Source organism: Lentzea albidocapillata (assembly GCF_000719115.1).
GTDB lineage: Bacteria > Actinomycetota > Actinomycetes > Mycobacteriales > Pseudonocardiaceae > Lentzea > Lentzea albidocapillata.
Map to the genome: position 1 here is coordinate 1 of NZ_JOEA01000035.1, position 57,671 is coordinate 57,671.

Genomic DNA, 57,671 nt, shown 5'->3' on the forward strand with positions numbered 1-57,671 from the left:
TGGCCCACGAAGGCCAAGGCACACAAGGCAATCTTCGAATACATCGAGGGCTGGTACAACACCCGCCGCAGGCACTCCAGCCTCGCCTACCTCAGCCCCGCCACCTACGAAGCTAACCGACATCAGCCAGTCGATCAGGTAGCGTGATCACACCTCATCAACCCCTGTCCGTCAAAACGGGGCAACCCCACCCTTCCGATGGGGCAGGTCAAGATGTCACCTACTCGTGCAGCAGACCCGTTCTTGTGCCGCAGCACGAGAAGCTGCGTGTCCTTCTCCGCCTCACTGCGGAGCAGCGCCGACGCGGCGGACAGCAACTTCCAAGTCACCTTGTGCAACAGGGACACGATCATGATCACCCGAACATGCTCTCAGTTAGAAGAACTCCACTGCTCCCCAGCGGCGATGACCTTTTCGAGCGGCACGGGAGATGAAGAGGCGGTGTGGTGCTATGGGTTGTGATCAGTCTCGGTCGGTCGTCTCGGGATCACCTGCGCGCAGTCGGCGGAACGGCAGCAACGCGTTCTCGCTTGCGCCGTACTTCTCGCGGTAGTCGCGCATCATGCTGGCCCAGCGTGCTTGGTTGAGCTGAGAGATTCGCCGGGTTCTGTTCCAGCGCTCGTGGGTGGCGAACCTGTCGTGAGCAGCTTGCCGGCTGACGCCCAGGGCCTCGGCCACCTCGGCCCACGTGACGCCGTGGCTGCGTGCGAGTTCGATCTCCAGCGCTAGTAGTCGCTCTGCCGCGGCGGAGAGCTCGGCGACCCGGAAGATCCAGTCGGCGAAGTCCGACTCCGCCGTGAGCTTGGACCTCGTTCTGCGGCTGATGCTGCTGGCTGCAACACGATGCCTCGCCGCAAGGTCCGTAAAGGCCTTGCCGAGCACCGCAAGGGACTCCGCGTGCGCACGGAGAGTGTTTCGGTACTGCCTTCCCATTCGGCTGATCCTGCCATTGGCGTCAAGTTTTCCTTGACAAGTTTGTTGATCGAGAACGCCGCTCCAGGACGTGCGGCGAAGTCCGCTTTCGCAGGTTCTGAGCAGCGCAAACGCGATAATTGCTGCACGCGTGACCCGACGTTGCGGAACTGCCCTTGAAGCAGAGGGCTGGACGAGGTGCGGTTCGTTGCCGCCGGGACATCGCCAGGGCGAAGGTCGTTGGCGACGCCGAGTTGGCGGATCGAACGAAGGAGGACCTGGCATGGTGGGCTCGCCCGTGATCACGTGGCTGTTGGGAGGGTATGCGGTGTTCGTCGCCTCGATGGCCGGTACGGCGTGCTTCGTGGCGCTCTTCGGAGATGACAGGACTCGTCGGGACTCGGGGTTCAAGGTCCTCAAACTGGTGTGGATCTCCGTCGCTGGCGCCGGAGGTGTCATGATGCTCGCACTCAAACTCGGGGGACTTGGTCTCGTTTGAACCCAGAGAATCCATAAAGGACTCTTGCTTGAGTCCCTTGTGGATCGGCTAGGATTTCCTGGACCTTACGCACCGCACGGTAATCGGCTGGCGTTCACGGTGGCACGGACATGGCGATGAACTGTGCGCCTGTCTCGCCGTGCCGGACACCGGGCGGAAATCCACCACGTCGCCCGCGTGCAGGGTTCGGGGTGCGCCTCTGGCGGTCGGGAGAAGTGTGCACGACGTGGGGGATTCCCTCGCGCCGACAGTCCTGCCGGCGCGAGCAGCGGGACGAGGTCGTCACCGAGGAGCTGTAGGCCCCGATCGCGACGGTGCAGCCGTTCACCACCGAGTAGGAGGCGGTGGCCAAGGCGTTCCCTGGACGCTGGTCGCCAGCAGGTGGACTACGGGCCACAGTCGTGCGCGCATCGGCTCACCAAGGCGTTGGCCGCGGGCTGCGTCTGGCAACACCCACATGTACTTCTTCGCCCTGGAGATGCCACACGGTAGCTTCAAGTCCTCGGGCTACGGCAAGGACCGGTCTCCCTTCGCGGCGGACGAGTACCCCGCGTCCAGTTCGTGATGCACCACTTAAGCGGCCTCGCAACGGGGTGAGCTCCGGGTTCACCAGGTCGCGACCTCAACGACCCAGGACCTTGCGGATCTTCTCGCGAGTGCGCAGAGAAACCTGGCGGTCCTCGGCCAGGTCCCGCAGAGCCCGTTTCCGGTGCTCCTTGTCGATCTCCAGTGCCTTAATTCCCGCCGCGAGGAGACGTCCTCGTGGTCCTTATCGTCAACTACGTGGCGCAATGCCACGAGCGCCTGGTCATCGGGAAGCATGCAGGTCGCCCTGATGTGGGCCACAAGCCGCCATGCGGGCGAAGGAGTCGATCACTGGGGAACAACTGACGAACGGCAACCGCACTTGATTTACAGCAAGTGCGCCGAACTGCGCTCAACATGCCAGTTTATGCAGGTCAACGGCCTGTGAACCCTGATCTGGGGGTCAAGTGTGCTCAAGTGCGCTGAACTTCTTTCAAAGCTCGTCGTAGTCGTTGTTCGGCTGCGGCCACGTCGACTTTCGAACGGCTCGCCAGGAGCGAGGCAATACACACGCTCAGGTCACCTTTAGAGCTGTTCCTAACTCAATGAAGGGCTGTGGAGCCAGCACCAGCAGATGATGCCGCAGGCCAGGCTGAGGAAGGCTTCGTGGATGTCGTTGCGGATCTTCCAGTGGATGCGCAGGCGGCGGAGCCAGTTCAGCAGGGCGAAGATCTGCTCGATCACCTCAGCAGCAAACGCCCCAGGTCGAAACAGTGTTCGCTGCCGCGGCGGGTGTGATGCGCTTGCCACGCCCGCGGGTGCGGTACTTGTCGTGGTCGTAGCCGTGCGGCGACGTACAGCGTGTGGGGCCGACCTGGTCGGCGGCGTTCGTTGCGCGTCGGCGGGATTCGGTCGATCAGCGGCATCAGCTGGGTGACGTCGTTGTGGTTCTAGCCGGTGAGCGACGCGGCGAGCGGGATGCTGCGTCCTTCGGTGATCAGGCGCGTTCGAGCCTGTTCTGGTGCGGGGACCGGGCTCGCACGGTTTGGCCCGCCCTTAAGGGCGCGGACGTGCGAGCCGTTGGTCACCTCCCGTGGCCAGTCCAGCGCGTCTGCGGCGTTGAGTCCGGCGAGCAGGTTCTCGTGCAGCTGCTGCCAGATACCGGCCTGGTGCGAGTCTTGCAACCGCCGCTTCGCGGTCATGCTGGAGCCGAAACCGAGTTCCTGGGACAGGAACTCCTGCGGGATTCCGGTGAAGAGCACGAAATAGGATGCCGCGCAACACCGTGCGATCGTTCAGCTGCTTATATCCCAGATGCTCGGCACGACGCGTGAACTCGGGGAGCAGCGGGTTCGATCCGCGCTCACAACTTGTCGGACACGATCCTGGGAAGCTGCTCACCCCTTCTGCGCGCCAAAGTAAACGTATGGAAGATCAACAGTATGCCAAGATCATTCTTTAGGAGTTTTTGGTTTTGTTGGAGCTTCTCAGATCCTCGATGATCTGCTGCACGGCTTCCTTGATCTCGTCGTTCGCTGGCACCTCGTACACGTACACCCGCACATTCCAGCGCCCGGCAACGGCGTGCACTGATAGTCCCACGTCTCCGGGCTGCCCGGCTTCACACGACTTGGTCTCGGAGTCCAGCACCCCGCTGGTGCAGAGCATCGGCGTGAGCCGCTCCGACTCCTCTTGACTCGCGTAAGCGCCGAGCCCCAGGCTGAGAATCTTCTTCCCGGTCGAGACGAAGACTTGGCAGCTGTCAGCCTCCTCGGAGTTCACTTGCGAGACCTCGAAGCCCTTCGTGATGACCGCCAGCGGTTCGGGTTTCAGCAGGCCGGGGCAGCCCGACTCGACCTTGTCGGCCAGGCCGGCCGGTACGTCGGTGCCGCACGCGGTCACGAGCGCGAGTGCTGCCAGCACACCTGCGAACCTGAGTCTCACTTGTTCCCCCACTTCCGGCGCCTCATTGTGCGGCGCGGCGTGACATGGTCGCACGCCATGCCGGGCGGGCCTGTCTCTGGCAGGACGGCGGTCATTCGACGCGTCACCCTCAGCCGTGGCAGCGCGGGGAGGTCCGCCCGCGCTGCAGCCTTAAGACGCCGATACTGGACTCCCGTCGCGAGCGCGACTAGCACTTCTGGGGGCTTGAGCTCGAGCCGACCCCGCTGGACCGGGTGTGCGTGCCAACCACTCAAATCAGCCAGCTTTGAGTACTCGCGTAGGTGGACGCATAGCTGCTGGACTCAACATCGAAGCCTCTGGTGTGAAGCGCGCGGCCTCTCTCGCCTATTGGCAACTGTTGGTTCGTGCACGACACAGTTCAGGCTCGAACTGGGATCGCAGAGTGATGCGATCAGCACGGGTCGAGTGAGCCTGCTGAACTATCACGGATTTGAGACCAGCTTCGGTTTCCAGGCAGCGCTGGTCGGCGTGGAGCGTGTTGCGAGCAGTACTCGGCTCGTACTCCGCTGGGGACAGGTAGTCCCGACGCGAGTGCAGGCGGGCGGGCGTTGTACCAGTCTGCTCATGCTATGAGAGCGAACTCGACCTCGGCGAAGTTCTTGACGGACCGTGCCGGTGGAGGGCACGTGCACTGTCGTGGTCTTCTACCTCGGGTAGCGCCCTGTGCTCGCTCTCACCCGTTCGGCCTCATTGTCATTTGCTATCTGAGCAGGCAGACTGCCGTTCGGCTGGGTGGGGTTCGCGTGTTGTCGGGGGACATGCGCGGATAGCGGGGGGCTTTACTTGACACGCGTCGGGGTGGCGCAGGGCTTTGTCCTGCGCGTGTTCTTGTCGTTCGCGGTTGTGGTTGCGGTGTTGGTGGTGCCCGCGCGGGGTAGTGCGGCTGAGCCTGAGTGCGTGGACGTCCAGCCGACGGAGCCGGCGGCTGTGGAGATGGCGTCGCGTTGTGGTCGCCGTGTGGAGATTCTCGCGTCGCGGTCGGAGTCGGAGCAGACGTTCGCGAAGCCTGGTGGTGGGTACACGACTGAGCAGTCGGTGGAGCCGCGGTGGGCGCGTAAGGACGACGGTTCGTGGGCGCGGGTCGACACCGAGTTGCGTCTGACGGGCGCGGTGGTGAGACCTGTGGCGGCTGTGCTGCCTGTGGAGTTCTCGGCTGGGGGGACGGGGCCGGCGGCGTTGTTGCGTGATGGTGATCGTGAGTTGTCGATCACGTGGCCGCTCGGGCCGTTGCCGAAGCCGGTGCTGTCTGGTTCGTCGGCGACCTACGCCGAAGTGTTGCCCGGAGTGGACTTGAAGCTCACTGCTTCGCCGAAGGGTTTTTCGGAGACCTTGGTGGTGAAGAACAGGGAGGCCGCGGACAACGAGAACCTGGCGAAGGTCACGTTCGGGTTCGCGGCGAGCGGTGTCACCACGCATGCGGCTGGTGGTGGGCTGGAGGCGAAGGACGCGTCGGGTCGCGTCGTGTTCGCTTCGCCGACGCCGATGATGTGGGACTCGAGCGGCCAGGGAGTACCTGGGGTCTCGGCGAAGGCGGTGTTCGACGAGCCGCGCCGGACGGCGGCGATGCCGGTCAGTGTGGCGAATGGTGAGATCTCGGTTGTTCCGGACGCCGCGATGCTCAAGCACACGGCTACCCGGTACCCGGTGATGATCGATCCTTCGTGGACCGGTCATGTGCGGGGCAATGAGTGGACGCTGGTGTCCAGCAAGGAGCCGGGCGACGCGTTCTGGCAGGGGCGCAACAACCGGGGCGAGGACTACCTGTTCAACTCCGGCGTCATTGGCTCCGCTGGGACAGGTCTGACCTGTGACAGCGTCTCGCAGACCGGTACGTGCCTGAGCCCTACGTACAACGTCCGCTCGTACTTCCGCATGGATCTCAGTGCCGTCAAGGGCAAGGACATCACCGGCGCGTCGTTCCGCATCGAGCAGAAGTGGTCGTTCACCTGCAGCCCCAACTCCGACGCGACGGTGCGCGTGACGAACTGGTTCGACGGCACCACCACCTGGAACAATCAGCCGGGCTGGTTGTGGGGTGATCCGTGGGCCTCGACGAAGCCCGCCAACCGCAAGCACGGCGCGGAGCACGGCTGCGCGGGGCCAGGAGACGTCGAGTTCCCTCTCACCGGCGCGGTGGCCCACGGCGCGAGCCAGAACTGGGACTGGGTCAATGTCGTGCTGCACGTCGATGAGGGCACCGTCAAGTCCTGGAAGCGCTTCAACCCTGGGTCCGCGGTGCTGGCCATCGACTACAACTCCATCCCGAACACGCCGGACCCGGTCACCGTGGACGGCAAGGCGTGCGCGACCGGCGCCGACCGTCCTGCCGTGCCGACCGCGACGCCGACGATTCGCGGCCGGGTGAGTGACCCCGACGGCTCGGACACGATGAAAGCCCGCTTTGAGTGGCGGCGCATCCGCCCGAACGGCACGCACGGCCCGATCACGAGCCTCGAAAGTACGCCGTGGGGGAACGGCACGACCGCCGAGCAGACGATTCCCAAGTCGGACAGCACTTTGACCACGGGTGTGGTCGAGGGGACGGACACTCTGGTCGGCACCGGTGACTGGGACAACGACGGCAAGCCGGACCTGATCTACCGCGACCTCGACGGCTACCTCTACATGATGCCGACCGTCGAGACGCCCGCCGGCTGGCGATCCGGCGACCGCGTACAGATCGGTCTCGGCTGGGGCGGCTACACGATCGCGGGCCTCGCCGACTGGGACAAGGACGGCAAGACCGACATCGTCGCCCGCGAGGACGCCACCGGCAGACTCCTGCTGTACCCCGGCGAGGGCAAGCGCGGCCCGTCGGCCATCCCGCCCGTGTCGATCGGCGATGGCTGGGGTGGCTACACCTTCGCGGGTGTCGCCGACTACGACCGCGACGGCAAGCAGGACGTGATCGCCAGGGATTCCGGGAACGTCCTCTGGCTGTACCCCGGTGACGGCAACCGCGCGCAGCCCACCGCGGAACGGGTGTCGCTGGGCGCCGGCTGGAACGGCTTCACCTACTACGGCGTCGTCGACCGCACCGGCGACGGTGCGCCCGACATCATCGCCGAGGTGTCCGACAACCTGTGGCTGTACAAGGGTCTCGGCGCGCGGACGCCTCAGGCCGGTGACTACGTGCGCTGGCAAATCGGTACAGGCTGGCAGGGTGCCTCGGCAAGGACGATCGCGGACTACAACGGCGATGGCGCACCCGACGTCGTCGCCAAGGTGAGGTGGTCGGACAGCTGGTACCTCTACCCCGGTGTCATCGGCACTACCCTCGGCGGTGACCCGTGGGTCATCGCGGCCCGCGGCATCACCACCGGCAACTACGCCTACCGCATGACGGCATCTGATGGCCGGTTGTGGGGACCCGCATCGGGCTGGTGCGAGTTTACCGTCGACACCACCGCTCCCGACGCGCCGTCGTTCAGCTCCTCGGTCTACAAGACGTCTGGGTGCCCGGCCGAGGGCTGCGGCTCACTCGGCGTCGCAGACACCTTCACCTTCTCCAGCGCCTCGGCCGACGTCGTGAAATACCGCTGGGGCTTCCACGACCAGCCCGCGACAGAAATCGCCGCTGGCACTACAGCACGCTGGACGCCTCCGTCGGCAGGCCCGAAGATCTTGGTCGTCGATGCCATCGACAAGGCAGGCAACTCGACCCGCAGGAAGTTCCAGTTCACGGTCGCGGGCCCTAAACCGCACAAGGCGGAGTGGTTCGCTGGCGACGACCCGTCCCTCGACGGTACCGGGAACGGCCATGACCTGACGCTGACCGGGCTCGATCCTTCTCGTGTGGGCCGCACGGTGGGTGGGCAGATGTCCGTCGGGTTCAACGGCACCACTGCAGCCGGTGCTACGACCGCCAAGGTCCTCGACACGAGCAAGGGCTTCTCCGTTTCGGCTTGGGTCCGCCTGAGTAATGACACGGCGAGCCGCACAGTGGTGAGCCAGCAGGGTTCCGCGACCTCGGCGTTCCGGCTCGGCTACGACTCGGGGGCCCGAAAGTGGACCTTTTCCCTGGCGGAGAACGACACGACGAGCGCCGCGCAAAAGACAGCTGTCTCCGACGCCCCGGCTGTGCAGGGCGTGTGGACGCACCTGACCGGCACCTACGACGACCTCAGCCGGGAGGTCCGCTTGTACGTCAATGGGGCTTTGCAACGCCAGATTGCGCTGCTGGGTTCGGCTGCGGGTTTCAACGCCGGTGGTCAGGTGTGGATCGGTAAGGCACTGCGCAACTCCGTGGCAGTGGAGCCGTGGCAGGGAGAGTTGGCCAAGGTACGTGCGTGGACTCGCACGATCACTCCGCAAGAGTCGCTGGAACTGGGTGACGCCAAGCTGAACGGCAGTGATGTGGGCTGGTGGCAGTTCAACGACGGAAGCGGTGACACCGCGGTCGACTCCTCGCCGTACGGCCGTGACCTGACGCTGAACCTCGCGGGCGGAGCTAAGTGGGGACCGGCCGGTCCGAGTGACCCAGACGGCGCCAGCCTGGAGCTCAACGGCGCCAGCAGCTTCGCGAGCACCAACGACGCCGTGTTGAACACCGACCAGTCGTTCTCGGTCGACGTGTGGGCCAGAGTCAACGGAACTGGAACACCCCGCACGGTTCTCGTGCAACACGGTCCATCCACTGTGGATCCTTTCGCGCTGAAGTACGACGGTGCGCAGTGGAGCGCCGAAATGCCGAACTCACCGACGAACCCGACGACCTGGTGGAGGGCCAAGGCCGACGCCAGCGCCGGCACGTGGACTCACCTCGTGGTCGTTTACGACGCCAGCGCTCGGACGCTCAAGCTCAGCGCCGGCGTCCAGGGCGCTCCGGTCGCGCTGAAGAGCACCGTTGCCGGGGTGGTCGGCTGGAACTCGACGGGTGTGTTGTCGGTCGGCCGCGGCAGTGCGGGCGAGTACTTCAACGGCAACATCGACGATCTGCGGGTGTGGCAGGGCGCGCTCGCCGCCGCGCCTCTCGAATCGACGACTCGGAAGGGCTCGTCGATCTCCGGCGACCGCAACGACGAGATCATCTCGGTGCAGAGCGACGGGTTCGTCAACGCGCATCTCAACGTCAACGGTGAGTACCCGAGCAGCGCACAGCACATCGGCTCGGGCTGGTCAAAGGACCGCACCTGGTTCGCTGACATCGACGGCGATGGCAAGTCCGAGATCATCGGTGTCGAGTCGGACGGCCGGATCAAGGCGTTCAAGAACGTCAACGGCATGAACGGATTCCCTTACGTCGACCAGTACTTCATCGGCACGGCGCCCGGTGACACGAAGCGGATCAAGTTCGCCGACATCGACGGCGACGGCAGGGACGACCGAATCTCGCTCGACGACGACGGCCGGGTGCGCGTGTACCGCAACCTGTTCGGCATGAACGAGGTCGGCCAGTCCACGGCGTTCTCGACCACACCGGTGATCGTGAAGGTCACAGGCGCCGCGCCGGAAGCCATCCGGTTCGCCGACATCGACGGTGACGGCCGAGCCGAGTTCATCACGGTGAACCCGGACGAACGCACGACCGTGTGGGCGCACCGCAACCTCGGCGGCCTCGGTTACGGCACCTACGACACGCCGCAGGAAATCGGTTCCGGCTGGACACCTGACCGGACGTTCTTCGCCGACATCACCGGCGACGGCAAGGCGGAGATCATCGCGGTCCGACCGGACAGCTCCGTCTGGTCGTACACCAACCACAACGGCCTGACCTCCTTCCCCTACGCCGACCCCAACAGGGTCGGCCTGGGCTGGACCGATCCGTCCCGCGTCTTCTTCAGCTAGTCCGCGGTCTTCCACCTCACCTCTGGAGTTGTGTCATGCCCACAGCCCTGCCCAGACGTGGCCTGGCCGTCGCACTGGTGGCGTCGCTGGTGACCACGGTTCTCTCCGCCACACCCCCGATCGCGGTCGCCGCGCCCTACGCACCGCCGGTACCGGCGAAAGAGCGGGTGATCAAGGGAAAGCCGGCTGGCGCCTCGAAGAACGAGGACGCTCGCACGGGCAAGGCCTTTACCGCCGGCGCACCGGTGTGGCCCATGCCTGTGGTCGCCGAGATTCCTCTCGGAGGGTCGGCGTCAAAGGTCATCGGAACCCCGCTGGCCGTGGCGGCCGCAGATGGCGCTACCACGGCACGTGCCGCGAAGCCCAAGGTCAGGATCGAGACGTTCGACCGCGAGAAGACCCGCAAGGCAGGTGTGGAAGGGCTGCTGTTCAAGGTTTCCGGCGGCTCGGCGAAGGTCGAGGTCGACTACTCCTCGTTCCGGTGGGCCTACGGCGCCGACTGGTCCTCTCGCCTGCGCCTGGTCGAGTTGCCGGAGTGTGCGTTGAGCACGCCGGATAAGCCGGAGTGCGCGGCGAAGCCCGTCGGGTCGCGCAACGACATCGCCAAGAACAAGGTGACGGCGACGCAGGCGAGCCCCGCCACGGCGACGTTCATGGCGCTGACCGCGGGCACCTCCAGCGGTTCGGGCAGCTACAAGGCAACGAGCCTGTCGCCGTCGGCGACGTGGGCCGCGGGCAGCAACACCGGTGGTTTCAGCTGGAACTACCCGCTGCGGATGCCGCCGTCGCTGGGGGGCCCGACGCCGTCGCTGACGCTGGCCTACTCGTCGGCGAGTGTGGACGGCCGTATGGCTGCGTCGAACAACCAGCCGTCGTGGATCGGTGAGGGTTTCGACCTCGGTACGAACTTCATCGAGCGCAAGTACATCGGTTGTGCGAGTGACATGGCCGATGGTGCGCGCAACACCACCGAGACCGGTGACATGTGCTGGCGCAACGAGAACGCCACGCTCTCGATGACAGGGCACGGCGGTGAGCTGATCAAAGAAGCCGGGGAGTCGAACCGGTGGCGTCTGCGCAACGACGACGGCACCCGTGTGGAGTTCCGGACCGGCGCGGACAACGGTGCGCGCAACGGTGAGCACTGGGTCGTGACGACCCAGGACGGGACGCAGTACTGGTTCGGCCGTGGGGCACAGTCGGTGCTCAACGTGCCGGTGGCGGGTAACCACGAGGGTGACCCGTGTGCGGCGGCGTTGTTCAAGGACTCGTTCTGCTCGCAGCCGTGGCGGTGGAACCTCGAGTACGTCGTGGACACCCACGACAACACCATGACCTACAGCTATGACAAGGAAACCAACAAGTACGGGCGCAACAACTCCAGGACCGATGTCGTTGAGTACGACCGCGCGTCGGTGCTCAAGCAGATCGACTACGGCACCCGCGCCGACCGCACCGAGACCGCGCCGATGCAGGTGGTCCTCGAACCCGCCGACCGCTGCCTGGCCGACTGCGGTACGAAGGACGCCGCGCACTGGCCGGACACGCCGTGGGACCAGGAGTGCACCGGCAGCCCGTGCAACTACAGCTCCCCGACGTTCTGGGGGACGAAGCGACTAGCCGCGGTGACCACGAAGGTGGGCGGGAACGCGGTCGAGAAGTGGACGTTGACGCACTCGTTCCCCGATCCTGGTGACGGTACGCGCGCCGGCCTGTGGCTGGACAAGATCTCGCGCGTGGGCCTGGTTGGTCAGCAGACTCCGGTGCCGGACGTGCGTTTTCTGGGCATTCAGCTGAGCAACCGCGTCGACACGCATTCCGACCAGCTGGCGGCGATGAAGTGGTGGCGCCTGAAGACGATCTTCACCGAGAGCGGTGGGCAGATCGACGTCACGTACTCCGAGCCCGACTGCGTTGCGGGCACGCGCATGCCGGCTCTGTACGCGTTGCAGGACAACAAACTGCGCTGCTATCCGGTGCGCTGGACACCGCCTGGTGACACGACGCCGATCTGGGACTTCTTCCACAAGTACGTCGTGGAGAGCATGACCGAGTCGGACCTGACCGGCGGATCAGTGCGCGTGCTCACACAGTACGACTATGTCGGCGACCCGGCTTGGCACTACACCGACGACGACGGTTTTGTGAAGACGGAGGACAAGACGTGGTCGGTGTGGCGTGGCTACGGCACGGTCAGAACACGCCTGGGCGATCCCGGTGAGCAGACGCTGACCGAGCGGCGTTACTTCCGCGGCATGCACGGCGACAAGCTGCTGTCGGGCACACGGGAAGAGAAACTTCCGGCCATCACCGTAGGCGCCGTTGAGGCGGTTTACGACGAAGACGCCTTCGCCGGGATGCTGCGTGAGGAGATCATCTACAACGGGCCCGGCGGCGTCGAGGTGTCAGCGACCGTCAACGGGCCATGGCAGTCCGAGCCGACGGCGACCCGCACGATCAACAATGTCACTGTCCACGCTCGCTTTGTCCAGTCCGCGATCAAGCACACCCGCGTCGCGCTGGACGGCGGCCGGAACCCCCGGACCACCAGCCAGATCACCAGCTTCGATCAGACCTACGGCCTGGCAACGCAGACCGAGGACCGCGGCGACGACGCGGTGGCCGGTGACGAGAAGTGCGTCCTGATCGACTACGCGCAGAACACGTCGGCCTGGGTGATCGGCAAGGTGTCGCGCAAACGCGACTACCTCGTCGACTGCGCGAAGGCCAAGCCCGGCACCGATCTGCAGGACGCCGACATCGCCGGAGACCTCAAGACCTACTACGACGGCCAGGGACACGGCGTCGCGCCGACCAAGGGCGATCTCACCAGCTCCAAGACCCTCAAGTCCTACGTCAACGCCACCCCGGCCTACCTGACGGAGTCGTCGACCGAACGCGACGTCTACGGCAGGGTCACGAAGCTGACAGACCCCAAGGGAACCGTGACCACGGCCTACACGCCCGCCCTGGGCGGGCCGGTCACGCAGGTCGTCACGACCAACGCGCTGGGCTGGGCCACCACGACCGCCGTGGAACCCGGGTGGGGCTCACCGGTGTCCACAACAGACCCCAACGACCAGAAGGCGTTCATCGAGTACGACGGCCTCGGCCGCACGACGGCGGTCTGGAAGCCCGGGCAGGAGAAGGCAGGTCGGCCCGCGTACAAGAAGTTCACCTACCTGCAGCGCACCGACCAACCCTCGGTCGTCACGTCGAGCGTGATGATCAACGGCCAGTACGTCGCGTCGCGTGAGTTCTACGACGGCTTGCTCAGGCCGCGTCAGACGCAGCAACCGAACGCATCGGGCGGCACCTCGAGCACCGTCGTCACGGACACCCACCACGACTCGGCGGGTCGCGCCAAAAGGGCGAACAACGCCTACGAAGCGAGCGTTGCTCCGAGCGACTCGCTGTTCGTGCCGACCGACACCATTCCGTCCGCGACCACAGCGCAGTACGACGGCGCCGGCCGCGAAATCATCAGTGTGCTGAAGAAGAACGTGCCCGTCGCCAGCCCCGGCGGTGACGAGTTGTTCCGCACGACCACCTATCACGCGGGTGACCGCATAGACACCACGCCGCCCGCGGGTGGTGTCGTGACGTCGACGCTGCTCGACTCCCAGGGCCGCAAGTCGGAGTTGCGCCAGTACCACTCGGGCGTGGTCGCGGGCGCCGCGACGGGATTCGACGCGACCAAGTACACCTACGACCGCAAGGGCCAGCTGACCGAGGTCACCCACCCGTCGGGCAAGAAGTGGCAGTACTCCTACGACACCCGCGGCCGCCAGACCGTGACGGTCGATCCGGACAAGGGCAGGACCGAGTCGACCTACGACGACGCCGACCAGCTGGTGTCCACAAAGGATGAGCGCGGTCAGGTGCTCGCGCACACCTACGACGCGTTGGGCCGCAAGACGAGCATCCGTGACGACTCGCCCACCGGTCCGGCGCGTCTGGAGTGGTTCTACGACCTGCTCTCCAGTGGCATCTCGATCAAGGGCGCACAGGTGAAGTCGGTGCGTCACGACGCACTCGGCGACTACGTCACCGAGCACAAGCGCATGCGGCCATGGGACTTCCAGCCCACGTCGACCGACATCACGATCCCGGCGGAGGAAACCGGCCTGGGCGGCACCTACAACTACGTCTACACCTACAACGGCGACGCACAACTCCTGAGTACCCGCATCCCGGCGGTAGGCGATCTCAAGGTCGAGACGCTGCAGTACGAGTACGACGCGCTGGGCAAGCCCAAGAAGCAGTTGTCCGGCTACGGGATCACGCCGCTGACCGGTCTGGTCACCTCGACCACCTACACGCCCCTCGGTGAGCTGGCGACCTACCAGCTGCGCAACGGTGACAGCGCCGGCGCCAACTGGGTCAGCGTCCTGCGCGACTACGACGACTACACCCGGCGCCTCTCCCGAATCTGGACCACGAAGCTGACCGGGCCGACCGATGTCGCCGACGTGTCGTACAGCTATGACTGGGCGGGCAACGTCACCAGGGTCTCGGACTCGGTCAGCGCGGACACGCAGTGCTTCCAGACCGACTATCTGCGCCGATTGACAGAGGCGTGGACCCCGACCTCGGGCGACTGCAAGCCCGACCCGACCCAGCTCGGACTGGGCGGACCGTCGAAGTACTGGCAGTCCTACACCTACGACGTCGCCGGCGACCGCACGAAACTGGTGGAGCATGGCACCAGCGCGGGTGACCGCACCACCGACTACAAGCTGACGCCCGGCCGGCACAGCGTCGCCAAGACGGTGACGACGGACAACGCGGGCAGCCGTCAGGCGACCTACACCTACGACGATGCAGGCAACACCCTCACCCGCCCCTCACCGGGCGGCGCCACCCAGACGATGACGTGGGACCGCGAAGGCCACGTCGCCACCACGACCGACGAGACGGGCCAGTCGTCGTACGTCTACGACGCGAACGGCAACCGCCTGGTCCGCCGAGACCCGGCAGGCCGCACCCTGTACCTGCCGGGCCAGGAACTGCGCTACGCCACCCCGGCCGCCACGAAGAGCGCCACCCGCTACTACGCGCACGCGGGCCAGACCATCGGGATGCGCACGTCGACCGGCCTCACGTGGATGAGCTCCGACCAACACGGCACCGCGCAGAACACGATCACCGCCTTGAACCAGACAGTGAGCACCCGCCGCACCACACCGTTCGGCGAGATCCGAGGCAACACCGGAACCTGGCCGGCAAAGCTGGACAAGGGCTTCGTGGGCGGCACGCTCGACAACACGGGCCTGACGCACATCGGCGCCCGTGAGTACGACCCGAAGCTGGGCCGGTTCATTTCGGTCGACCCGATCATGGACCTCGCGGACCCGCGCCAGTGGAACGCCTACGTCTACGCCAACAACAGCCCGATCACATTCAGCGACCCGACCGGCCTCTACTGCGACTCGTGCGACTACTACAACTGGAAGGAAACCAACTACGAGAAGTCACCCGCGTCCATCGGGTGTGGCTACTCGCCCAACGGCCTGTGCGGACCGGAGGGAAGCGGCGTTTCCCAACAAGATTTCCAGCAGGAGTGGCAGCAGCAGTACGAGTGGGCGTCCGGCACCGGTGACGGCTCGAACCAGCCGATCATCTACGGGCACCGCCTGCCCACCGCCGAGGAGATGAAGCAAGGACCGATCTTCGGCGCGCCGGTGATGATGGCGCCAGGCGAGACTTACGCAACAGCGGTCAAGAACTGGGCCACATACCTCTGCCGCAGCAGCAACCCCGGCGCCGGGTTCTGCGAATGGTCTTACACCGTGGGCAACAGACCCGCGAACGGCTTGGACGCCGTATTCGTCGTCATCGGCGCGGTCGGACTCGCCGCCAGCGCCGTGGGCGGATCCGCGGCGACGGGAGCAGCATCGTCGGCGAAGAGCACAGGCTCGCTGGGAAACGCCATCAAGGCAGCGGAAGGTTGTAACAGCTTCACCGGCGACACACAGGTACTGATGGCCGATGGTACGACCAAACGCATCGACGAGATCAAGCTCGAAGATCTGGTATTCGCCACGGATCCGGAGACGGGCAGGTCAGGAGCACGGAAAGTCATGGCGACGATCATCGGTGAGGGAGTCAAGTTCCTCGTCGAGATCGTGACCGATGACGGCGCGATCACCGCGACGGACGGCCATCCGTTCTGGCTTCCGGAAGAACAGCGCTGGGTGGACGCCAAGGACCTGCGAGAAGGATCAGTTCTGCAGACCTCGACTGGAGGACGGCTGCGGGTCGTCGCGACCAAGAACTGGATCGGCGTCAAGCGAGTCCACAACCTGACCATCGAGGGCATCCACACCTATTTCGTTGGGTTGGACTCGCAGAATGTTCTAGTGCACAACACCGGTCCGTGCGCGGATCTGGGGTCTGCCTGGAAGGCAGCGCCAGCGTCGAGTATTCCATGCAGCACGGGATGCGAGAAAATCGCTGCGGGGATTCAGGCTAAGATCGGTGGGGAGATCAAGACGATCAAGGCGATCCAGGTCGTTCAAGGAAGGGAGTTCCAGCTCGGTCCTTATCGCGGGCAGGACAGCGGCTGGTTCTCGCATACCGTGGTCGTTCGAGAGGGTAGGGTCTATGACGGGTTCAGTCCACGAACGGGAGTGCCGGTGGACGACTACAAGAAACTCTTCGACTACCACGATATGATTGAATTCGGATTCTGAGGGATCATGGACTACCTAGAGATCTTCAAGATGGCTCGTGACCGTCCCAGAATGCTTGGGCTGGATGGTTCTTTCGTGGCCGCCGCCGCATTTGTGAACGGCTGCGATGCCGGGAATTCCTGGCGGCTTCTCGACGGGTTCCGCGAGTGGTTGGCCACTGGTCTGGGAGACGGCGCAAACCTGAGCTGGCAGGCGCTGGTGGTAAGGCACTCCCTGTCAGGAGGATCGCCGAATTCGCCTGCGGAACTGGTCGGGGAAGGGGAGAACTCAGTCGCAGTCGCCAGGCTGTTCGAACTGCTTGAAGAATTCTGGGAGGTGAGGCAGAAGAGGAGCCTGGCTGGGATCTTCGCGCAGTATACGAAGGTCTTTGGCTGAATTTTCGAATGGAAGGCGGGCCTCGCGGTGGAGGGTTGCACGCGCTGGACATGCACCACCCTCGGTGGAGCAGGCAATGCCACGGAGGCAGTGGCAGATGTGATCGGTACCAGGAGCTGGCCAGTGCGACGAGCACGATCCGGCGGCCCGGCCACGGGCTTGCATGCAGCTCCATGACGCTTGAGTCGGCCGCCGCCCATGCTCAGGTAGCGCGTCGAGTCAGGTCAAGTGAGTTAATCACGTGTTGCTCAAAGAGGATTGGCCGTGCGTGGCTGTCTATACAGGATAGTTCAAGGTCGCTGTCGGGACGGCCCATAGCAGCATCTAGCTGGAGCGACCGGTCGCTGGGTGGGATTACATGCGGTTATCGGACACGACGTGGAGAATCTCTCACATAGCGGTCAGGCGTCTGACCGCCATGTGCGGTCCTGTCGCATTTGGCCCATAGGCAACTCGAATCACGTTCGTCCGCGACCGCTCGCGAATCGCGAGGCCATCTTCCTGGTGAGTGCGCGGCAGGACTTTGGTGAGGGCCACGATCGCTTTGCGCTGGACGCGGGAATTGACAGGACCTTACTGCAGCGGCCTTCGCCGTCATGTCGTTCTCGGGCAAAGAGTAGATCTTGGGCTGTGATACAACGAACGCCAACGCACTTGATTGGCAGTTAAGTGCGCCCAACTGCGGTCAGTGGACCTGTTTGTGCAGGTCAGCGGTTGGTGAACCCGTGTCTGGGGGTCAAGGGGTCGCAGGTTCAAATCCTGTCGTCCCGACGGTCTGAATCAGCCCGCTGATTCTGGGTGGAAGCCCAGGTCAGCGGGCTTTTTCGTGCGCGTTAAACGATCTTCGCTTGATCATCAATTTCATGATCAACAGGCGGATGAAGGAGTGAATAAGGAGCCGCTGGCTCCCCGCCAGTCCATCCGCCGCGGCACCTTCAGCTCCGTCACGGTGCTGATCAAGCAGATCCGCGACTACATCGCCCACTGGAACACCAACCCGCGACCGTTCAAGTGGACCGCCACCGCCGACGAGATCCTTGCCAAGGTCCGCCTGACCCAGCAGAACGTCCGGAAGCTCGTGGACAACAACGGCAAGTAAACACAGCAGCATCACGGACCAGTAGTTCGCCATCGTGGTCGGCTTGAGTGTCGACGCCTTGCCGCGCAACCAACTCATGAGGTAGTCGGCGACCGTCTGCCGGTCGTCTACGACGATGCCGCTGCGTTCGTACTCCAGCACCTTCCACAGCGCGGTCTGAGCGTCCGCCTTGGTCACGAAGCCGCTGCGACGGCGCGTCCGTCGCTTGCCGTCAAGCGTTGGTAGATCGACTGCGAAGGTCCAGGTTCCGTGCTTGCGGTAGGCCAGTTGCGGGCAGCGGGCACCGAGTTGTCGGCCGTCAGCGCCGCGGCAGGCACAACGGCGGTAAACGCGACCACGGTTCGGGTTCTTCATGACGAGTTCCTCCGGTCTTCCTGCCCGTCTGCTCCTGTGAGCAGCGCAGGACCGGAGCATGAGCCGGGTGCGACCACAGCGCGACCACGCAACGCGGTCGCGTTCCGCCGAAACCTGGAGATGGCGGGGCAGACGGTCAGTTCTGACGATAAGGCGTTGAGCGTGACGGCGGCGCCGAACGGTGCCCTGCTCGATCTCAGGATCGCGCAGAACCCGGAGCTCGCCGCGAGGCTCGTGGAGTTGGTGCGGCAGGCGAGGGAAGGTGCCGCGGCCAACGTGCTCGGCGAGTTCCGGAACGCGATCGGCGGACAGACAGGACACCTTGACACTGAGGTGTCGGTGCCTGCGTTCGGTACTCCTGAACCGCGGAAACCGAAGCCGGTCGAGGACGAGGACTTCAGTGATAACTCGATCTACCGGCGACCGTAGCGGTTACATGGCGAGCGGCGCGGTACCACCGCGAACCGCACAACGGTCACCTTCGGGACCAGAACCGATTGGGGTTGACGCCGGCGTGTCACGGGAGCAGGAGAGAGTGGAGTGGGCGCGGCAAGGCGTGCGGTCGTTGTAGAGGACCAAATGTCGTTCCAGTACGTCGTCTACTCCTCGGACAACCCTCCGGCAAAGGGTGAAGTGGGAGCGTCCAAGGCGATCGGCCAGGGCGACATCGGCGTCTCGTTGAAGGTCGGGTTGGAGAAGTACGGGCCGAGACCGACGACGAAGTGAGCGAACGATAACCACGCCAGACCATCTCCACGATCACCGACAAGGTCGTCGAGGGCATGGTCGAATGGCAGAACCGGCCCCTCGACGCGGTGTACCCGGTGATCTTCATCGACGCTATCCACGTCAAGATCCGCGACGGTCAGGTCGCCAACCGGTCGATCTACGTCGCGCTCGCGGTCACCTGCGAGGGCCGCCGCGACATCCTCGGGTTGTGGGCCGGCGACGGCGGCGAAGGCGCCGAATACTGGCTGCACGTACTCACCGAGCTCAAGAACCGGGGCGTGGCCGACGTGCTCATGGTGGCTGCGACGGGCTGACCGGCCTGCCCGACGCGATCACCACCGTCCGGCCGAAGACGATCACCCAGGCATGCGTGGTCCACTTGCCGCGCAACAGCTTCCGTTACGCGGGCCGCCAGCACTGGGACGCCATCGCCAAGGCGCTCAAGCCGGTCTACACCGCGCCGACCGAGGCCGCCGCAAAGGAGCGGTTCGCCGAGTTCGCCGAGGCCTGGGGCGCCCGGTATCCGGCGATCGTGCGGTTGTGGGACAACGCCTGGGCAGAGTTCGTGCCGTTCCTGGCGTTCGACCCGGAGATCCGCCGGGTCATCTGCTCGACCAACGCGATCGAGAGCGTCAACGCCCGCATCCGCCGCGCCGTCAAAGCCCGCGGGCACTTCCCCAACGAGCAGGCCGCGCTCAAATGCGTCTACATGGCCATCATGAGCCTGGACCCGACCGGCACCGGCCGCAAACGCTGGACCATCCGCTGGAAACCGGCTCTGAACGCGTTCGAGATCGCCTACCACGACCTCGGCCCCGACTACTTCGACCACAAGCCCCGTTCACTCCAGCACCAGGCACACCGCGCCCGCCGGCTCATCGCCGAGCTGATCGAACAGGGCTACGACGTCTCTCAGCTGATCCCTGAACACGCCGCCTGACCACACGCAGCAACAAAAGGCGCGCTGGTCAATTTAGGGAACAGACCCCGCCCTGGCGCACATGAAGTCCTGGAACATCCTGCGCAACTGTCGCCGCAAACGCGACGGCGTCTGGCACGCCACCCGAGGCATCGCCCACATGCGCAACCTGGCCATGACCGGCTGAACGACCACGGCCGCAGGTGACACCGTTGTCACCGCGCTTGCCCCGCCAACACTCTTGATCATTACGGGACAACCTTTAGCCGGCGATTCAGGCGCGGATGGTCTTCCAGCGCCTGGATCGCCGCAGCGCGCGTGCTGTGAATGATCCGACAGCACGAGTTCACTCGCCGACCAGCGATCGCCTGGCCCGATCCGATGTTGCGATCGACGCTGCGGAGACGGACGATCCCCTGATGACTGATCCGCTACTACCTCCGGTGAGCGAGGTTGCGCGCGAGCCGGAAGCCCCTTGGTCCCAGCTTCGCGACGACGTGGTGGACGGTGAGGGCGGTGAGGATCTGTTCGATGTTGTCGACTCGATCGCGCGCCTGATCGACGGACCTGTGGTGGTCGAGGACGTCGACTTCCGCGTGCTCGCTTACTCCGCGATCGCAGGCCAGCCCAACGACGAGGCGAGGCGATCCGCAATTCTCAACCGTCGGACTCCTGATCGCTGGCTGCGCTGGATGGAAGAGTCAGGCGTCCGGCACCAGCTTGCACACGGGGACGGCGTGATCCGGCTGAACATCCCGTGGAGCTCGCCCCTTCCGCGCTATATCCAGCCCATCCGAACCGCCGGCCAGTTGGTCGGTTACCTCTGGTTCATGAAGGGCTCCGGTGAGTTCGCGGAGGGCTTCGAGCGCATCGCTCGCGAATTCGCGAGCCTCCTCGCGCCGGAGCTCGCACGGCGCAGCTGGGCCCTGAACGAGAACCCCGGCGGCAGGCTCCTCCGTCAGTTCCTCGCAGGCGGCATGCCCGCTGCACGGCTAGCGGAGGTGCTCAAAGTCGACCACGAAACGGTCGGTACCGCGGTGGTCGTGTTCGAGGTCGAGGCGGAAGCTCCCGACGTGGTGGGGGTCAGGGCACGGGCGGTACGCGAACTGGCACGCTTCGCGCAAATGAGGTTGCATGCCGGCCTTGCCGGCTCAGTCGACCAGCAGATCTATCTCTTGAACGCGGCTGACAGTCTCGATGACCGCGGACTGGCTGTTCTCGTCGAGAAAACCGCGACGCACCTCGAGCGCGTGTTGCGTGTGGACGTGCGTGCCGCGGCCGGCGCAGTGCGACACGGACTTACGACTGCCGCGATGTCACGAGAGGAAGCAGACGTGGCAATGCGCGTTCTGGCGTCCCGCTCGGGCGGGCGCCGACTCGGCTGCTTCAGCGACATGCGCCACGAGATCCTCCTCCACGAAGTCGTGAGCGGACTGCGGGCTCGCCCGTTGCTCACGCGTGGCCTGTTGGACCGACTTAACGACCACGATCGTGTGCACAGCACGGATTACGAAGAGACACTGAGTGTCTACCTGAACTCGTTCGGTGACGTTTCCGCGGCTGCGGACAGATTGCACATCCACGCCAACTCACTGCGCTACCGCCTGAAGCGGCTGGCTGAGATCGCCGAGCTGGACCTCGAAGATCCACAAACCCGCCTGGCACTGCAGCTGGTCCTCGCCGCCCGTTGATCCGGCGCGTTCGTGCGATCGCAAGAAGCGCTTGCCCAGATCTCTCCTTTTCGGACGCAGACGCCGCAGGTGTGGCTTCGGACACTGTGCTCAGCCCGTGGTTCCGGCAGCGCCGTCGACAAGGAGTCACCATGAAAGACCCGATCACGCCAAGCGCTTCCCCCTCCGGCGTCCGCGCCGGGTTCTGACGCGGAGGCCATCATGCTCACAAGCGCCTCAGGTGCCTCGTTCATCCAGATCGACGAGCGACCGCTCAACCGGAGACAAAAAGGTCTCATCACGGCGGCGGTATTGGGCACCATGCTCGAGTTCTTCGACTTCTTCATCGTCGCATTCGTCTTGACAATGATCTCCGAGCCATGGCAGCTGACCTACGGAGAGAGCGCATTCATGCTTCTCACCGCAGGAGTCGGCGCCATCCTCGGTTCCATCGCGTTCGGCGCTCTCGCTGACCGATACGGCCGCAGGCGCATCTTCGTCACCACCATCCTGGTCTTCTCCATCGCGACCGGAGCGCTCGCCATCGTCCCTGAGGGAGGATGGCTGCTGTTCGGGCTCCTCCGGCTCGTGGTCGGCTTTGGCGTCGGTGGCCTGATCGTGGTCGACGTGCCCTTGGTGCAGGAGTTCGTGCCGGCCCATCGGCGGGGCTTCCTCGGTGCGCTCGTCGTCGTGTTCGTGCCCGTGGGAACGCTGCTCGGCAGCGCAGGAGCGGCGTTCCTCGGCCCCGTCGTGGGTTGGCGGGGCCTGGTACTCCTGGGTCTGCTGCCGGCGCTGGTCAGCATCTACGTACGAGTGGCCGTGCCGGAGTCCCCGACGTGGCTCATCCGCCAAGGGCGGCCAGAGGAGGCACGGCGGTCGGTTGCCTGGATCCTCGACATCAAGCCGGAAGAGGTGATCCTTCCGGGCAAAGTCGAATCCACGCGCACTCGATGGCGCGACATGTTCCGCTACCGGCGGAGTGTCGGTTTCACCTGGCTGAACAGCCTTGCCGTGCAACTTCCCTACTACGGGGCGAGCCTGTGGGGGCCGACGCTGATCGCCATGCAACTCGGAGTGACGCCGGCTCGTGCAGCGTTTCTCTACCTCTTCGTCAGTCTCAGCGGTTTCCTCGGCCGTGTGCTCGGCGCGCGCGCAAGCGACCGGTTCGGCCGCAGGCGCACGGGTTTCATCGCGATGACGGGCGCGTCGGCAGCGATGATCCTGATCGCCGTGCTGCCTGGCGCGTCGGTCGGCGGAGTGGCGCTGTTCTACCCGATTCTGCTGATCGGGTGGGCCTTCATGGATGCTTCGTTCGCGGTTGGACTGCCGTTCTGGTCCGAGATGTTCCCCGCCCATATCCGGGCGAGCGGTGTCGGCGCGGCGTACGGGTTCGGAGGGCTCGGCAAGATTGTCGGGCCAGCAGCCCTCGCTGTCATCTCCGGCGCCGGCACGGCCCTCACCCCTGCCGCCACGGCAGCCGCGATCACGCCGGCTTTCTGGTTCTTCGCGGTGTTCACCCTGATCGCCGCTGGGACCTACGTCTGGCCCGCGCTGGAGACCAAGGGAAAGAGCCTCGACGAGATCGAGGAGTTGCACACTCGTCAACTGCGAGGACGGAACTTGGCCGTTCGCAACAAGACCGAGCCGTTGGCTGTGTCGGACCGACAGTGACGGAGCCGGCCGGTCGAGCCGAAAATCCACATGTCGAACAAGACCGACGACAGATTCGAAAGGAGTGGACGATGGAGACCAAGGATGTGTCCCGCGAGGACATGCTCAAGCGCGTCGCCAAGTTCACCGACCTGACCCGCTCCGTAGGTGGCTTTCCGGACAGTGACATCGCCGGGTGTGAGCGCACGCTCCTGAACGTCATCGGCTTCGACCCGCCGGACGAGGTACCCGGGCAGGAGGTCATGTCGCCAGTGGGCAAGAACGGCGCGGAGAACTCGGCGATCCCGATCTCTGAAGGCTTCAACCTCGGATTTGTCGAGGCGCTGCCCGGTCACGGTGTCATGACCCACCACCACGACACCAACGAAACGTTCGTGGTCATGAACGGGATTTGGCGGTTCACCTGGAACGACGCCGACGACGAACACATCGACCTCGAGGCGCTTGACACGATCACGTTCCCGGTGGGTTTGTCCCGCCGCTTCACGTGTCTCGCCAGTGAGAACGGCAAGCTCGACGAGCCGGCGCTGCTGATGGTCGTCGTGGCGGGTGACAAGCCCAGGGCGTTCATGCGTCCGGACTTCCTGGCGGAGGCTCGTCGCACCGGCAAGTTCACGCCGCGGACCTACACCGTCACAGCGGCCTGAGAAGCCAGTGCCGGCCGGATGAGTGGTCTCCGGCCGGCACTGGCACACCCGCCGGGACCACCTGGAGCGAGGTCATGGTGTCAGCAATCGATTCGAGAAGTACCAACAACATCACGCGTGACGTGCTGGACCTGCCGTCGTTCGGAGGCACGGCGGCAGTCCACCGGGCGGGCGACCCCGCGGCTCCGCCCGTCCTCCTGCTGCACGGTGCGGCACCGGGAGCCGGTGGACTGTCCAACTGGCGCAACACTCTCAACTCACTCAGCGACCGCTATCACTGTCTGGCACCCGACTTCATCGGGTTCGCCGACAGCTGGCATCCGGCTGATCCGCCGAAGACGATGGTTCAGTGGAACCGGTTGCGTGTCCAACAGGTCCTGGAGATCCTGGACAGGTACGGCATTGCCGAGGCCTACCTCGTCGGGAGCTCGATGGGTGCGGCCGTCGCGTTGCAGCTCCTGAGCGAGGCACCGGAAAGATTTGACCGAGCCGCTTTGCTCGCGGCTGCCGGGATCGACTTGCCCGTCACACGCGAACTTCAGCGAGTCATGGAGTTCTACCTCGACCCGAGCCCCTCGACACTGGCTGCGATGTACAGGTCGTTCGTTTACGACCCTGCCTCGATACCGTTTGACGTCGATGAGCTGGCAGCCACGAACTACTCGATTGCCATCCGACCCGACGTCCGGCGGTCCTTCGAGGCGCAGTTCGCGAGTGGACCACCGGTGACGGTGACGGATTCAGCGCTGCGACGCATCACCCATCCGACTTTGGTCGTCCACGGGTTGCAGGACGCTGTCGTTCCGGTGGACGCAGCCCTGCACCTCGGGGCGGTCCTCTCCGACGTCCGCGTTCACTTGTTCGGCCATTGCGGTCATTGGATCCCCGTCGAGCATCCGGACGACCTCCACGCGCTCCTGGGTGACTTCCTCGGCTCGGGGAGATTGGACACGTCGGCGCGGAAAGGCACACGATGACCCGCAGGAGGCGGACCGCGCTCGAACCATCGCTGCCGAAACCCATGTCCGACCGAGTTCCCGCGTCGCTGGCGAGCGGCACGCCGAAGTCCCTTCGAGCAGCCCTCACCGAGTTGCTCGGGGCAGACAAAGTGTTCCACCAAGTGCACGACCTCGTGCGGTACGCCTCGGACGCGAGCCCGTACCGGTTCATTCCTCAGGTCGTCGTGCTCGCGGAAGACATCGACGACGTGGCGGCGGTTCTGCGGTTCGCTCGTGAGAACGGGCGCAACGTGGTCTTCCGCGCCGCAGGAACCTCACTGAACGGCCAGGCGCAGGGCGAGGACATCCTCGTCGACGTTCGCCGGCACTTCGCCGGGATCGAAGTCCTTCCCGACAAGCACCGGGCACGTATCCGGCCCGGCACCACGATCATGCGGGCGAACGCGGTCCTCGTCCGTCACGGCAGGCTGATGGGCCCGGATCCCGCGAGCGCCATCGCGTGCACGGTCGGCGGAGTCGTTGCCAACAACGCGTCCGGTATGACCGCCGGAGTCACCCGCAACTCGTATCGGCTGATGGAATCCGCCACCGTCGTGTTGCCGAGTGGCACCGTCGTGGACACATCAGATGCGGAGGCGGAAACCAAGCTGTGGCAAGCGGAACCAGAACTCTGCGCTGAGCTCATGGCGATCAAGGCGGAGATCGAGTCCGACCCGGCCCTCGTCCGGCGCATTCGTGCCAAGTACGCCATCAAGAACACCAACGGGTACCGCGTCGACGCGTTCCTCGACGGCCGGAACCCCGTCGAGATCCTCCGCGGGTTGATGGTGGGCTCACAGGGCACCCTGGGGTTCATCGCCGAGACCGTCTTCGACACCGTGCCGCTCAACCGGTTGACGTCCACCGCCCTCCTGTTCTTCGACAGCCTCCACGCTGCTGCCGCAGCGGTGCCGAAACTGGCGGACGCGGGTGCCTCAGCCGTCGAACTGATGGACGGCAACACGTTGCGCGCCTGCGCGGCAGTCGAGGGTGCACCGGCCGACTGGGCGGAGTTGCCGAAGCCGGCAGCAGCACTACTCGTCGAATTCCGGGCACCGGACGAAAAAACCCTTGATCTTTTCGAGAGCAAGGCCCAAGCCCTGCTCGTGCAGTTCCCGCTGACCGTACCGGTCGACTCGATCTCGAACGCGTTCACGCGCGACAAGAAGCAGATTCGAGCCTACTGGAAAGCACGCGAAGCCTTCATCTCCGCCGTGGGTAAAGCGCGCCCGCCGGGCAGCACGTTGATCACAGAGGACTTCGCCGTTTCGCCGGCTCACCTCGCCGACGCGTGCGACGCGTTGCTGGAGCTTCAGGAGCGCCACGGGTTCGACGCGGCCGTCACAGGGCACGCGGCCCACGGAAACCTTCACTTCCTGCTCGCATTCGACTCAGCGAAGCCAGACGACGTCAGCCGGTACGACGCGTTCATGCAGGAATTCTGCTCCATGGCGGTGGAGCGTTTCGACGGCTCGCTGAAGGCAGAACACGGGACCGGCCGCAACATCGCGCCCTTCCTGGAGCTGGAGTGGGGCTCCGAGGTGACGGCGCTGATGTGGCGGGTGAAGCAGGCTTTCGATCCTCATGGTGTCCTGGGACGAGGCGTGATTCTGGATCGCGACCCTCAGGCCCATCTGCGCGGCCTCAAGTCGATACCCCACATCGAGGACATCGGGAACCCGTGCATCGAGTGCGGGTTCTGCGAGCCGGTGTGCCCGAGCCGGGATGTGACGACGACGCCACGGCAACGAATCGCGTTGCGTCGCGAGATGTATCGGCAGGAGCCCGGCGCCGCGGTCACCGAACAGCTCGTCGACGCGTACGGCTACCACGGCGTCGACACATGCGCAGGTGACTCGACGTGCAAGATCGCCTGCCCGGTCGGCATCGACACCGGCGCCATGATGAAGGACTTCCGCCGTCTACGGCATTCCGAGACGGCAGAGCGTGTCGCGAAGTCGGTAGCCGACAGGTTCGGGACGGTCGAACGTTTGCTGCGGCTCGCGCTGCAATTCACGAGCTGGATCGACGATCGTCTCCTCGGCTGGACCACCCGGACGCTCCGACGCGGAGCGGCAGCGGCCGAGCTCATCCCCGAGTGGCTGCCGGAGATACCGCGCCCGGCGCCGGTTCTGCCCAGGACCAAAGCCGACGCCGCCGCTGTCTATTTCCCCGCCTGTGTGAACCGGATCTTCGCCGGTCCCACTCCGGGCGATCTTCCGTTGCCGCAGACGATCGTCACGTTGAGCGAAAGAGCAGGACTGCCGGTCACGATCCCTGACGACGTGTCCGGAAAGTGCTGCGCGACGATCTGGCACTCGAAGGGATACCACGAGGGCAACGTGCGCATGGCCAACCTGATGGTGGAGAGCGCCTATCGTTGGACCGGCGGCGGCAGGCTTCCACTCGTTGTGGATGCCACCTCGTGCAGTCTCGGCATCACCAGTGAAGTGGTGCCCTACTTGACTGAGGAAAACCGGCGACGCCACATGAGCTTGCGGATTGTCGATTCCGTGACCTGGGCAGCACGCGAACTTCTGCCCCAGCTCCGGGTGTTCCGCCGTCTGACCTCGGTCGTACTGCATCCGACCTGTTCAGGACAACAGTTGGGCAATCAACCCGACCTGGAGGCGGTAGCTGCTGCCATCAGTGAGCTGGTAACAGTTCCGATCACCGCGCAATGCTGCGGCTTCGCTGGCGATCGAGGGTTGCTTCACCGTGAGCTGACCGAGTCGGCAACCGCCGCGGAGGCAGCCGAGATAGGCGGACAGGTGTACGACGCGTATCTCTCCACGAATCGGACGTGTGAGATGGGAATGCAGCACGCGACAGGCGAGCAGTACCGGTCGGTGCTGACGGAGCTCGAATGGGCAACGCGGCCTTGAAGTACTATCGAACGCGATAGGAGAAATCGAGCGAGTACACGGGCACAACATGCAGATCAAGGAACTGTCCGAGCGCACTGCGGTCTCGGCGCGCCTTCTCCGGTACTACGAGGAGCAGGGTCTCATCCGCCCCAGGCGTGAAAGCAACGGATACCGCAGCTACGACGAGTCGCTCGTCGAAAGAGTGAACCGGATCCGGCAGTTGCTGGACGCGGGCCTCACCACCAAGATGATCAAAGACGTGCTGCCGTGCCTCGCCGAACCTGCAGACGGGATCCACTTCGAGAACCCCGAGCCCGGCTTCCTCGCCACGTTGACGGAAGAGCGCGACCGCATGACCGAGCGCATCGAAGCGCTCACGAAGAACCGGGACGCGTTGACCGAGTACCTCGACGGTCTCCAGTACTTCCGAGCCGGCGGCACTCCTGCCGAGGACGCTTCCTGATATGTCCTGGCCGGTGCCATGCCCCGAGGGCGTGACACCGGCCATCCGCACTTCATTCGCGGCGGGGAGGTCAGTCCTGCAAGAACGCGGGCCCCTCGATCACCGGGTAGGTGTTGGTGTAGAGGGACTGGTGGCGCCGATGGACGATCTTCCAGCCATCCTCCCTGCGCTCCCACTTGTCGTGCCAGTAGCCGGCATCGATCAGGTTCGCCGGCGAGTTACGCGCCTCATGGGTGTGGAAGTGCAACGCGATCGAGGTCGCGGTGTCACCGTCGATCTCGACCTTGCCGATCCCCTCGATGTGCTGCCACGCCTTGAAGTTGACTTCGAGGCCACCACCCTTCAAGCCTTCGCCGCGCATCAACTCGGCGTACTCCTGGAGATTGAACACACCGACTCCAAGGCTGGTCACGTCGATGACCACCTCCGGAGCGAAGATGTGATTCCACTCCTCGAGAATGTTCTTGTTCTCGGCGTCCGCCTGGTGGAGGTCCTGGCCGAAGCCGTAGAGCGTGATCTTGTCCTGGATCTCCAGACGGTCAAGCAGATATCGCACGTCGTCTTCGATGGCCACTGTCTTCTCCTCGACTGAGTTGTGCTTTGCGGAGCCGCCTGCAGGCCTTGGTTCCGCGTCGGACAACACCAGCCTGAAACCCTCACATCAGTGTGAGGGCAAATCCTCAATCGGGTGAGGTCGGTCACTCCGAGGGCGGACCACTCTGCGATGGCCAACCGGAACACCGTTTCACAGCGCCGAATTCACCCAGTCCACCACTGCATTGTGCAGTGCGGGCGCGTCCGGGTTGGAGGTTGATCGAGTGTCCAGCGCTCGGCAGGAGGTAGACGTCCACCGACGGCGCCGGCGCGTAGTACAGCTCCTCCGAGGCGGTGATGCCCGCGGTCGTGCACACCGGGATTACCGGGCCGCAGAACTGCTTGTCCCGCTGGCCGATCGCCACCAGCACCGGCACGGTGATCAGTGCCGAGTAAGGCGCATAGACTCCCAGCGCGAACCCGTCCGGCGCCTCTGTGGACGAAACGACGTCCTTTGTGGACTCGTCCAGCGCGGCGTCGGCCTGGATCAAGCTGGTCAACTGTGCGCTGAGCGGCCTGGTGCTCTGTCCTGTGCCCAAGCGGTCCACAGCGAACGTGGCGTAGCCCGCCTGGGTCATTGCTCTGGTGAACGAGTAGGTGTTCGGCTGGTAGGGAAGTCCCAGTACACCGAGTTGTACGCGGCACCGGGCATCAGCACGAACACGGTAGAGGGAGTGGAACCTGCGGGCAGGCAAAGCGTGCCGTGCATCGTTCCCGTGACGGTCAACGCAGTCACCGGAACGTCGGCCTCGGTACAGGACGGCTGATCCTGATCGGCCACGGCGGTGCCACCGCACAGGTGAACAAGCAGGTCAACATGGCTGAGGTAGCGGATCGGATGCTCATACGCGATTCATCTCGTGAGTCCTTCTCCCGTTACGGCGGTGGCCGAATGGTGACCGATCCGCACGCTCAAGGGCCTGTGGTGAGAGCGACGGTCACGGGTGCGAAATGCCGCCGAGGAACCTCGATGTAGAAGTTTGCTTCGGAATTGTGCTTGCCCAAGCCCTGGAGGGCGAACACACCGACCTCGCAGGTCATACCGAACGGCGTCGGCTCATGGCCAGCGGAAGTCGGTGCGTCCGTCCTGTCGCCGATGAGTCCCAACGGCCCGGCGGCCACTGTGATCCATCAACGCCTGATCCTCAGGCCGCCGTGGTCCACACGTCCACGGCGCGGAAGCCGAGTGATAACAGCAGCTCCTCCTGTCCGGGTTCGATCGTCGCGATAGCACTGCGCGCACCCGCCAGGAACGCATCGCGCAAAATGCGGCCGGTCACCAGACGATCGAGACCGCGGCCCGAGAACTCCGGCGCGGTGAACAGGTAGTAGGGAGCGACCACGTCGGCTCCGCGGAAGCCGACACCGATGGCCGCAGGCGTGCCGTTGACCTCGACCAGGTACGGCCGAGCTTCTGTCCGGTCGAGTGCCTTGGCTGCGAGCAGATCACGTACGTACTCGGCGGGCACACCGGTGGCGCGGACAGCGATGTCGCGGAAGATGTCGGCCTGGGCGCCGGTGACCTGCCTGACCGTCACCCCTTGGGGCATGTCGGCGGGCAGCGTTGCCTGACCGGCCGCGACAGAGCTGAGGGTACGAGTCCGCAACGTGTTCTTTCCGTACTCGGCAGCCGTTTGCGCGAAGCCCTGGCTGGCCTCACCGCGAACGCGCATCACCCACGCGGCGACACCGAACTCCGGCATCTGGTCGGCGTAGTAGGCAACCTCACGCAGGTCCACGGTCCTCTTGGTGCAGAACACGCCGTTGAGCTGTGCCTGCGGCTGGAAGCTCACCATCAACGAAGTGCCGTTGCGCCCCTGCCGGACCACCGATCGGGGAAGCCCGCGCAAGAGGTTCTCCGTGACCTGAAGCCAGGCCCGATTCGCCAGATCGGCGGGGTCGCCGCTGAACCACCGGGGCGTTGCGTTCGCCGCCACCGGACTGGCTAGCACCAGAGCTCCGCTGGCCGCGCCGAGCTTGAGGAGATCGCGCCTTTTCATTCAAGTGCTCCCTGTGCTGCTGAAGTGAATCGAACCGCTACCGAGGGCGGTAGGCGTCGTTGACGGTCATCGGTGAGCCACCGCCCAGATTCCCGCCACCGGGGATGTAGATTGTGTTGCCGATCGAGATCGCGGCCGTGCCGTGTCGCGGGACCGGCATGGGATCGAGGCGTTCCCAGCGGTTTCGGCGGGTGTCGTAAGCCTCGGTCTCGGAGAAAACGGTGTTCGCACCGTTGCCGACCTTGCCCTCTCCGCCAAAGGTGTAGATCATCTTTCCGATGACGGCGGTGGCGATGCCGCCTCGGGGCGTGGGCATGGGTGCGCTTTCAGTCCATCGCGTGTACCTGCCAGAGGTCAGGCTCAGGGCGTAGACGGTGTCGCGGACGTTGACCTGGCCGCGATCGCGGCCGCCGAGCACGTAGAAGGTGCCGCCGACGACCGCACCGCCGACGTGGTCGCGGGCCTGCGGCAGATCAGGCAGTGCCGTCCAGCGCCGGGTGATGACGTCGTAGGAGTGCACGGAAGCGACGGTGTCCTGCAGACCACCTGGTCCTGGCGTGAGAGAGCGCATACCGCCCGCGAGGTGGATCTGGGTGCCGAGCACACCGAGTGCGGCACTACCGCGTTCGATACCTGAGGGCATCGGAGGCAACGCGGTCCAGCGGTTGGTCGCGGGGTTGTAGACGAAGCTGTCGCGCAGCGCCTCCCACGACGCTCCACCGGACAGCCCGCCTAGGACGTAGAGTTTTCCGCCGACCGCGGCGATGTTGGGGTGGTTCATAGGCACCGGCAGCGGCGCGGCGCTGCGCCATGTGTTGGTGCGGGTGTTGTAGACCTCGACGTCGGGCACCGTGACCATGCCACCGGCTCCGTTCGGGCGGATACCGCCCACCACGTACACGTCTGTGCCCACTGCCGCCACGCTGTGTTCCTGGCGCGGGCCGCCTGCGATCGGCGCGAGCGGCCGCCATCCCTCGCCGTACTTGGGCTCTGACGATGGTGCCGTGACGACCTGGTGGTCACCGTGTCCGGGATGCGCATGCGCAGTGGCGGTCGGGACGGTCATGACTAGTGCGGTGGCGATGGCCGAGACCGCACGAATATGTCTGCTGTTCAAGGAAGAACTCCCTCAGGTCATGTCTTCGTTGTTCAATCAGGACAGTCGGACGAGCCCGTCGAAGCTCTTGCCCGGGTACCACGGAGTGCTAAGCAGCTGGTCGAATCCAGGGATGGTCTCCATATGCCGGACCATCCGGTCCCTCATCCGCTGGTCGGGAAGCGGCCCCCGCATGGCGGCGAGGTTGTCCACGGCGTGGTCGGGATTGGTGGTGGCGGGAAGCGCGACGGTGACTGCGGGGTGCCCGAGGATCCACTTGAGGAAGAACTGCGACCACGTGGTCGCACCGATCTCAGCGGCGAAACCAGGCAACCGGTGGTCTCGCACCAGATGCGGGAGGCGGGCCTTCTCCAGCGGCATGTTCACCATCACGGCCGTGCCGTGGTCAGCAGCCAGCGAAAGCAGCCGCTCCTCGGCCACTCGGTTCCTGATGGAGTACGAGACCTGCACGAAATCGAGGTCGCCGTCGCGGACGTACTGCTCCAGGAAGGGCACGTACGACGACATGTGGTGGGTGACGCCGAGGTAGCGAATCCGGCCGTCGCGCTTCCAGGCACGCAACACCGGCAGCACCGCGTCGACGTTGACGAGGCTGTGCACCTGCACGACATCGATGCGGTCGCGCCACAGGCGGTTGAGTGATTGCTCGAACTGGCGCCGCGCGTGGCTGTCATCGCCCAGGTACTCGCCGGTGGCCCAGGTCTTGTTGGTGATGAACAGTTCTCCGGTGATACCCAGACCCGCGGCGAAGTCTCCGACGGAGACCTCTGACAACCCGTACAGCGGCGAGGTGTCGACGACCCGCCCACCGCCGGTGTGGAAGCGGCGCAGCACCTCACGCAGATGATCACGAGGAGCGCCAGGCCGTTTGTCGAACGTCATGAAGGTGCCCAGCCCGATCGCCGGCACCAGTTCGCCCGACTTGGGGATCCGCCGCGTGATCAAGGGCTCGGTCGTGCCCTGCTATTGCTGAGCAGCCGCTCCTTGAGCAGAGGCTGCCGCCCCGACGACGGCGGCTCCGCCGGCTTGTATCAGGGCACGTCGCGAGATCGGAGACATGAGAACCCTTCGATGTCCAGGCCCCGCCTTGGGCCACACGGAGATGCCGTTAGAACATCTCTATATCGACGTTACATGACAGCTTTACCGCTGACAAGTGGTGCTATAGTGGTGTTACATGAGCGACGGGCAACACACACAGGCGCGAGAACGCATCCTCGCCGCGGCATCCGAGTTGATGGCCAAGGCGGGCATCGAAGGCACCTCCATCAGGGATGTCTGCACCGCCGCAGGCGTGACGCCGCCGACGGTTTACCACTACTTCCAAGACAAGAAGGGCCTTCTCGACGCCGTTGTCGCCGACGGCTTCGAGAGGTACCTGGCCGAGAAACGCAACCGAGCCAACTCCGACGACCCCGTCGAGGACCTGCGACGCGGGTGGAACGGTCACGTCGAGTTCGGGTTGCGTCATCCAACGCTCTACGGCCTGATGTACGGCGGCGCACGGACAACACAACATCCCGCAGCAGCCGAGGGTGAACGCATCCTCCGGCACATAGTCAGCCGGATCTCCCAGGCGGGCCTGTTGCGGATGCCGGTGGACGACGCCGTGCAGATCATTCACGCGGCCACGGTGGGGGCTACCCTGTTGCTGATCACGAGCGCACACAGCCCGGGAATGGACGGGTTGTCCGACCGAACGCGAGAGGCAGTGCTGGCTTCGGTTCTCGTCGCCGCGCACGCCGAGATCGAAGACCTCAGCGTCGCCGCGAGGAATGTGCTCATGCTGCTTGCCCGCACGCGCGAAATGCCACTGTCCCAGGGAGAGCTGGCCATCTTCCGCGAGCTGCTCGGCCGCCTCAGCGACTCCACCTCAACCATGTAAGCGCGTCCGCGAGCCAGAGAGGGCAACAGGTGATTGGCGACCGCAAGAACGACCACGTCCGGCTCGCCGCCGAACATCACCGGCCGTCGGGCCGCAATGGGTTCGACGACGTGACTTTCGTCCGCCTTGCACTGGCCGGGATCGCCCGCGTCGACGTCTCGCTCGCCGTTGAGTTGTTGTCGGTAAGGCCTCAAAATTATCATTGTCGCCGACAGCGACAGGTCTGAGGTATGCGCCGGATTCCTGCGCGGACAACGTCTCGCGCAGGAATCCGGTTACGTCTCCTTTGTCATCCTGCTGTGTTGCGAGACACGGGGTTATTCAGAGACAATAGAACTTAGGCGTCCCTTGTTTCAAGGACGGCGGTACGCCTTCGCGCCTCACGTCGCAGGGGTCGAAGCCCAGTGATCCCCGCCCACTGGCGTGCCGTAGGTGGCGACAAGATCGCCCCTGCTCGGCAGGAACCCGCCGTTTTGAATCCAGAAGGTGCGACGAGCCGTTGAAGACGCCATGAACTTCGATGGGTTCGACAGTGTTTCGCGCGCCCAAGTTGAAGAAGCTGCGGCAAGTGCCCCTGCTGACGGTCGTGGTATTCCAGTTGCGGGCAGGAAGTGTGATGAACGAGGCGTAGTTGCCCCGCGAGCAGATCGTCAACCGGCCCGTTTCCGCCGCAGTGGCGGGCGTGGCCGCAGCAAGAAGGATTGCCGCAGTCGCGCTTGCAATAGCAGCTGTGACAGCGCGTCATGAGCGTCTTGGACGGCTGATCAGGCTAGTGTTGTGGACAGTAGACGATCAGCAGTGACGCTCGGTCACACACGAAAGAAGCGACATGAACACCTACAATCCCGACGGCAACAAGTTGTTGGACTACGAAACGGCCTTTCCCTATTACACGGCTCTTGTGAGAGAGTACTTGTCCGTCGACCAGGAGTTGCCTCTGGAGCGGGCCGTGACGAAATTCGTCGGGCCGATCCGGAGTGCCTTCGTCGACCACCGTCGGCCGGCCGAGGACGATGTCGAGGGCATCTTGTGGCAAGCCGCGCGGGCAGTGCTCCAGGCCGCTTGCGCACCCAGAGATTCCCCCGCTGCCCTCGATAGGGTTCACGGGCGACTTGCCTTCCTGATGAAAGCCGTCAAAGACCAGGGTGATCTCGTCCGCGAGCCAGGACAGGAGCAGTGCCGGCTCTGGGGCTGGGCGGTCTTCACCGACCTTCCCGTCTTCTCGGCCGAGATGCGCGAAGAGTTCGACCGAGCGGCGTTTGCCCCCGACGCCGCCGTCAGATTCCCTCTGTACAACGCGTTCGCCGCACGGTTGACCGCGATCGGCGTCGACTTCGCTCTCTACGCGATCTGGACGATTCGTGACTGTCTCGAAGAGGAGTCACCAGGTCTTGAAACCCTGCCCGCAGCCGTTCCGTGGTTCGTGCACTGCTCCGGACTGCTTCACTCCTTGGCGCGCCGGTCCGGCGCGCTTCTGGATTACTCGGCCCCCAAAGCAGACCTTGGCGCGCTCGCCGTGCAACACGGCCTCACCATTGGCGGCTTCACCATCGAACGGTGGGAATTTTGGCGAAGTCGCTTGGAGGAGATCGCCGCCGGGTCCGACTCGGCCGGCGATGTGGCCGCCGTCGCCGTGCGTCACATGCGTTCCGCAGCCGACGGCTGGGCGGAGTCATCACGCCAGTCCGGCAGACATCAATGACAGGGCTTTTTCGTGCGCTTGAAACGATCTCCGCTTGATCATCTTTTTCGTGATCAACAGGCGAGTGAAGGAGCCAAGAAGAAGGCGCTGCCTCCTTCATTTGACTAACGTCAAATGCGGTCATCACGAACGGGTGAACTTGCTGAATCGACGTCAAGCGCGCTGAGCGGACGCTGCTTACCCGCAACAACGGCAGGTCAGGGTGTTCCATGTTTGTCGGTGGTCCTAGAGACCACATAGACGTGATCTATGGCACGGACACGGCTCCGAGGTAGATCGCCGCGTAGGAGGCGACCAGCCATTGCGGCATCGCTGGAGCACGCTGGGCGCCAGCGCTCAGCGAGGATCGCAACATCGAGTAGCCGAGGACAAGGTCACCACCTGGTGACCCGCTGGGTCACGCCTCAGAGGTCACACGAACGTCCTCGCCATCTTGAGGGTCATGAAGGAGTGGATCTTGGGCAACTGCGCAAACGAACGCTAACGCACCCGACTGGAGATCAAGTGCGCTCAACTGAGCGGAACGTTCTGTTTCTGCAGTTCAGAGGGTTGCGAACCCGTATCTGGGGGTCAAGGGGTCGTAGGTTCAAATCCTGTCGTCCCGACGGCCAAGAGGGTCTTCGCAGCTCAGATGCTGTGGAGGCCCTCTTTTTGTGATCTTGCAGAGTTCTGTTGGGTCAAGTACGTCGCTCATAGAGCCCTTTACTCGAGCGCTCGCGCCTGCATCAGTCGTTGTTTGCTTGGGCTCGGTCTGCAGAACGAGGCGTCGCCCGGCTTGAGAAGAGAACCTGCGACTCCTTTACCGGCCGCGTGGCGGAGTTAAGGCGCCTGCGCCTATTCGGGCGCCCGCATCCCCGGCCAGGTTGCGCAGGTGCTGGAGGGCCGTTCGTTCGACTCGTTCGACGACTTCCGCAAGGTGTTCTGGATGGCCGTGGCGGCCGACGCCTACCTGGTCTCGCAGTTCGACCGGCGCGACAAGTACAGGCTGGCTGCGGGCTACGCACCGGCCGAGGACGAATCCCAGCGGCACGGTGGACAGTCACGGTATGTGCTGCACCACATTCAGCCCATCCAGCACGAGGGCGGCGTGTACGACCTCAACAACATCATCGTGGCGCCCCCCGAGGTACCAAGCTGAGGTACTTTCGCCCAAGTACCACTACGGAAAGGGATGAGCGGGATGGAGAAAGCTGTCCCGCGCGGAAATGATTGCGCTGGTAGAGCGGATGCTGCAGCCTGACTTCCCCGTGGAGGAGGACGCTGCGGCGGTGGACGCGCTCACCCGGTCCACGGGCAACCCGCACGTCTACAGTCTGATCTTTCGCCCCGCCAAGGGAAAAGAGAACATGACTGCGGAGGAATCGTCGACGAGGCGCTGGCCTACCGCCCCATCGAACTTTGACTGGGGCGCGTTGGTGTGGGGGCGTGGGGGAAGCGGAGGCGCAGCAGCCACGAATGCAAACGCGCTCTTAGGCCGCAGCGCCGATGAACTCAGCCGGATACCGGGCCTCGACACCAACTCCGCAACCGCCTGGCGAGACTTCTACCAGAAAGCCATTGTCGACGGGAGGGGCGTGGCCAATCCCGCCAACGCCACGAACCAGGCGCGCCTCGATCTGCTCAACGACAACATCCATAGCCTTGGAGGTCGCTAAATGAGTGCCAGCGGCGACAATCGCGGGAGCTACGAAATCGTCTTGTGTCCAACCGGTGCAGACCCACTATCCGTGCTATTCGAGCCCGGTGCAGGTGAGTTCGAGATCGACTCTGGCGATCACTTCAGGATGGTGGTCTCAGGCCCGGAAGGTGAGCGTGTCGAGTTCGCTCACGGACCGGGCTACGTGTCGGTTTGGCCGAGTCCGGCGCTGTCGGTTGTCGTTTACGATAGTGCCGGGGCCGCTGTCCCGCTCCTAGGCTACTGACGATCAAGCCATGATCGAGGACCTGAGGAGATGTGGTGCCGCTCCATCCCAACGCGGCCCCAGGTTCATTGACCAGCCCATGTCACACCGGGTGGCGAGGACTTTATACGTGAACCAATTCTTTGACTCCCACCAGCAGTCCGCCGTCCGCAGCGAACGGCGAGCGGATCGCTGTCCTGTTCAAGGTCATTTCCGCTAGCGCGTGAGCAGCGAGTCGACGTTCCAGTAGACCGCCGCGGCCACAGTACCGTTGGAAAGCCCGGCGAGGACCTCGGGCAGTGAGCCGTGGAAGCCGTTGTGCTCGGCCAGGAACACCCACCCGTCGCGCTCGTCGGCGACGACGAGGGTGGTCGTGCGCGTCGATTGTGAGGCGTCGAAGCGAGTCAGTGCTTCATTGATTGCGAGGCCGTGAACCCCGGCGAGGCATAGTGCCTCTGACGGCAACGCCTCGCTCCACAGGTTGGCCGGGTCGAACCATGTGGAGGAGAACATCTCATGGGCAGTGTGGGCGTCTTGGCCGCGCGCCTTGGTGTTGAGGACAACACCGTCAACCAGTTCGACTGGGCGGCTGTCGAGTCGTCCATCGGACTGGCCCTGCCCGACGACTACAAGCACCTCGTGGAGATCTTCCCGGACGGCCGCTTCCAGGCGTTCGTCCGGCTCATCCGGCCCGGCGCGGTGCAGTCACCGCCCACCGAGTACCTCGGCTACTACGCATACCGTCTCGAAGACATGCGCGGCTGGCGCCAGAAGGAACCTGCCCGTTTCCCTCACCCGATCTTCCCCGAGCCCGGTGGCCTCCTGCCGTGGGGCGTTTCGCATCGGGCAGACCTGTTCTTCTGGCTCACCGACGGCGACGATCCGAACAAATGGCCGGTTGTGTTGGCAGATCAGCGGTTCGAGCACTGGGCGAGCTATGAGGGCCCGGTCTGCGCCTTCCTCGACGACGTCGTGTCCGGTCGATTCGACGGCACGCCGTTCGACATCGATCTCGGTGGCGGGCCGTTCTTCCAGCCAACACCGGAAGAACCGGTGGCGGCGCCGACTCCGTCCGTACCTGGCTGGGGTCAGCCAGGCTTCACCGGCGAGCACCCGCACGACGCGACCGTGGCGTTGACGGCGCTCGTGCCACCGGCAGCACCCAGACGGTCCATCGACTGGGCGGTCGTGCAGACAGAACTCGGTGGAGCGTTGCCCGCCGACTATCGCGCGTTCATGGAAATCTATGGGCCTGGCACGTTCTGCGACATCACGATCGTGGCGCCGGAGGAGCTACCCGGTCTGATCGAACGGACCTACCGCAAGGCGGTGAGCAACCCGATGCGCCTGCCGCAGGTTTGCGTGCAGGTGTTTCCCGAGCCGAACGGCATGATCCCGTGGGGATGGACAGCCGACGGCTGGACCTGCGGCTGGTTGCCCTCCGAGGAGGACCCCGACACCTGGGGAACGGTGCTAGCCGATCCGGACGTGCTCGGACACAAGGTGCACGCCGGCCATTCTTTGAGCTCGCTGCTGCTCGAGTACGCGGCCACCGAGGAAGGGACGTTCGCACTCGGCAGGAGCACCCCCTGGCAGGGACCGCCCAGGTTCGTGCCGCTCTCCTGACATACCCGTGGCGGTGGCCGAGTTAGACCGGTACGTTGCACAGTCCCGTAATTGTCGATCATGGACAGGAGCAATGCGCCAGTCGGCATGGCTTGCCAGGAAGACCGAGCCCACCGCGGAAATCTGGGGACATGGCGTTGCGTGGCCCGCCAGTTGATCCGGTTCCTGGAGATGTTCAAATCTGCCTGATCTCCGGGCTTCGCTGAACGGGCGTACGGCAGGATGGCTGTGTGGAGCCGAACGAGGTGCGCAACGAGCTGTACACGGCTCAGGTGAGTGCTCCGGTCGTGCAGGCCGGCGAAAATCCACGGCGATGTGCACCTGCACGCTCCAGGCGGCACTTTGCTCGACCTCGCGGCGCATGAGCTGGCGTCGGCCGTGCGTCGGCAGTGGCCGGTGGAGGCGGAGAACCGGGCGGTGCGGCAGTCGGCGCCGCTGCGGGTCAGGTTCTGGAGCACGAGCGGCAGCAGACAGGGACCCATCAGGGGAGACGTGCGGCAGGTCGCCTCGATGTTCCGGAGCTTCTCGTGTCGTCAGCTCGTCGTGCTCGGCGAGCCCGGCGCAGGCAAGACGGTGGCGGCGCTGTTGTTGACGTTGGAGCTGCTGGAGAAGCCGGATCGCAGTCTGTCGGCGCCGATCCTGCTTGCCGCGGCGTCATGGGATCCGACCGCGGAGCTCACCCGTGAGCTACCGGGGCCCTCACCGGCGTTGTCGACGCCGCCGAACCAGGATGACCGCCCCAACCGCGAGCCCGACCAGCACAACGCCGCCCAGCACCACCACTGTCACCTCGGCGGTGGACGGGCCTCGGACGTACCGCGTCTGGACCACCACCGCCCGGTACGTCTCGTCCTCGGCCGCCTGGGTGAGGTGGATGTCGTCGGTGACCTCCTCCGGGTCGACCCGCGCGTCGTAGCGGGTCAGGAACCGGCGCTCGGTCACTAGCTTCGCCAGCTCCGGATGCTCGTCGAGTTCGTCGGGCGTCAGCCAGCCGGCGAAGGTCAGGTCGGGCTCGCTGTCGCCGGGGGTGGGGTCGGTGACGTCCATCCTGTGGTCAGCGAGCACGTACAGCCGCAGCGGTTGGCTGCGCTTGGCGGCGGCCGACAACCGCATCGGGTAGACCGGCTCGTCGGTGGCGAAGCTGATCCGCATCGGCGGCAACCCGTCGTCGAAGGTCTCCTCCGCCGCCTCCGGCCGCAGGTGCACCGCGATGACCAGCCAGCCCTCGGCCAGGTACGGGCCGAGGTGCCTGGCGAGGTCAGGGGGCAGGGCGAAGTCCTTGGCGGTGAGCCAGTCGCTGACCGCGCGGTTGTCGGTGCCGGTCAGCTGGGCCAGCTCGTAGGGCCCGACCTTGACGTGGTCGACGACCGTGACCTCGCCGCCTGGTGCCTCGATGCCACCGGCTCCGTTGCCGTCGATCTCCTTCTCGCGGTACTCGACCCTGGGCCGGCTCACCTCGTCCAGCTCGGTGAACAAAGCAGCGTCGGCGATGGCGAACTCGGCCCGGCTCGGCACCGGCATGAGGAACGCCACCGAGTCCGACGTGGTGTCGGCGGTGATGTTCACCGTGACGTGCTCGGTCGGGCCATCCAGCTCGACCAGCGCGGTCTCCCGCACCGGCGTCAGCTCGTCGGCGATCGCCGCTCCGCACGCACAGGCGTTCGCCACGCCCGGCCCAACCAACACCGCCCCGAGTCCACCGAGCAGGGTGAGCAGGGTGAGCAGCCAGCGTGCCAGCGCGAAAAGTCGCATGGTTGCTCAGAGTGCACCAACACTCTCGCGGTTCACGCCGTGACCAATCCGTTGTGACGGTCAGGCGGCGAGGTCGAGTGCGTCGGGGAGGTGGGCGCGCACGTTGTCCCTGGCGACCCCCTTTGCGCATCGTGACCCGACGCCGATCCCGGGTTCGGAACTCTGGGAGCCACCCAACTATCGAGCGAACTTCCCGGAGCAGGCACAGGGGCCCGTGATGTCTCACGTGCGTGCCGTTGTTATGGTCGCGGAGGCGAGGGGTGGGCGGGATGGTCGTGATCGTCCAGCTGGTGTACCTGGTGTTGACGACACTGTGGCTGGGGTCGATGGTCTACAGCCTGGTCGTGGTGCAGCCCAGGGTCGCCAGGTTCTTCCGGGATGACGAGCAGCGCGAGGAGTTCCTCGTCGTCCTGGCCAACGGCAACCGGTGGCCGGTCGTCGCGCTCGTCGTCGGGCTGCTGTTCAGCGGGGGTGGCGTCGCGATCGCCGGCTCCGGGGCGGTGTCCGTCGGCTTCACCATGGCCGTGGGGCTCGACCTGGTCGCGGCGGGGATCTTCGTCGACGTCTCGTGGCGGCACTGGCCGGCCAGGATCTTCGCGCTGCCCGAGGAAATTCCCGGCTTCCGCCGTCGGCTGACCGTGCGTGCGGCTACCATGACTGTTCTTATCGGAGTGTCCTATGTGGTCGCCTTGACAGTGAGTCTGCGATGAGGATCGTGATCGCGGGTTCGAGCGGTCTGATCGGGACAGCGCTGCGCCGGTCGTATGCCGCGGACGGGCATACCGTGATCCGGTTGGTTCGCAGGGAACCCACCGCCGCCGACGAACGACGCTGGGACCCCACTGCTTCACCGGATTCCGGATTGCTGTCCGGCGCCGACATTGTGGTCAACCTCGCCGGAGCCGGGCTCGGCGAGCGGCGGTGGACGCGCGCGTACCAAGAAGTACTGCGGCGCAGCCGGATCGACACCGCGCACTCGCTCGCCGTGCTGACCGCGCAGGCCGACCCGCAACCCCGGATCCTGCTCTCGGCGTCGGGAATGCGTTACTACGGCGTGGATCGCGGTGAACTCGAGCTGACCGAGATCGCCGACTCGGCCCGGTCCGGTTTCCTGCCAGACCTCACCCGGGAATGGGAACGGGCCACCGAACCGGCCACGATCCCGGTGTGCCATCTGCGTATGGGTCTCGTGCTCGCCCGCGAAGGTGGGGTACTTCCCCAGCTGCTGCCGTTGTTCCGCAAGGGACTCGGTGGCCGGTTGGGTTCCGGCCGCGAGTACTGGAGCTATGTCGGCCTCACCGATGCCGTGCGCGCCATCCGGTTCCTCGCCGAATCGCCCGGTGCGCGGGGCCCGTACAACATCACCACGCCGAACCCGGTTCGCAGCATCGAGTTCACCCGCACCCTGGCCAGGGTGGTCGGCCGGCCCGCCGTGCTGCGCGTACCCACCTGGGCCATGCGGCTGGCACTGGGCAAGGTCGCCCCCGAGGTGCTCGGCAGCCTGCGCGTGCTTCCGGCCCGTCTGACCGAGGGCGGATTCCGGTTCACGCAGCCGGAGCTGAATCAGGTACTGCGCCACGAACTCGTGCGGCGCTGAGTCACAGGCCGACGTGGAAGCCGGGGTTGGTGGACAACACCCCGACCGCGACCGGCGTCGATCCCTCAGGCACACCGGTGTCGCACCACAACGGGCGGCCGACCAACAGTAGCGACCTGGCGCGTTCAAAAGGCCCGGTCCATTCAGTGGATCTTGAGCAGCCGCACAACGAGCGCGAGCGCACTTGACCGTTCGTCAAGTGCGCTCAACTGCGTCGAACGTACCTGTTTCCGCAGTTCAGCAGCCTGTGAACCCGCATCTGGGGGTCAAGGGTCGCAGGTTCAAATCCTGTTATCCAAGCCCTTTCTCTTGTGCGACAGCAGATTTCGGACGATGGACTCATCGGCCGAACAGGCCGACCAGCGTGCCCTTCTCCAGCACATGTCCCTCGATGGCGGCATGCAGGTCGTCCGCGGTGATGCCCTCGTCGAGCTCGAGTGGCCGGTCCAGGATCAGGCATGATCACCCTCCTCCGAGTCGTCCAGCTCTGGGCCTACCCATCCGCGCAACGGATACACGCCGGTCTCCGCCGATCAACCGACTCCTCACCTTTCAGCGCGATCCTTGCGCCAGCAGCGGAATACGTCCGCCCGCCAGCACAGCATCGGCCTGTGCGGGAGAGAGCCGGTGCCGGACGCGGTATCGCTCGTTCTTGGTCTGGTTGGTGACGGTGAACTCCCGCCCGGCCTTGAGGTCCGGTGGGTCGAGCTGGAGGGTGTCGCCGGTGTCGATCCGGTCGTAGTCGTGCGGGTCGGTGAACTCGCAGGCGAGCACGCCGAAGTTGGCCAGGTTCTGCCAGTGGATCCGGGCGAACGACTTGGCCACGACGGCCCGCAGGCCGAGGTAGCGCGGGGTGATGGCGGCGTGTTCGCGCGACGAGCCCTGGCCGTAGTTGTCGCCCGCGACCACGACGTGTCCGCCGTGGTCCCTCAGTTCGGCTGCTCGTCGCGGGTAGTCCGGTTCGATCGGGGTGAAGGTGAACTCGGCCAGCTTCGGCACGTTCGACCGGTAGGGCAGGGCGCGGGCACCGGCCGGGGAGATCTCGTCGGTGGACACGTCGTCGCCGACCTTGAGCAGCACCGGTGCCTCGACGTGGTCGGGCGGCGGCGCGAAGTCCGGCAGCGAGGAGATGTTGGGGCCCTTGACCAACGGCTCGCGCTCGGCCTGCGGACGTGGCAGCGGAGGCACCAGCATCGATTTGTTGACCGACGCTCGTCGCAGCACGGGCAGTACCGGATAGCGGATGCCGAGGGTGCGGGGATCGGTGATGACGCCGGTCAGTGCCGAGGCAGCCGCCGTTTCCGGCGAGCACAGCCACACCGAGTCCTCGCGGGTGCCGGAACGGCCGGGGAAGTTGCGCGGGAAGGTACGCAGGGAGTTACGTCCGGAGGCCGGTGCCTGGCCCATGCCGATGCAGCCCAGGCAGCCGGCCTGGTGGATCCGCGCGCCGGCGGCGATCAGGTCGAAGGTGGCGCCCAGCCGGGTGAGGTCCTCGAACACCTCGCGTGAGGACGGGTTGACGTCGAAGCTGACCGCGTCGCTGGTCTGCTGCCCCTTCACGATGGCCGCGGTGATCGCGTAGTCGCGCAGTCCGGGATTGGCCGATGACCCGATGACGACCTGACTGATCGGCTCGCCCGCGACCTCGCGGACCGGTACCACGTTGCCCGGCGAGGAGGGACGTGCGATGAGAGGTTCCAGTGTGGACAGATCGATCTCGTCCTCGACGTCGTACGTCGCGTCGGGATCGGCGTGCAGTTCGGTGAAGTCGCGGCCGCGGCGTTCGGAGTCCAGGAACCACTGCACCGCCTTGTCGGACGGGAACACCGTGGTCGTCGCTCCGAGCTCCGCGCCCACGTTGGCGATCACGTGCCGGTCCATTGCGGACAGACACGTCAGTCCGGGGCCGTGGTACTCGATGATCCGGCCGCGGCCGCCATCCACCCCGTGACGGCGCAGCATCTCCAGGATCACGTCTTTGGCCGACACCCACGGCGGCAGCTCGCCGATCAGCCGCACGCCCCACACTTCCGGCATCACCAGCCGCAGCGGCTCACCCGCCATCGCCAATGCGACTTCGAGCCCGCCGGATCCGATCGCCAGCATGCCCAGTGCTCCGGCGGCGCAGGTGTGCGAGTCCGAACCCGCCAGTGTCTTTCCCGGTACACCGAACCGCTGCATGTGCACGGGATGGGAGACACCGTTGCCGGGCTTGGAGAACCAGATCCCGTAGCGGCGGCACGCCGAGCGGAGGAACTCGTGGTCCTCGGCGTTGCGCTCGTCGGCCTGCAACAGGTTGTGGTCGACGTACTGCACGCTCACCTCGGTCCGCACCCGCTCCAGGCCGAGTGCTTCGAGTTCCTGCATCACCAGCGTGCCGGTCGCGTCCTGGGTGAGGGTCTGGTCCACCACGAGCCCGATCTCCACGCCTGGGGTGGGCTCGCCCTCGACGAGATGGGTGTCGATGAGCTTGCGGGTGACGTTGCGTCCCATGGGTTCTCCAGCGGCGTTACGATCCGGGCAACTGGACACGTCGATCCCAGTCGCGGTGCCGGCGGCCGGTGGTGCTCACAGCCGCTCTCCCTTCTCCTGGCCACGACGCAGCACCGCGACCGAACACGGTGCGTGGTAGACCAGCGCGTGGCTGACCGATCCGAGCAGCGCGCGGCGTACCGCTCCACGCCCGTGGCTGCCCACCACCAGCAGCACGGCATTGGTGGCCTGGTTGAGCAGCGCCTGTGCGGGGCTGTCGAACGACACCGTCCGCGTCACCTTGACGTCCGGATAGCGCTCACCATGACCGGCGAGCGTGGCGGCGAGGACCGTGTCGGCGTGGTCGCGTATCTCGCGCCGCTGCGCGGTCGCCGTCGCCAGATCCATCGCCCGATCTGTGACGGCGTGCACCGCGAGCAGGTCGCAGCCGTGGCGGATGGCGAAGTCGAAGCTGAAGTCGATCGCGGATGCGCTGACGTCCGAGCCGTCCACACCGACCACCACCTGGCCCTCGTCGATGGTTTCGTCGCGTGCCACTACGACCGGCGTGGTGGTGGTGTGCACGAGATCCGCGGCGACCGAGCCGAGCAGGGCTCGGGTCAGCCCCGTGGTTCCCACCGGGCCCACCACGAGCAGGACCGCTTCTTCGGCAACCCTGCTGAGCACCTCGGTGGGATGGCCATAGACGACATGCGGCCGCACGTCGGTGTCCGGGGCTACCCGCGCACACTCTTCGACGACAACGGCCAGCTCGTGCTCCGCGCGCTTGCGCGGCGCCTCCTCGGTTACCGCATCCGGCAGCGCCACGGCGCCGGGGTTCACCGTCAGCTCGGGGTACGCGCCGCGGATCGCGTTCACCACGACGAGTTCGCGCTGCCGGTTCGCCGCCTCGCGCGCGGCCCACAGCACCGCCTGGCGAGCCTGCGGTGAGCCGTCGAACCCGGCGACGACCGCGCCGCGACCGGTCGCGGACACAGGTGCCGACATCAGGTGTTCCCAGGCGCGGCGCTGACCTGGCCCAGGACGGAGTTGGGATCGCGTTCGACGGCGGCGTCACCGAGCGAGAACACGCCGACGGGCCGACCGGCGTCAACGACCGGGATACGGCGCACGGCGTTCTCGCGCATGCGGGCGATCGCGGTGTCGAGGGTTTCGGTCATGTCCGCGGTCACGACGTGGTCGCTGCACACATCCCGCACGCGGCAGTCGGACAGGTCATCGCGGTCGGCCATCGCGCGCACCACCAGGTCGCGGTCGGTCACGATGCCGCACAGCCGGTCGCCGTCTACGACCAGCACGTCGCCGATGTCCCGGTCGCGCATGGCCCTGGCGGCCTCGCGGACCGGGGTGTCCGGCGGCAGCACCACTGGATCCGTGGTCATCAGGTCTCGGACGAGTTGAACCATGACAGTCTCCATTTCAGACGGCGTGCGGGTAGCTCTCCGGGACTTCGCCCGCTCCCCAGCGGGCGGTGCGCTCGAGTGGTTCGAGCGCACTGGTCTCGTCGATGTGGATCACGGCGTCGAACTGGTCGGCCAGGCGCGCCCGGAAGTAGTGGCTGACGCGTTCGGTGTGCGGCCGGTAGATCACGCCGATGGCACGTTCCAGCCAGGCCGAACCGAGGACGTCGGCCGCGTTGGGCGCGGCGGCCAGGTGCAGGAGAAACTCCTTCTGGCCGGTCTCGTGGAACAGTCCCTCGACGCTGCCCCGCAATGCGGGCCGCACGTGCTTGCGGTCGGCCGGTGCGCCCCAGTCGTCGGCCGCGGTGACGGTGCCGGTGTAGGTGGTGAAGCCGATCAGCCGGCTCTCGCCGGGATGCCGTTCGCGGACCAGCTGGCCGACGTTGAACTCGCCCTGGGCGGAAACCTCGGTGGCGGCGGCGTCGCCGAGGTGGGAGTTGTGCGCCCACACCACGACCTTGGCGGGCTCGCCCCGCTGGTCTTCGAGATGCTCGGTCAGCGCGTCGAGGGTCTCGGCCATGTGCTCGTCACGCAGGTTCCACGACGACACGCGCCCGCGGAACATGGTGCGGTAGTAGCGCTCCGCTGCCTGCACCAGGCGGGCGTTGCGCTCGGCGTGGAACGCCTCGTCCTCGGCCAGCAGACCGTCCCGGCGGGCGAACTCGTGCGCGTGGCGCTGCAGATCCAGCAGTTGCGCGACGACCCGCCGTTCACACTCCTCGCCCGCGCCGAACGCGGCCGCCCGACCGTAGGCCTGTCCGTCATCACCGTGGTGGTCCAGGCACGAATAGCGTTCACGCGCGCGCTCAGCAGCCTGCGGGTCGACAGTGCGCAGATAGGAGACGACCTCGTCCGCGGACCGGTGCAGGCTGTACAGGTCCAGCCCGTAGAAACCGGCCTTGTCCGGTCCGGCGACGCCGTCGTTGTGCTCGCGCAGCCAGGTCACGAAGTCGAGTACGTCGGTGTTGCGCCACATCCACGCCGGGAAGCGCTTGAAGCCCCGCAGTGACTCCTCGGCGGTGCGGTCGTCACCGCGTGCCCGGACGTAGCGGTTGACACGATAGGCGTCCGGCCAGTCCGCCTCGACCGCGACAGCGCGGAACCCCTCGTGCTCGATGAGATAGCGCGTCATCGCGGCGCGCGCGGCGTAGAACTCGTGCGTGCCGTGCGTGGCTTCGCCGATCAGCACGAACCGCGCGTCACCGACGACGGCCGACAACACGTCCTCGGACGGAACCCCGTTCTCGACCGGAACCGCCGCCGCGCGCACAACCTCCACCTCGGACTCACCGCCCGCCCCCAGTCGTGGGCTGGCCAGCAACTGGCGGACCTGCTCGTCGCTGGTCTGGGTGAAACTCCAGTACGCCTGGCCCACGGCGAAGAACGGCGAGGGCGTCGTCGCGCACACCACCTCGTCGACCTCACGCCTGAACTCCTCGCAGGTCGACGCGGACGCCGCCGGCACCGCGACCACGAGACGCGCCGGCCGCAACGTGCGTACCGCCTGGACCGCGGCACGCATGCTCGCGCCGGTCGCCAGGCCGTCATCGACCAGAATCACGACCTGGCCGGCCAGGTCGCTCATCGGCCGGTCATCTCGGTAGACGCGTTCCCGCCTGGCCAGCTCGCGGCCCTCGGCCTCGGCGACCTCGCTGATCACCTCGGCAGGCACGTCGTGGCCGCGCACGACGTCGTCGTTGAGCACCGTGACGCCGCCACTGGCGATAGCGCCCATGGCGAGTTCGGGGTGCTCGGGCAGGCCGAGCTTGCGCACGACGAACACGTCCAGTGGAGCGTCCAGCGCGGCGGCCACCTCGTAGGCGACCGGTACACCCCCGCGGGGCAGGCCTAGGACGATCACGTCGTCACGGGCGTGATAGTGGCCGAGCAGGCCGGCCAGCACCCGGCCCGCGTCGCTGCGGTCGCGAAATGGACGAGCCATACCAAACGGCTACCCGTCAGCCGCAGACGAAAACGGCGCTCAGGGGACACGCGGCGCCAGGTACCGGATGAACCACTGCGCGGCCAGCTCGCTGACCGTCTGCAGCGCACCCGGCTCTTCGAAGAGGTGCGTGGCACCGGGCACGACCACCATCTCGACCTCGGACTTCATCCTGGCCATGGCCTGGCGATTCAGTTCGATCACCTCGTGGTCGCGCTGCCCGACGATCAGTTGCGTGGGCGCGAGGACCGACGTGAGATGGTCCCCGGCGAGATCAGGTCGCCCTCCCCGGGACACGACCGCCGCGACCTCCTCGGGCCGCTGGTCCGCGGCGATCAGCGCGGCCGCGGCGCCGGTACTGGCACCGAACAGCCCCACCCGGAGGCCGGCGGTCACCGGGTTCGCGACGGCCCAGTCGACCAGCGCCGCCACCCGCACACCGAGCAGCTCGGTGTCGAAGCGGAACTGCCCGGTGCGGACGTCGACGCGTTCCTCGTCGGCGGTGAGCAGATCGGCGAGCACGGTCGCGCAGCCAGCCTGCTGCAGCACCGCGGCGACCTCGCGATTGCGTGGACTGTGCCTGCTGCTCCCGCTGCCGTGCGCGAACAGCACCGTGCCCCAGGCCGCATCCGGCACCACGAGATCGGCCTCGAGCTCGATGTCCCCGAACGGGATGTGCAGGCTCTGCAAGATTTGCGCGTTCATGTCATCACGGGTTCCCGGTCACGCCCCACCGATTCTTCACGCTTCCTGACGTGGTTTGACCGGTCCGGGCGTGGGAAACCACCGGTACATGACGGCGCTGAAACCGACGCCCGTGGTGCCGCATGCGGGTGCCGCTCGACGGCGCCCGAAAGGTGCTGTTCTGCTGGGTTTGCTGCGCACCACCGATCCCAAGCAGATCGGGATTCTCTACCTCACCACCTCGTTCGGCTTCTTCATGGCGGGCGGCGTGATGGCGTTGCTCGTGCGTGCGGAACTGGCCGTGCCAGGCCTGCAGTTCCTGTCCAACGAGCAATACAACCAGCTGTTCACCATGCACGGCACGATCATGCTGCTGCTGTACGCGACACCGATCCTGTTCGGGTTCGCCAACTACGTGCTCCCACTGCAGATCGGCTCGCCCGACGTGGCGTTCCCGCGCCTGAACGCCTTCTCGTACTGGCTGTTCCTGTTCGGCGGGCTGATCGTGCTGAGCAGTTTCGTGATGCCCGGTGGTGCCGCGGACTTCGGCTGGACCGGTTACACGCCGTTGTCCAGCGCCGCGCACGCACCCGGTATCGGCCCGGATCTGTGGATCATGGGCCTGGCCGTGAGTGGACTCGGCACCATTCTCGGCGCGGTCAACATGATCACGACGATCTGCTGCCTGCGCGCTCCCGGCATGACCATGTTCCGGATGCCGATCTTCACCTGGAACATCCTGGTGACGAGCGTGCTGATCCTGCTGGCGTTTCCCATCCTCACGGCGGCGTTGATGGGCCTGGCCGCGGACCGGCACCTCGGGGCGCACGTGTTCGACCCCGCGAACGGCGGCGTGATCCTGTGGCAGCACCTGTTCTGGTTCTTCGGCCATCCCGAGGTCTACATCGTCGCCTTGCCGTTCTTCGGCATCATCACCGAGATCCTGCCGGTGTTCAGCCGCAAACCGCTGTTCGGCTACAAAGGACTGGTCTTTGCGACCTTTGCCATCGGCATGCTGTCGGTCGTGGTGTGGGCGCACCACATGTTCGCGACCGGTGCGGTGCTGCTGCCGTTCTTCTCGCTGATGACGTTCCTCATCGCGGTGCCGACCGGGATCAAGTTCTTCAACTGGACGGGCACGATGTGGCGTGGCGCGTTGACGTTCGAGACGCCGATGCTGTTCGCGGCCGGGTTCCTGGTGACGTTCCTGCTCGGCGGTCTCACGGGCATCCTGCTGGCCTCACCGCCGCTGGACTTCCACGTCACCGACACGTACTTCGTCGTCGCGCATTTCCACTACGTGCTGTTCGGCACCATCGTGTTCGCGACCTATGCCGGGATCTACTTCTGGTTCCCGAAGATGACCGGCCGGATGCTCAACGAGCCGCTGGGCAAGCTGCACTTCTGGACCACGTTCCTCGGGTTCCACGGCACGTTCCTGGTGCAACACTGGCTGGGCAACGCCGGCATGCCGCGCCGCTATGCCGACTACCTGCCCAGCGACGGCTTCACCTTGCTCAACACCATTTCCACCATCGGCGCATTCGTGCTGGGCCTGTCGATCCTGCCGTTCCTCTACAACATCGTGCGCGGCTACCGCTACGGCGAGCCCGCCGGACACGACGACCCGTGGGGCTTCGGCAACTCGCTGGAATGGGCCACCACCTCGCCGCCGCCGCGGCACAACTTCCTGGAACTGCCCAGGATCCGTTCCGAGCGGCCGGCGTTCGAGCTGCACTACCCGCACATGGTCGAACGTATGCGGGACGAGTCCCACTTCTCGCTCACGCGGCGTGCCCACCCCGGTCCGCCGGACCAGGCGACCGCCGAAGTACTCGCTCCGACCGATCGCGACACCACGCATCGCCGGTGGGGAAAGGAACCGCCGTGACCGTCGACGTCAGCGTCACCACACTCGCCGACAGCGAGTACACCGTCGAAGTCAACCAGGACGAACGGAGCACCCGGCACCACGTGGTCGTGCCCCAGGACTTCGTCGACCGCCTCGCGCTGCCGGAGATCGACCGAGCGGAGCTGGTCGAGCAGGCAGTGCGCCGCCTGCTCCTGCGGGGGCCCAACACGACCCTGCCGGCCGAGATCGACCTGGCCGCTCTGCGTGACGAGCCCGGATTCCTGCTCGCACTGCACAACCGCATGAGGCACACCTGAGACAACGTTGGAGCAATCATGCTCAGTCGTCATGAACGACAGCAGCTCACCGCGATCGAGCGGCAGTTCACCGCGTCCGATCCCGTGCTGGCCCAACTGCTGCGCTCCGGCCCGGTCCCGCGCAAGCACCGCCACAGGTCGCTGGGTGTTGTCGCCGTGTATGTGCTTGGTGTGTCTCTGATGATGCTGGGGGCACTCGCCGCGGTGTTCTCACTGATCTTCATGGGCGCGCTCGTGCTCATGGTCGCGGCATGCCTGCACGTCACGAAGAGCCGCTGACGCAGTCACACCTTGCCGTGGAACGTGAACTGGACCTTCCCGTCCACGTCTTTGCGTACGTCGAGCACCTTGTCGGTCAGGTACAGGGCCGCGGCCGGCTCGATGAACACCTTCGCCCCGGTACTCGCCCTGATCAACTGGTCGTCGGGGCCGGACTGCTCGGTGACCGCGGCACTCAGCGCGGCACCCGCATCGGTCTCGGCGGTGATCTGGATCCGCAGTCCCGCGCGTTCGCCGGCACCGGTCAGGTCGTCGATCGCACTGGCTGCCGCGCTGCTGATCTCAAGCACTGTGACCTCCTCTGGGTCGACTCCGAGTTGTCTCTCGGATACCCGGATGACCTGATCCATAGCTGAGTCACTGTGGAAAGCGAGGTCACGGAATGGCGCATGCCGGCTCGGTGGCCAGATCGCACCGTCCGGGGTGGTGAGTCCACCACCCAGGACGGTCACCGCGGTCGAGCAGTACGGCTTCTGCTACTTGGCGCACAGGGCCTTGTCGAAGAGAGCAAGGACCTCGAGCTGGCCGGCTTCGTCGTTCGTGACGCCGATCGTGACCGCACGGCCGTCGGTGGTGACCGCGGCACGGGTCTGATATCCATCAGCGTCGCCGCCGTGGCCATAGGCCGTGACTCCGCAGGGGAGCTTCATCTCGACGATCCCCAGACCGTACCGCCATCCGGCGGGCCAGCCGGGCGTCTCCACCGTCTTCCGCATCTCCGCCAGCTCGCCGGCCTTGAGCAACTTGCCTTCTTGCAAGGCGACCAGGAACTTGTTCACGTCACTCGGGGTGGCGATGATCTGCCCCGCGGCACCGGCAGCCGACGGGTCGAACCGGGTGATGTCGATCAGGTTGCCGAGGATCGGCTCGCCCTTGTCATCCTTGGCGAACAGGTAGCCTCGCGGGTGCGGCTTGCGGATCTCGCGGTCGCCTGGCCCTGGGTAGTACGTCTCCTTCAGGCCGATCTTCTTGATGATCCCGTCCGTGACCACTTCGGCGAACGGACGTCCCGCCACCTTCTGCACCACCAGACCGAGCAGGATGTATCCGGCGTTGCTGTACGACCAAACCCGCTTCTCGCCCGGAGCGAACGTGGGAGCCTGCGTCAGTGCCGTGTCCAGCAGTTCCCTGGGGTCGAAGTACCTGTCCCTGATCGGCAGGATCCCCTTGTCCAGGTGAGGCATTTCGCGGGTCATCCCGCTGGTGTGGTTCAGCAGTTGCCTGATCGTGATGTTGCGGCCGTCGACGGCCGCGCCATCGCCGGTGCCTCGCACCACACCCGGCAGGTACTTCTCCACCGTGTCGTCCAGCGCCAGCTTGCCGTCGCCGGCCAGTTGCAGGGCCGCCACCGCGGTGAACATCTTGGTGTTGCTGGCGATCCGCATGTAGCCGTCCGTCGGCACCCTCGACTTCGTCCGGATGTCACCGACCCCGGCGGTGTAGTTCGTCACGCGACCGTCCGCGCTGCGCACGGACATCAGCGCCCCGGGCACGTTTCCGTCCTTGACCAAGGCCTCCAGGTCGGCCTGTAGCGCCTTGCCGTGGAACGGCTTCGACGTCTCCGCCGGCGCACCCGCCGAAGCGATCGAGGTCGCCGCAAGACTGGCGACCGCTGCCGCCGCGATGGCTGCGGCGGCCACGCCATGGCGCCGGCGGACGGCGCCCGCGCGGTCTCTGGCCGCACGACTCAGACCTTTCAACAAGACACACACTCCATATTGGACGGCTTGCGTTGACGCGCCCAGTTTCGCCGTCATCCCGACGCTCGTGCGATCCCCCGTACTGCACAAGTCCGGTACAGCCAGCACTACCTTCGTGACTGACTTTCGTTCGCGCTTCGACTAGTCCGTGCCTGCGTAGGAGTGCAGCCCGGTGATCACCAGGTTGATGAAGAAGAGGTTGAACAGCACTGCGATCATGCCGAGGATGTTGATCCAGGCGGCGGGTTTGCCGCGCCAGCCGGCGGTCGCGCGGGCGTGTAGATAGGCGGCGTAGCAGACCCATGAGACGAACGCGACGGTTTCCTTCGGGTCCCAGCCCCAGAAACGTCCCCACGCGGACTCGGCCCACACGGCACCGGTGATGATCGCGAAGGTCAGTGTGACGAACCCGAATGCGCCGGTGCGGTAGGCAACGCGGTCGAGGTCTTCGGTGGTCGGAAGTCGTTTGGCGGGGCGGTGCTCGCTCCACAGGTGCAGACCGCTCACGATGCCCGACAGCAGGAACACGGCGCTGGCCATGATCGCGGCGGCGACGTGGATCGCGATCCAGTACGACCGAAGCGCCGGCTGCAGTTCTGTGACTTCCACGTACAACTGGTTGCCTGCGATGAACAAGAGCAACGCCAGCGGGAGCAGCACGAACACCGACAGGCGTCGAACCTCATGCCGCCACATCAGGAACAGCCACGCCACGACGACCATCAGTCCGACCGCGGACATGTACTCGTAGAGGTTGCCCCATGGAACCCGTTGTGCGGCGATGCCGCGAAGTGTCAGGGAGGCGAGGTGCAGAACAGCGCCCAGTACGGTGAACGCGACGCCGATCCGTCCACACCGGATCGCGATACGGGGTGCGTCACCGGAGTAGCGGGTCAGCGACCACTCCGCCGCGCCGAGCAGGGCGGCGACCATGTAGATGCCGAACGCACTGGTGAACAGCCAGTCGCTGAGCAGGCTCACGCGGTCCTCCGTAGCCACCACAGGCCGAGAATCGGCAGTACGAGCGGAATGAAGCCGTAGCCGAGGCCGAAGAACGACCACACCGTCGCGTCCGGAAACGCCTGCGGTACGACGAGGCTGGCCGCGCCGACCAGCAGCACGCCGCCCAGTTCGACGGAGCAGGCGATGAACGCGATCCGGCGGCTGTCCAGCGCGAGGGCGACGGTGGCCAGTACGTAGACGACGGCGGCGAGCGCTGACAACGTATAGGCGACCGGTGCGTCGGAGAAGCGGGTCGCGATCTGCACGGCCGACCTCGACGTGGCGGCGATGGCGAAGATGCCGTAAACGGTGACCAGCATTCGGCCGGGGCCTTGGCGGGTGTCAGGCATGGCCTGCCCAGATCTGGCCGAGGCGCAGGATCATCACCGGCACGCTGAGGCACATGACCACCAGAACGCCTGCGCTCCAACGGGTGCGTTCGGCGGCCGCCCAGACGACCGCGAACGGCAGGATCACCACCGGGCCGAGCAGGTAGCCGACGAAGGACCAGCGCTCGATGTCGCGATCCGTCCCGAGCAGTACTGAGACGCCGATGAAGGCTTGGGCGAGCAGGCCCACCTCGAGCGTGGCGAGCCCGTACACCAAGGTCCGCGACAGCTTTGTCAGTGGCAGCAGGGGTTTGTTCAACGCGATCAGCAGGACCGACCACGCGGCACCGGCGAGCGCGAGCACGGTCAGGACCGTAGGCAGCACGTCGATCATGAGGCTCTTCCCGGGACGAAGGGATCTACTACGGAATGTAGCTCTACAGCTTGTAGTAGATCTTCGGAAGGCCTGGCGGGTGTCAGCACACGAGGAAGCTGAGCGACGTCGCGACCAGTGACAGGCCGCTGAGCAGCGCTGTCCACCGGTGCCACGTCGTGGTGCCGGCCTGGCTGTTGATGCGCTCCACGCGGGCGGAGGTGGCCATGGTGCCCAGCGCGCCGGCGGGAGGACCAGCGGTGAAACGGTGCAGTGCCGAGGCGAGCACTTCCGGGCTGTGGTCTCGGCAAGCGCGGTCGTCGGCTCGCATCTCGACGAGCAGTGCGACCGCGTCGGCCGCCCGCGGCGCGCACCGGCGCAGAGCGACGAACGGCAGCAGCACCAGGTCATGGCGTTCGCGGGCATGTGAGTGTTCGTGTGCCAGCACCGCGTGCAGCTCAGCGGTTGTGAGGCTGCGCAATGCCCCCGTGCTCAGCACCACCGACGAAGGTGTCCCTGGCAGGCAGTATGCGACCGCAGCCGGGTGATCGACCACCAGCGCGCCCGGTGCGGCGTCGTCGGTGCGGCCGACCAACGCGAGTACGTCTCGATGGCGCCGGCGGATCCGCGCGACGGCGCACCACGAGGTGACCAGCGCTGCGGCGAGCACGGCCAGCACGGCGAGCCCGCTCACCACCAGCACGTCCTGCGCCACGGTGGACAACGAGTCGCTCGACCACTCCGGAAGGGCTTGGAGAACAGGAGCGTCGTACGGTGCAAGGCCGAGCGTGATCAGCATGCCCGCCAGCGACAGCACCCACGTGGCCGCCAGCATCTGCCACAACGCGATGCCGCTGCCGGGCGCCCGCCGCACCCATTTCGCCCGGATCAGGAACCGTGCGGCCACGACGCAGATCGCGAGCGTGACGACGGGGTGCAGCGCCGCGCTCATATCTCGTCCTGCTTGTCCGCGAGGGCTTGCGACAGCACATCGGCTTCTGGACTGCTGACGGAGCGGGCGAAGTGCGTGAGCGCCGCCTCGCGGTCGCCGGTCAGGGAGAGCGCGTCGAGCATGAGCTGGGCGACGTACTGCTCCCGGCTGGCGACGGGGGAGTACCGCCATGCCCGGCCGTCTGCCGTGCGTTCGACGAAGCCCTTGGAGGTCAGCCGGGTCAGGACGGTCATCACGGTGGTGTAGGCGAGGTCGCGTTCGGCCAGCGCCTGCATGACATCACGCACGAGCACGGGCGAGCGGCTGTCCCAGAGGACCTCCATCGCCGCCCGTTCCAGCTCACCCAGCTTGCTCAACACGCTGGCGATGGTGTCACAGATCGGTGGGACCCGATGCCCGTGGATGCCAACTCCGCAGGACGACACGTTCGACGCCGAGCACGAGCACCGGCACGTGCTGTTCGAACCGGAGCTCGTGGTGTGCGAGTCGAGCAGGCGGCCACGGCGGAAACGGACCCGTTGAAGCTGGTCACCCGCCGCTGCGTGCCTCCTGATTCCCGACGTCGATGATCCTTTTTGAGGCACTGCAACGTGGAAAGCGCTTACCTACGGACCGGCGCGCACTGTCGAATGAAACGTTTCAACCATTGACCGGTCCCCGTGTCCGGTGCTGTCATGGTGGCACGACAGTTCTGGGAACGCTCCCAGAAATGGGACAAAAGGAGCAATGGTGCTCAGCAACTTTGGCGCGCGCGCACTCGCTGCAGGAACGGCGGTCTGCGTGGTTGCAGGTGGCTTCGCGGCCGCGGGGATGGCTGCGGCCGCTCCCGGCTGCGAGGTCGACTACGTGGTGCAGAACAAGTGGCAAGGCGGGTTCTCCGCCAATGTCACGATCAAAAATCTCGGTGATCCGGTCGATGGATGGAGGCTCGCGTGGACATTTCCGGGCTCTGAACGTTATGGCGAGGGCTGGAACGCCACGTTCGCCCCGTCCGGCGCGGACGTAACGGCGTCCAATGTGGACTGGAACCGCGCGATTCCCACCGGTGGGAACGTGTCGTTCGGGTTCAACGGCACGGTGTCCGGTTCCGAGGTCGGTGAACCGGAGGAGTTCACGCTCAATGGCGTCCTGTGCAATGGCGGCGTAGGGCCGACCACCACGACCACGACGACCACGACGAGCCCGGGCCCGGGGCCGGCTCCGGGTGATCCGACCGGGCGCAAGCAGGTCGAGCGGCTGGACCGAGGTGTGGTCAGCGTGCGGTCGGGCAGCGGGAACCTGGTCAGCTGGCGGTTGCTCGCCGGTGACGCGCGGGACACCGGGTTCAACGTCTACCGGGGCGAGGCGAAGCTCAACCCGGCACCGATCACGGCGTCCACGAACTACCTCGACTCCGGCGGTCCCTCCGGTGCGTCGTACACCGTGCGAGCGGTGGTCAACGGTGCCGAACAGCCGGCTTCGCCGGCGTCCTTGTCGTTCGGAGCGGGCTATCTCGACGTTCCGATCTCCTCGCCGGGCAGCGGGTACACCGCGAACGACGCGAGTGTGGGCGACGCGGACGGCGACGGCCAGTACGAGATCTTCCTGAAGTGGTATCCGAACAACGCCAAGGACAACGCGCAGGCCGGTGTCACCGACAACACCTTCATCGACGCCTATCGTCTTGACGGCACCCGGTTGTGGCGCATCGACCTCGGCCGCAACATCCGCTCCGGCGCGCACTACACCCAGTTCCAGGTCTACGACTACGACGGTGACGGCCGTGCCGAGATCGCGATGAAGACCGCCGACGGCACCCGCGACGGCCGGGGAACGGTCATCGGCAACGCCTCGGCCAGCCACCGCAACGGCGACGGCTACGTGCTGGCCGGCCCGGAGTTCCTGACGATGTTCAGCGGTCTCACCGGTGCCGCACTGTCCACTGTGAACTACGACCCGC

49 protein-coding genes and 3 pseudogenes (1 of these 52 running past the window's edge) are annotated in these 57,671 nt (G+C 65.7%); 28 read left to right on the forward strand and 24 right to left on the reverse strand.

The window, feature by feature from the left end; genetic code table 11:
* The coding region (locus tag IG04_RS45995) for an IS3 family transposase (RefSeq protein WP_157513105.1) at positions 1-147 on the forward strand (147 nt) is incomplete at its 5' end.
* A gap of 315 nt (positions 148-462) precedes the next feature.
* Here the strand turns inward: IG04_RS45995 and IG04_RS44665 are convergent.
* Positions 463-933 carry a hypothetical protein gene (locus IG04_RS44665; protein ID WP_051771851.1) on the reverse strand — a complete coding sequence of 157 codons (471 nt, stop codon included), beginning with the start codon at positions 931-933 and terminating at the stop codon, positions 463-465.
* A gap of 277 nt (positions 934-1,210) precedes the next feature.
* Between IG04_RS44665 and IG04_RS0139950 the strand changes: the two genes are divergently transcribed.
* Positions 1,211-1,411 (forward strand): hypothetical protein, encoded by a 201-nt coding sequence (locus IG04_RS0139950; RefSeq protein WP_144065789.1) that lies wholly within the window; start codon positions 1,211-1,213, stop codon positions 1,409-1,411.
* 1,122 nt (positions 1,412-2,533) lie between these two features.
* On the opposite strand, the gene IG04_RS47860 is transcribed toward IG04_RS0139950, so the two are convergent.
* From IG04_RS47860 to IG04_RS0139970, 3 genes are all read right to left on the reverse strand, one after another.
* Complete coding sequence (locus IG04_RS47860; RefSeq protein WP_211257907.1) at positions 2,534-2,680, reverse strand: hypothetical protein; 147 nt, start codon at positions 2,678-2,680, stop codon at positions 2,534-2,536.
* A 206-nt stretch (positions 2,681-2,886) separates the two neighbouring features.
* Positions 2,887-3,198: a hypothetical protein gene (locus tag IG04_RS47865; RefSeq protein ID WP_211257908.1), complete on the reverse strand. Its 312-nt coding sequence runs from the start codon at positions 3,196-3,198 to the stop codon at positions 2,887-2,889.
* 196 nt (positions 3,199-3,394) lie between these two features.
* Entirely contained in the window at positions 3,395-3,859 is a 465-nt protein-coding gene (locus tag IG04_RS0139970; protein WP_144065790.1) for a hypothetical protein, read from the reverse strand.
* A gap of 939 nt (positions 3,860-4,798) precedes the next feature.
* On the opposite strand from IG04_RS0139970, the gene IG04_RS0139975 reads away from it, so the two are divergent.
* The 3 genes from IG04_RS0139975 to IG04_RS0139985 are packed head-to-tail and all read left to right on the forward strand — an operon-like array spanning position 4,799 to position 16,758.
* Positions 4,799-9,688, forward strand: coding sequence for a LamG-like jellyroll fold domain-containing protein (locus IG04_RS0139975; RefSeq protein WP_157513107.1), 4,890 nt, complete (start codon positions 4,799-4,801; stop codon positions 9,686-9,688).
* A gap of 35 nt (positions 9,689-9,723) precedes the next feature.
* A complete protein-coding gene (locus tag IG04_RS43410; RefSeq protein WP_051771854.1) occupies positions 9,724-16,383 on the forward strand; it encodes an RHS repeat-associated core domain-containing protein in 6,660 nt (2,219 codons plus the stop codon).
* 6 nt (positions 16,384-16,389) lie between these two features.
* A complete protein-coding gene (locus IG04_RS0139985) occupies positions 16,390-16,758 on the forward strand; it encodes a hypothetical protein (RefSeq protein ID WP_030481965.1) in 369 nt (122 codons plus the stop codon).
* Positions 16,759-17,569: 811 nt separating this feature from the next.
* Here the strand turns inward: IG04_RS0139985 and IG04_RS46995 are convergent.
* Positions 17,570-18,211 carry an Arm DNA-binding domain-containing protein gene (locus IG04_RS46995; RefSeq protein WP_157513109.1) on the reverse strand — a complete coding sequence of 214 codons (642 nt, stop codon included), beginning with the start codon at positions 18,209-18,211 and terminating at the stop codon, positions 17,570-17,572.
* Positions 18,212-18,367: 156 nt separating this feature from the next.
* Between IG04_RS46995 and IG04_RS0139995 the strand changes: the two genes are divergently transcribed.
* The 10 genes and pseudogenes from IG04_RS0139995 to IG04_RS0140040 all read left to right on the forward strand — a co-directional run bounded on the left by IG04_RS0139995 (position 18,368) and on the right by IG04_RS0140040 (position 28,175).
* Complete coding sequence (locus IG04_RS0139995) at positions 18,368-18,640, forward strand: hypothetical protein (protein WP_030481967.1); 273 nt, start codon at positions 18,368-18,370, stop codon at positions 18,638-18,640.
* Positions 18,641-18,790: 150 nt separating this feature from the next.
* Positions 18,791-18,937 carry a hypothetical protein gene (locus IG04_RS47000; RefSeq protein WP_157513112.1) on the forward strand — a complete coding sequence of 49 codons (147 nt, stop codon included), beginning with the start codon at positions 18,791-18,793 and terminating at the stop codon, positions 18,935-18,937.
* Between the two features lie 14 nt (positions 18,938-18,951).
* Positions 18,952-19,757, forward strand: a pseudogene (locus IG04_RS43415) (IS256 family transposase); the annotation flags it as partial.
* A gap of 178 nt (positions 19,758-19,935) precedes the next feature.
* Positions 19,936-20,046 (forward strand): annotated as a pseudogene (locus IG04_RS48480) (IS5/IS1182 family transposase); the annotation flags it as partial.
* 97 nt (positions 20,047-20,143) lie between these two features.
* A complete protein-coding gene (locus IG04_RS0140015) occupies positions 20,144-21,550 on the forward strand; it encodes a PucR family transcriptional regulator (RefSeq protein WP_084402254.1) in 1,407 nt (468 codons plus the stop codon).
* Between the two features lie 201 nt (positions 21,551-21,751).
* A complete protein-coding gene (locus IG04_RS0140020) occupies positions 21,752-23,200 on the forward strand; it encodes an MFS transporter (RefSeq protein ID WP_063758373.1) in 1,449 nt (482 codons plus the stop codon).
* 71 nt (positions 23,201-23,271) lie between these two features.
* Positions 23,272-23,847 (forward strand): cupin domain-containing protein, encoded by a 576-nt coding sequence (locus tag IG04_RS43420; RefSeq protein ID WP_051771859.1) that lies wholly within the window; start codon positions 23,272-23,274, stop codon positions 23,845-23,847.
* A 74-nt stretch (positions 23,848-23,921) separates the two neighbouring features.
* Positions 23,922-24,824, forward strand: a complete 903-nt coding sequence (locus IG04_RS0140030; protein WP_051771863.1) for an alpha/beta fold hydrolase — start codon at positions 23,922-23,924, stop codon at positions 24,822-24,824.
* Positions 24,825-24,967: 143 nt separating this feature from the next.
* Positions 24,968-27,730, forward strand: a complete 2,763-nt coding sequence (locus IG04_RS0140035) for an FAD-binding and (Fe-S)-binding domain-containing protein (RefSeq protein WP_211257911.1) — start codon at positions 24,968-24,970, stop codon at positions 27,728-27,730.
* Between the two features lie 49 nt (positions 27,731-27,779).
* Positions 27,780-28,175, forward strand: coding sequence for a MerR family transcriptional regulator (locus tag IG04_RS0140040; protein WP_030481973.1), 396 nt, complete (start codon positions 27,780-27,782; stop codon positions 28,173-28,175).
* 70 nt (positions 28,176-28,245) lie between these two features.
* Here the strand turns inward: IG04_RS0140040 and IG04_RS0140045 are convergent, their stop codons facing one another.
* From IG04_RS0140045 to IG04_RS43425, 5 genes are all read right to left on the reverse strand, one after another.
* The gene (locus IG04_RS0140045) at positions 28,246-28,818 is read right to left on the reverse strand and encodes a nuclear transport factor 2 family protein (protein ID WP_159460537.1); all 573 of its coding nucleotides are present in this window, start codon (positions 28,816-28,818) and stop codon (positions 28,246-28,248) included.
* A 55-nt stretch (positions 28,819-28,873) separates the two neighbouring features.
* Positions 28,874-29,260 (reverse strand): alpha/beta fold hydrolase, encoded by a 387-nt coding sequence (locus tag IG04_RS47005; protein ID WP_144065792.1) that lies wholly within the window; start codon positions 29,258-29,260, stop codon positions 28,874-28,876.
* Positions 29,261-29,914: 654 nt separating this feature from the next.
* On the reverse strand, positions 29,915-30,769 hold the full coding sequence (locus IG04_RS0140060) for a GNAT family N-acetyltransferase (RefSeq protein ID WP_030481977.1): 855 nt from the start codon (positions 30,767-30,769) through the stop codon (positions 29,915-29,917).
* Between the two features lie 37 nt (positions 30,770-30,806).
* Positions 30,807-31,835, reverse strand: a complete 1,029-nt coding sequence (locus tag IG04_RS0140065; RefSeq protein WP_276326745.1) for a Kelch repeat-containing protein — start codon at positions 31,833-31,835, stop codon at positions 30,807-30,809.
* An 87-nt stretch (positions 31,836-31,922) separates the two neighbouring features.
* On the reverse strand, positions 31,923-32,831 hold the full coding sequence (locus tag IG04_RS43425; protein WP_211257913.1) for an aldo/keto reductase: 909 nt from the start codon (positions 32,829-32,831) through the stop codon (positions 31,923-31,925).
* A 232-nt stretch (positions 32,832-33,063) separates the two neighbouring features.
* Here IG04_RS43425 and IG04_RS0140075 point away from each other — a divergent pair, with 232 nt between their 5' ends.
* The 5 genes and pseudogenes from IG04_RS0140075 to IG04_RS0140090 all read left to right on the forward strand — a co-directional run bounded on the left by IG04_RS0140075 (position 33,064) and on the right by IG04_RS0140090 (position 37,128).
* Positions 33,064-33,771, forward strand: coding sequence for a TetR/AcrR family transcriptional regulator (locus tag IG04_RS0140075; RefSeq protein WP_036016855.1), 708 nt, complete (start codon positions 33,064-33,066; stop codon positions 33,769-33,771).
* Positions 33,772-33,800: 29 nt separating this feature from the next.
* Positions 33,801-33,998, forward strand: a complete 198-nt coding sequence (locus IG04_RS46010; RefSeq protein WP_084402256.1) for a hypothetical protein — start codon at positions 33,801-33,803, stop codon at positions 33,996-33,998.
* 602 nt (positions 33,999-34,600) lie between these two features.
* Entirely contained in the window at positions 34,601-35,473 is an 873-nt protein-coding gene (locus tag IG04_RS0140080; RefSeq protein WP_030481980.1) for a DUF3632 domain-containing protein, read from the forward strand.
* An 844-nt stretch (positions 35,474-36,317) separates the two neighbouring features.
* Positions 36,318-36,611 (forward strand): annotated as a pseudogene (locus IG04_RS0140085) (colicin); the annotation flags it as partial.
* A gap of 67 nt (positions 36,612-36,678) precedes the next feature.
* Positions 36,679-37,128 carry a hypothetical protein gene (locus IG04_RS0140090; protein ID WP_030481982.1) on the forward strand — a complete coding sequence of 150 codons (450 nt, stop codon included), beginning with the start codon at positions 36,679-36,681 and terminating at the stop codon, positions 37,126-37,128.
* A gap of 462 nt (positions 37,129-37,590) precedes the next feature.
* Here the strand turns inward: IG04_RS0140090 and IG04_RS0140095 are convergent, their stop codons facing one another.
* Positions 37,591-37,887 (reverse strand): hypothetical protein, encoded by a 297-nt coding sequence (locus tag IG04_RS0140095; protein WP_030481983.1) that lies wholly within the window; start codon positions 37,885-37,887, stop codon positions 37,591-37,593.
* Between the two features lie 3 nt (positions 37,888-37,890).
* Between IG04_RS0140095 and IG04_RS0140100 the strand changes: the two genes are divergently transcribed.
* A complete protein-coding gene (locus IG04_RS0140100) occupies positions 37,891-39,000 on the forward strand; it encodes a hypothetical protein (RefSeq protein ID WP_030481984.1) in 1,110 nt (369 codons plus the stop codon).
* A 699-nt stretch (positions 39,001-39,699) separates the two neighbouring features.
* Here the strand turns inward: IG04_RS0140100 and IG04_RS0140105 are convergent.
* On the reverse strand, positions 39,700-40,752 hold the full coding sequence (locus IG04_RS0140105; protein ID WP_030481985.1) for a DUF2330 domain-containing protein: 1,053 nt from the start codon (positions 40,750-40,752) through the stop codon (positions 39,700-39,702).
* A gap of 269 nt (positions 40,753-41,021) precedes the next feature.
* Here IG04_RS0140105 and IG04_RS0140110 point away from each other — a divergent pair, with 269 nt between their 5' ends.
* The 3 genes from IG04_RS0140110 to IG04_RS48845 all read left to right on the forward strand — a co-directional run bounded on the left by IG04_RS0140110 (position 41,022) and on the right by IG04_RS48845 (position 42,811).
* Positions 41,022-41,462, forward strand: coding sequence for a hypothetical protein (locus IG04_RS0140110; protein WP_030481986.1), 441 nt, complete (start codon positions 41,022-41,024; stop codon positions 41,460-41,462).
* On the forward strand, positions 41,459-42,349 hold the full coding sequence (locus tag IG04_RS0140115; protein WP_030481987.1) for a TIGR01777 family oxidoreductase: 891 nt from the start codon (positions 41,459-41,461) through the stop codon (positions 42,347-42,349). The genes IG04_RS0140110 and IG04_RS0140115 overlap by 4 nt, the downstream gene beginning before the upstream one ends.
* 333 nt (positions 42,350-42,682) lie before the next feature.
* A complete protein-coding gene (locus tag IG04_RS48845; RefSeq protein WP_338043684.1) occupies positions 42,683-42,811 on the forward strand; it encodes a hypothetical protein in 129 nt (42 codons plus the stop codon).
* A gap of 90 nt (positions 42,812-42,901) precedes the next feature.
* Here IG04_RS48845 and IG04_RS0140130 read toward each other — a convergent pair whose 3' ends face one another.
* The 5 genes from IG04_RS0140130 to IG04_RS0140150 form a co-directional block, all read right to left on the reverse strand.
* The gene (locus IG04_RS0140130; protein WP_030481988.1) at positions 42,902-44,842 is read right to left on the reverse strand and encodes an aconitate hydratase; all 1,941 of its coding nucleotides are present in this window, start codon (positions 44,840-44,842) and stop codon (positions 42,902-42,904) included.
* A 75-nt stretch (positions 44,843-44,917) separates the two neighbouring features.
* Positions 44,918-45,829, reverse strand: a complete 912-nt coding sequence (locus tag IG04_RS0140135) for a universal stress protein (RefSeq protein ID WP_036016856.1) — start codon at positions 45,827-45,829, stop codon at positions 44,918-44,920.
* Positions 45,829-46,248 (reverse strand): CBS domain-containing protein, encoded by a 420-nt coding sequence (locus IG04_RS0140140; protein WP_030481990.1) that lies wholly within the window; start codon positions 46,246-46,248, stop codon positions 45,829-45,831. The genes IG04_RS0140135 and IG04_RS0140140 overlap by 1 nt, the downstream gene beginning before the upstream one ends.
* A 13-nt stretch (positions 46,249-46,261) precedes the next feature.
* Complete coding sequence (locus IG04_RS0140145; protein WP_030481991.1) at positions 46,262-48,244, reverse strand: erythromycin esterase family protein; 1,983 nt, start codon at positions 48,242-48,244, stop codon at positions 46,262-46,264.
* A gap of 39 nt (positions 48,245-48,283) precedes the next feature.
* Positions 48,284-48,949: a dienelactone hydrolase family protein gene (locus IG04_RS0140150; protein ID WP_030481992.1), complete on the reverse strand. Its 666-nt coding sequence runs from the start codon at positions 48,947-48,949 to the stop codon at positions 48,284-48,286.
* Positions 48,950-49,037: 88 nt separating this feature from the next.
* On the opposite strand from IG04_RS0140150, the gene ctaD reads away from it, so the two are divergent.
* From ctaD to IG04_RS0140165, 3 genes are read left to right on the forward strand one after another with little or no spacing between them, the layout of a single operon-like run.
* Positions 49,038-50,819 (forward strand): aa3-type cytochrome oxidase subunit I, encoded by a 1,782-nt coding sequence (gene ctaD, locus IG04_RS0140155; RefSeq protein WP_030481993.1) that lies wholly within the window; start codon positions 49,038-49,040, stop codon positions 50,817-50,819.
* The gene (locus IG04_RS0140160; protein ID WP_051771865.1) at positions 50,816-51,097 is read left to right on the forward strand and encodes a hypothetical protein; all 282 of its coding nucleotides are present in this window, start codon (positions 50,816-50,818) and stop codon (positions 51,095-51,097) included. The genes ctaD and IG04_RS0140160 overlap by 4 nt, the downstream gene beginning before the upstream one ends.
* An 18-nt stretch (positions 51,098-51,115) precedes the next feature.
* Positions 51,116-51,376: a DUF3040 domain-containing protein gene (locus tag IG04_RS0140165; protein ID WP_030481995.1), complete on the forward strand. Its 261-nt coding sequence runs from the start codon at positions 51,116-51,118 to the stop codon at positions 51,374-51,376.
* 5 nt (positions 51,377-51,381) lie between these two features.
* On the opposite strand, the gene IG04_RS0140170 is transcribed toward IG04_RS0140165, so the two are convergent.
* The 7 genes from IG04_RS0140170 to IG04_RS0140200 form a co-directional block, all read right to left on the reverse strand.
* Complete coding sequence (locus tag IG04_RS0140170; protein ID WP_030481996.1) at positions 51,382-51,666, reverse strand: hypothetical protein; 285 nt, start codon at positions 51,664-51,666, stop codon at positions 51,382-51,384.
* A gap of 186 nt (positions 51,667-51,852) precedes the next feature.
* On the reverse strand, positions 51,853-53,079 hold the full coding sequence (locus IG04_RS0140175) for a serine hydrolase domain-containing protein (protein WP_211257914.1): 1,227 nt from the start codon (positions 53,077-53,079) through the stop codon (positions 51,853-51,855).
* A 138-nt stretch (positions 53,080-53,217) separates the two neighbouring features.
* Complete coding sequence (gene ccsB, locus IG04_RS0140180) at positions 53,218-54,057, reverse strand: c-type cytochrome biogenesis protein CcsB (protein WP_245816752.1); 840 nt, start codon at positions 54,055-54,057, stop codon at positions 53,218-53,220.
* Positions 54,054-54,398, reverse strand: a complete 345-nt coding sequence (locus tag IG04_RS0140185; RefSeq protein ID WP_338043685.1) for a hypothetical protein — start codon at positions 54,396-54,398, stop codon at positions 54,054-54,056. Before IG04_RS0140185 ends, ccsB begins: the two co-directional genes overlap by 4 nt.
* Positions 54,399-54,420: 22 nt before the next feature.
* A complete protein-coding gene (locus IG04_RS0140190; protein WP_030482000.1) occupies positions 54,421-54,801 on the reverse strand; it encodes a hypothetical protein in 381 nt (126 codons plus the stop codon).
* A gap of 82 nt (positions 54,802-54,883) precedes the next feature.
* Positions 54,884-55,732 carry a M56 family metallopeptidase gene (locus IG04_RS0140195; protein ID WP_030482001.1) on the reverse strand — a complete coding sequence of 283 codons (849 nt, stop codon included), beginning with the start codon at positions 55,730-55,732 and terminating at the stop codon, positions 54,884-54,886.
* Positions 55,729-56,055 carry a BlaI/MecI/CopY family transcriptional regulator gene (locus tag IG04_RS0140200; protein ID WP_051771874.1) on the reverse strand — a complete coding sequence of 109 codons (327 nt, stop codon included), beginning with the start codon at positions 56,053-56,055 and terminating at the stop codon, positions 55,729-55,731. The genes IG04_RS0140195 and IG04_RS0140200 overlap by 4 nt, the downstream gene beginning before the upstream one ends.
* A 406-nt stretch (positions 56,056-56,461) precedes the next feature.
* Between IG04_RS0140200 and IG04_RS0140210 the strand changes: the two genes are divergently transcribed.
* Positions 56,462-57,671, forward strand: the 5' portion of a protein-coding gene (locus IG04_RS0140210) for a rhamnogalacturonan lyase family protein (protein ID WP_420843999.1). It continues 1,001 nt past the right edge of the window; only the first 1,210 of its 2,211 coding nucleotides appear in the window; it begins with the start codon at positions 56,462-56,464; the stop codon falls past the right edge of the window.

Excerpts from the sequence above, each read along its gene's own strand:
- IG04_RS0140130 (WP_030481988.1), bottom strand. The coding sequence starts at position 44,842 with ATGGGACGCAACGTCACCCGCAAGCTCATCGACACCCATCTCGTCGAG.
- IG04_RS0140065 (WP_276326745.1), bottom strand. The coding sequence starts at position 31,835 with ATGACCGTCCCGACCGCCACTGCGCATGCGCATCCCGGACACGGTGAC.
- IG04_RS44665 (WP_051771851.1), bottom strand. The coding sequence starts at position 933 with ATGGGAAGGCAGTACCGAAACACTCTCCGTGCGCACGCGGAGTCCCTT.
- ctaD (WP_030481993.1), top strand. The coding sequence starts at position 49,038 with ATGACGGCGCTGAAACCGACGCCCGTGGTGCCGCATGCGGGTGCCGCT.
- IG04_RS0140075 (WP_036016855.1), top strand. The coding sequence starts at position 33,064 with ATGAGCGACGGGCAACACACACAGGCGCGAGAACGCATCCTCGCCGCG.
- IG04_RS0140145 (WP_030481991.1), bottom strand. The coding sequence starts at position 48,244 with ATGGCTCGTCCATTTCGCGACCGCAGCGACGCGGGCCGGGTGCTGGCC.
- IG04_RS0140095 (WP_030481983.1), bottom strand. The coding sequence starts at position 37,887 with ATGTTCTCCTCCACATGGTTCGACCCGGCCAACCTGTGGAGCGAGGCG.
- IG04_RS0140015 (WP_084402254.1), top strand. The coding sequence starts at position 20,144 with ATGGTCTTCCAGCGCCTGGATCGCCGCAGCGCGCGTGCTGTGAATGAT.
- IG04_RS0140060 (WP_030481977.1), bottom strand. The coding sequence starts at position 30,769 with ATGAAAAGGCGCGATCTCCTCAAGCTCGGCGCGGCCAGCGGAGCTCTG.
- IG04_RS0140140 (WP_030481990.1), bottom strand. The coding sequence starts at position 46,248 with ATGGTTCAACTCGTCCGAGACCTGATGACCACGGATCCAGTGGTGCTG.
- IG04_RS0140195 (WP_030482001.1), bottom strand. The coding sequence starts at position 55,732 with ATGAGCGCGGCGCTGCACCCCGTCGTCACGCTCGCGATCTGCGTCGTG.
- IG04_RS0140030 (WP_051771863.1), top strand. The coding sequence starts at position 23,922 with ATGGTGTCAGCAATCGATTCGAGAAGTACCAACAACATCACGCGTGAC.
- IG04_RS0140020 (WP_063758373.1), top strand. The coding sequence starts at position 21,752 with ATGCTCACAAGCGCCTCAGGTGCCTCGTTCATCCAGATCGACGAGCGA.
- IG04_RS0140080 (WP_030481980.1), top strand. The coding sequence starts at position 34,601 with ATGAACACCTACAATCCCGACGGCAACAAGTTGTTGGACTACGAAACG.
- IG04_RS0140100 (WP_030481984.1), top strand. The coding sequence starts at position 37,891 with ATGGGCAGTGTGGGCGTCTTGGCCGCGCGCCTTGGTGTTGAGGACAAC.
- IG04_RS0140105 (WP_030481985.1), bottom strand. The coding sequence starts at position 40,752 with ATGCGACTTTTCGCGCTGGCACGCTGGCTGCTCACCCTGCTCACCCTG.
- IG04_RS47000 (WP_157513112.1), top strand. The coding sequence starts at position 18,791 with ATGTCGTTCCAGTACGTCGTCTACTCCTCGGACAACCCTCCGGCAAAG.
- IG04_RS0139985 (WP_030481965.1), top strand. The coding sequence starts at position 16,390 with ATGGACTACCTAGAGATCTTCAAGATGGCTCGTGACCGTCCCAGAATG.
- IG04_RS0140115 (WP_030481987.1), top strand. The coding sequence starts at position 41,459 with ATGAGGATCGTGATCGCGGGTTCGAGCGGTCTGATCGGGACAGCGCTG.
- IG04_RS0140135 (WP_036016856.1), bottom strand. The coding sequence starts at position 45,829 with ATGTCGGCACCTGTGTCCGCGACCGGTCGCGGCGCGGTCGTCGCCGGG.
- IG04_RS43410 (WP_051771854.1), top strand. The coding sequence starts at position 9,724 with ATGCCCACAGCCCTGCCCAGACGTGGCCTGGCCGTCGCACTGGTGGCG.
- IG04_RS0140185 (WP_338043685.1), bottom strand. The coding sequence starts at position 54,398 with ATGCTGGTCACCGTTTACGGCATCTTCGCCATCGCCGCCACGTCGAGG.
- IG04_RS0140190 (WP_030482000.1), bottom strand. The coding sequence starts at position 54,801 with ATGATCGACGTGCTGCCTACGGTCCTGACCGTGCTCGCGCTCGCCGGT.
- IG04_RS46995 (WP_157513109.1), bottom strand. The coding sequence starts at position 18,211 with ATGAAGAACCCGAACCGTGGTCGCGTTTACCGCCGTTGTGCCTGCCGC.
- IG04_RS43420 (WP_051771859.1), top strand. The coding sequence starts at position 23,272 with ATGGAGACCAAGGATGTGTCCCGCGAGGACATGCTCAAGCGCGTCGCC.
- IG04_RS0140200 (WP_051771874.1), bottom strand. The coding sequence starts at position 56,055 with ATGGAGGTCCTCTGGGACAGCCGCTCGCCCGTGCTCGTGCGTGATGTC.
- IG04_RS0140165 (WP_030481995.1), top strand. The coding sequence starts at position 51,116 with ATGCTCAGTCGTCATGAACGACAGCAGCTCACCGCGATCGAGCGGCAG.
- IG04_RS0140110 (WP_030481986.1), top strand. The coding sequence starts at position 41,022 with ATGGTCGTGATCGTCCAGCTGGTGTACCTGGTGTTGACGACACTGTGG.
- IG04_RS0140090 (WP_030481982.1), top strand. The coding sequence starts at position 36,679 with ATGATTGCGCTGGTAGAGCGGATGCTGCAGCCTGACTTCCCCGTGGAG.
- IG04_RS0140040 (WP_030481973.1), top strand. The coding sequence starts at position 27,780 with ATGCAGATCAAGGAACTGTCCGAGCGCACTGCGGTCTCGGCGCGCCTT.
- IG04_RS48845 (WP_338043684.1), top strand. The coding sequence starts at position 42,683 with ATGGACTCATCGGCCGAACAGGCCGACCAGCGTGCCCTTCTCCAGCAC.
- IG04_RS0140150 (WP_030481992.1), bottom strand. The coding sequence starts at position 48,949 with ATGAACGCGCAAATCTTGCAGAGCCTGCACATCCCGTTCGGGGACATC.